Origin of the sequence: Bradyrhizobium sp. LA6.8 (genome assembly GCF_040547935.1) — a bacterium.
Lineage (GTDB): Bacteria > Pseudomonadota > Alphaproteobacteria > Rhizobiales > Xanthobacteraceae > Bradyrhizobium > Bradyrhizobium barranii.
In genome coordinates, this window is record NZ_JBEPQQ010000004.1 from 225,926 (window position 1) to 278,361 (window position 52,436).

Here is a 52,436-nt window from a genome sequence, read left to right on the forward strand (position 1 = left end):
CGAGGTCTTCGTCGGCTTCCGTCTCGCCGCCGGAGGCGCCCAGGAGTACTTTGGCGTCAAGGCCGACATGGTGACCTACGGCAAGAGCCTTGCCGGCGGCCTGCCGGTCGGCGTCGTCTGCGGCAAGAAGGAATTGATGCGCCGCTTCCGCGACGATCGTCCCGCCGACATCTGCTTTGCCCGCGGCACCTTCAACTCGCATCCCTACGTCATGACGGCGATGGACGAGTTCTTGAGCCGGCTTGCCAGCCCGAACTTCCGCGCCATCTACGACGGCCTGGACACGACCTGGAACGGCCGCGTCCAGAAGCTCAACCAGATGATGACGGACGCCAAGCTGCCGGTGCAGTTTGCGAACTTCTCGTCGATCTGGACGGTGAAATACACCACCCCGTCCCGCTACAACTGGATGCTGCAATATTACCTGCGCGCCGAAGGCCTGTCGCTGAGCTGGGTCGGCACCGGCCGACTGATCTTCAGCCTGAACTACACCGACGCCGATTTCACTGAGGTCGCCGAGCGCTTCGTTCGCGCCGCCGAGAAGATGAAAGCCGACGGCTTCTGGTGGCATGACGGCGTGCTCACCAACAAGAATATCAAGCGGCAGATTTTGAAAGAGATGCTGGCCAAGCGTTTTGGGCGCTGAGGCTTTCTCACTCTTAACCCTGATCACCGCCCGCCCTTCTCCCTCGCCCCGCCCTTGTCCGCCAAAGCCTTGGCGAAGGAGGATGCGGGGCCGCGACGAGCTACGCTCGCGCTGAGAGGGTCGGGGTGAGGGGGACTCTCCGCGCGCGCGGTGAGAATTAGCGAACGATCCGGAAGCAGCACCCCCGCGGAGAGCCCCCCTCACCCGGCTTTGCGCTACGCGCAAAGCCGACCTCTCCCCGCAAGCGGGGCGAGCTGAAGAGAGCGCTGGGCTCCGCTGAGTCACTTTAAAGGTATCCCCAAGACGTGGATGCCCGGCACGAGGCCGGGCATGACGTAACCATCAGACATCGGAGTGTTGTGTGAGAACAGCGCGCTCAGGCGTGCTGCTCTTCGAGCGTGGGCTCGGAGATGAGGCCCAGCGTGTGCTCGGGGTTGAGATGCAGGCCGGGATCCATCAGCTCGCCGCGCATCAGGGCGAGCGGCGCGCTACGATAGAGCATCAGGTCGTGGAAGGGATCGGTCAGGATCTTGGTCATCCAGACGAGGCCGGTCTCGACATCGCGGATGAAGAACAGGTGCACGGTGCGGAACAACAGACCGCCGCCGCCGATCACCAGCCAGATCTTGGCGACCTGCCGCATGAAATCGGTCGCGCTCGCCCAGGGCGTGAACAGGCCGAACAGCGTCGGATCGACAACCAGCACCAGCGGCGACAGCGCCCAGATCGCCATCAGCACCACTTTGCGCTGAAGGTTGTAGCCGACCTTGATGTCTTCCTTGTACTCGTGCGTCGCCTGGTTGATGTGGTCGTAATCGTGCGGCTCGAAGAAGAAGTGACCAGCCTGGCGCGAGGTCATCGAGACCAGCCAGCCGACCAGCGCCGAGATCATGGGATCGACGAACAGCCAGACATAGGCGAAGAGAAAGCTCAGCGCGCTGACGAAGTGCAGGCTCTGATTGATGCGGCTGTGGTGATAGTAGCGATGGTCGTCCCAGCGCTGGATCCGCAGCTGCTCGAGATAATTCTTGATCATGCTCTCCCCCAAAATGCTTTCGGGTTCAGGATTTACAGGGATTCGATGTAGGCCGTGTGACATCATCATTTTGTCATGTGACGATGTGCAGCGGCGCGATGACGCACGTGTTACTCTCTCCCCTCATCCTGAGGAGCGCGGAACGCGCGTCTCGAAGGATGAAGGCCGAGCTGCATCAGCACGGGCCTTCATGGTTCGAGACGGCGCTTACGCGCCTCCTCACCATGAGGAGTGACGGTCAGGCTGCCTTGGCGACGTCGACCTTGCGGAAGCGCACCAGCGAGAAATGGCCGAGCGGCGGAATCAGGCGGCGCTCGGCGAGCTCGATGCCCTTGGCACCGGAGAGCCACTTCGCATAACGCGACCAGGCGAACTCGGCGGTGCGGAAGCCGAGCGGACGCACCACCGGCTGGAGCTTCTGCTCGATGAAGCGGCGCATGCCGGTGTCGGCGCTGACGCGGGTGAGGATGATCAGCTCGCCGCCCGGGCGCAGCACGCGGGCGAATTCGTCGAGCGCCACTTCCGGGTTCGGCACGGCGGTGACGACATATTGCGCCATCACGACGTCGAAGGAATTGTCGGGGAATTCGAGCTTCTCGGCGTCCATCACCGCGAGGCCCTCGACATTCTTCAGATTGCCCTCGGTGACGCGCTGGCGCGCCTTGTCGAGCATCGCTTCCGAAATGTCGGTGCCGAAGATGCGCAGATGCGGCGCGTAGAGCGGCAGCGAGATGCCGGTGCCGACGCCGACCTCGAGCACACGGCCCCCGATCTTGTTGGTGGCCGCGATCGCGGCCTGCCGGCCCTTGGCGAACACGCCGCCGAACACGAGATCGTAGACGGGCGCCCAGCGGTCATAGGCCTGCTCAACCGTGCCACGGGTGAGGTCGAGCTGCTGGGTGCCGTCAAGGTTCATGATCTTAGCCATCGATGAGGTTCTCGCTGTGGGTCAAACGTTGCAGATCAGCCGCGCACCGGCCGCCGCGCCATGACCGGCGAGGCGCGCAGGATGCGGCTGGGCTGAAGTGAGGTGAGATTTCCGACGAACTGACGCGCGCTGTTTTCCCAGGAACGCTCCAGCGCGAAGTTGCGGCAGGTCTCGCGCGACATGGTGAGAGCGCGCAGGCACGCGGTACGCAGATCATGGTCGATCGCGCCGATCGGATGATCGGCGATGACGTCCTTGGGGCCCGTCACCGGAAACGCCGCCACCGGCGTGCCGCAGGCGAGCGCCTCGAGCTGCACCACGCCGAACGTGTCGGTCAGGCTCGGGAAGACGAAGACATCGGCGGCGGCGAGATGCGCGGTCAGATCCGCGCCCTTCTTCTCGCCGAGGAAGACGGCATCCGGATATTTCTTTTCGAGCGCCGCCTTCTGCGGGCCGTCGCCGACGACGACCTTGGTGCCAGGTAGGTCGAGCGAGAGGAACGCTTCGAGGTTCTTCTCCACGGCGACGCGGCCCATGGTCATGAAGATCGGGCCCGGCAAATCGAGCTTGGCCGGGCTGTCTGGATGAAACAGCTCGGTGTTGACGCCGCGCGTCCAGAAGCCGAGCCGCTTGAAGCCACGTTCGGAGAGCTCCTGCCGCAGCGAAGGCGTCGCCACCATGGTCATCGCGGCGGCGTCGTGGAAGTGGCGCAGCACGGCGTAGCCGACGGCATCAGGGATACCGGTCCGCACCGAGACGTATTCGGGAAAGCGCGTCGTGTAGGAGGTGGTGAAGGCAAGGCGGTTGCGGCGGCAATAGGCGCGCGCGGCCCAGCCGATCGGTCCCTCGGTCGCGATGTGCAGCGCTTCCGGCGCGGCCTTCTCGATCCGCCGCGCGATCTCCTTGCCGCTCGGCAGCGCGATGCGCAGGCCCGGATAGGTTGGCAGCGGCCAGGACCGAAAGCCGTCAGGGGTGAGGAAGTCGATCTCGACGTCGAGCGCCTTGGCCGCGTTCGCCAGCGAGGTCAGCGTCCGGACCACACCGTTAACCTGCGGATGCCAGGCGTCAGTCGCGATTAATACCCGCATGGGGAAATCCCGAGAGTTTGATGATTCTCGGCTTAGGACCATCAACCACGGATATTTCAGGCGTGTGACGTCACAGAAGTGTCGGCCCGCTGTTTTGTTGGTTAACGGGTCCGCGCCGCCACGAAACCGTCATGAAACAAATCCTTTCCACCATGAAACCGTTTTCGGTTTTCCGCGCAAAGCTCCCGAAACGTTTTGTCGTTAGTGATTTGGGCAACGGAGCACCGAAACGGTGCCGCGGTGGTCAAGAAACACCGATCAAACAGGGGCGATCAATGATCAATCTGGACACGTTCAAGACGTATTCGCGCGCCGTTGCGCTCAGCGCCGTCGCGATCTCCGCAATCGCATTTGCCGGTCCGGCCAAGGCTGCGCCCGTGCAGCTCTTCCCGTTCTTCCAGCCGCTGCCGCCGATGGTGGCGCCGCAGCCGTACCAGCCCTATCAGGCGACGCCTTACCAGGCCGCGCCGTCCGACGATCAGGATGCGGTCGAGATGCCGGCCCGCTTCCGCCGCCAGACGGTTTCCTACGCGACGCGCGAGGCGCCGGGCACCATCATCATCGATACGCCCAACACCTATCTCTATTACGTGCTCGGCAACGGCCAGGCCGTTCGCTACGGCATCGGCGTCGGCCGCGACGGCTTCACCTGGTCCGGTGTCCAGTCGGTGACCAAGAAGGCCGAATGGCCGGATTGGACCCCGCCGCCGGAAATGATCGCCCGCCAGCCCTATCTGCCGCGCCACATGGCCGGCGGCCCCGGCAATCCGCTCGGCGCCCGCGCCATGTATCTCGGCGGCACCATCTACCGCATCCACGGCACCAACGCCCCCGACACGATCGGCAAGCACGTCTCGTCCGGCTGCATCCGCCTGACCAACGACGACGTCACCGACCTCTACTCCCGCGTCAACGTCGGCACCAAGGTGATCGTGCTGCCGATGACGGAACGCCGCGCGGACCTTGGCGCCGCGACGCGCTAACGCGACAGGACATTGTGACGCAAACGGTCCCGGAACCCACCGGGGCCGTTTTCGTTTGCATCATGCTCTCCGGGCGGCTTCGCTGGAGAAGCACTGTTCGGAGGCGCGGATGCGATCACGCCTGCAAATGTCGCCAGGTCCATGGCTGCGCTCGATCGCTGGTGCCGGCGCATTGACGCTGCTCCTGTCTGCGCCCTCGTCGCTCGCCCAGCAGCCGGCGAACGACGAGGCGGCCCAGCAGGCTTTCAACAATTCCTGTCGCACCTGCCACTCGGTGAAGGATGGCGACAATCGCCTCGGCCCCAACCTCAACAAGATCGTGGGACGCAAGGCCGGCTCGCTGCCGAACTACAACTACTCCCCGTCGATGAAGGACGCCGGCTTCGTCTGGGACCAGGACAAGCTCACCCGCTTCCTGGTCAAGCCGGATGAGGTCGTGTCCGGCAACAAGATGCAGCCATATGGCGGCGTCTCGGCTGACGAAGCGGCCAAGGTGGTTGCTTATCTGCAGGCGACGTCGGGTTCACAGTAGCGGGCCACGGTGCACCGCTGCATTTTGGTTTGCGATGCGATTGTGGCGCATCCTTCGAGACGCCCGCCTCCGGCGGGCTCCTCAGGATGAGGGCGGAGTGCGTGGCCGCAAATCTGTCCACAGTGCTTGCACCACGTCACGGATGCCAGTTAGCCTCATCCTGAGGAGACCGCGAAGCGGTCGTCTCGAAGGATGGGGCGGGCACGATTACAGAAGGCGCGTACCTCTACATTCTCAGATGCGTCGACGGCAGCTATTACATCGGCACGACGCGCACCGAGCTTGAGGTCAGAATCGCGCAGCACAACGCTGGCACGTTCGGCGGCTATACGAAGTCACGCAGGCCCGTGACCCTGGTCTTCTCGCAATGGTTCGACCGGATTACCGACGCGATCGAATGCGAGCGCAAGCTCAAGAAATGGAGCCGCGCCAAGAAGGAAGCCTTCATGCGCGGAGATTTTGCCGAGCTGCATGAATTGGCGAAGCGCGGATCTCATCATCCTTCGAGACGCCCGCCTCCGGCGGGCTCCTCAGGATGAGGGCGGAGTGCGCAGCTCGAGGTTTTCGTCGAAGGACCCGCGCGAACCTACGAGTGCTGGTTAGCCTCATCCTGAGGAGCGCGCTCTTGCGCGCGTCTCGAAGGACGAGGCGTTCACACCGGCGGAAGCCGCTTACCGCGCCCTCCGCCGCTCCGAGATCAACCTCAGCCATGCCGCTGAATGAATCGCGCTCATCAGCAGATACATCGGCACCATCCCACTCAGCACGGAGCCGTACCCGGCGGCACACAGCATGTCCGCCGGGCCGCCGAGCACGGCCGTCAACACGGCCATGATCGCGAAGGTCGGCGTCGCCGCCAGAGCCAGCCATCTGGCGAGGTGGCGTGCGGCCACCACGCCGTCGCGGCTCGCGCCGGTGGCCACGTTGGCGGGACTAGTCACGGCCTTCCGCGGCCTCGTCGCGAAAGGCCTTCTCGCCGGCCGTCGAGATCTCGACCCACTTCTTGTCCGGCGCAGCGCCTTCCGCGTAGCTGTCGTGCCAGTTCCACCATTTGTAGGTCGGCGTCTGCGGATAGCCCTTTGGCGAGTCCTCCCAGACCTCCTGGCGGCCGAGCGGCGTGATGTCGAGATAGTTCCAGGTGCCGCCCATCTGCTCGTCGCCGCGGCTCTTGATGAAGTAGGTGCGGAAGATGCGGTCGCCGTCGCGGTAGAACACGTTGGTGCCGTGCCATTCGTCGACGCCGAAATCTGCATCGAAACTGTCGGTGACGGTGACCCAGGGCATGGTCCAGCCCATCCGCTGCTTCAGCCTGATGATGTCGGCCTGGGGCGCGCGCGAGGCGAACACGAGCGTGGTGTCGCGGGCGTTCAGATGCGAGACATGGGCGACCTGGTCGGCCACCATGGAGCAGCCCCGGCAGGCTTGATCGGGCCAGCCGAACACGCCCGGCTCGAAGAAGGCCCGGTAGACGATCAGTTGCCGCCGGCCCTGGAACAGATCCACCAGACTGATCTTGCCGCGGGGCCCCTCGAACGCATAGGTTTTGGTGACTTCCATCCACGGCATGCGCCGGCGCTCGGCGGCGAGGGCGTCGCGGGCACGGGTATGCGCCTTTTCCTTCACGAGCAGTTGCTGACGGGCGGCCTCCCAGTCCTGCGGCGACACCACCGGCGGTGTTTGCATGGCGGCCTGTCCGTTAGTCCCTGCGTTGTCTGCTGATGTCATCATGGCTCTCCATTCCTCTTGTCCGGGCGGTCATTCCGCGTCGCGCTATGACAGACGCGGAACCGCTCGCCCCTCGCCGCACATTGTCGGCCGTCAACGATTTCTGGCACCAAGCGGTTGCGCGGTGGGAGTAACAAGTGTGGCGGGATTTGAATGGAGTCGCTGATCACGGCCGCCGCGCGCGCGTTAGCGGCCGGCGATCCGCTCGGCGCGCTGAACCGCGTTGCGCTGCGCAACGATGCACCGTCGCTGGCGCTACGCGGCATCGCGATGGCGCAGCTCGGCGATCTCGCGAAAGCGAAGACGCTGCTGCGGAGCGCCGCGCGCGCGTTCGGTCCAAGAGAGGCGGTGGCGCGTGCGAGATGCGTGGTGGCCGAAGCCGAGATCGCGCTCGTCTCGCGCGACCTGAGCTGGCCGGTGAAGACGCTCGCCGCGGCCCGCGCGACGCTCGAACAGCACGGCGATCTCGCCAATGCAGCCCATGCGGGCCACATCGAGGCGCGCCGCCTTCTCCTCGTCGGGCAGCTCGACGAAGCCGAGCGCACGCTGGCCGAGCTCAGCCCCTCCCCGCTCCCGCCTGCATCGCAAGTCGTCCTCGAGCTCGTGGTCGCCGGCATCGCCATCAGACGATTGAGAGCGAAAGATGCGCGCGCAGCGCTCAACCGCGCCGCTCTCGCAGCGCGGCAGGCGAAGATCCCGGCGCTCGTGGCCGAGGTCGACAGCGCGAACCTCATCCTCGACACGCCGGCGGCGCGCCTGATCGCGCGCGGCAGCGAGCACCCGTTGCTGCTCGGGGAGGTCGAGAGACTGGCGACCTCGACGGCGCTCGTCGTGGACACCTTTCATCATGCCCTGCGCAGGCAAGGCCGCGTCGTATCGCTCGGCACACGGCCGGTGCTGTTCGCGCTCGCCCGCCTCCTGGCGCAGGCATGGCCCGCGGACGTCTCGCGAGAGGCGCTGATATCAGGCGCGTTCCGGGCGAAGCACGCCGACGAATCGCATCGCGCGCGGTTGCGCGTGGAGATCGGGCGGCTCCGCACCCAGCTCAAGCCGCTGGCCGACATCAGCGCGACGAAGCAGGGCTTTGTGCTGGCGCCGCGCAAGACGCGCGACGTCCTCGTGCTGGCACGTCCCGTCGAGGAGAAGCACGCCGCGGTGCTCGCCGTCCTCTCCGACGGCGAGCCCTGGTCGAGCTCGGCGCTCGCGCTGGCGCTGGGAACAAGCGCCCGCACGGTGCAGCGGGCCCTCGACGAGTTGGCGCGGTCGAACAAGGTGCAATCGTTCGGACACGGCCGGGCACGGCGCTGGATGACCCCGCCCGTCCCGGGTTTCCCGACAGGCTTGTTACTCCCCGGACCGCTCCTGAAGGCGTAAATTAGATCAATCACAGGGATCAAGCACATGAAGCGTTCAGCCGCCGAGATCGTCAGGGAGTACGGACCTTTTGCGGGTGTCGAGGCCGTGCATGGCGTCACCTATGACGGCACCCATGTCTGGTTCGCATCCGGCGACAAGCTGAATGCGGTCGATCCGGCCAACGGCAGGATCGCACGCTCCATCGATGTCGCCGCGCATGCGGGGACGGCGTTCGACGGCCGGCACCTGTTCCAGATCGCCGAGGATCGCATCCAGAAGATCGACGCCGCGACCGGCAAGGTGATCAGCACGATTCCGGCCCCGGGCGGCGGCGGCGATTCCGGATTGGCCTGGGCGGAGGGCTCGCTGTGGGTCGGTCAGTATCGCGAGCGCAAGATCCATCAGGTCGATCCGGAGACGGGAAAGATCCTCCGCACCATCGAAAGCAAGCGCTTTGTGACCGGCGTCACCTGGGTCGACGGCGAGCTCTGGCATGGCACCTGGGAGGGCGAGGAAAGCGATTTGCGGCGGATCGATCCCGAGACCGGCAAGGTGCTGGAGCAGCTCGACCTGCCCGCCGGGACGATGGTGTCAGGATTGGAGTCCGACGGCGGCGACCGCTTCTTCTGCGGCGGTGGCGATCGCGGCAATGTGAGGGCGGTTCGCCGCCCGAGGCGCAGCTAGGTGCGCGATGACGGATGCGCGGCACCGATGCTGCCGCAACCGTTAATCTGTTCGCCCCAATTCCACCCCACCGGTGCGCTCTAGCGCCCCTGTCGCCTGCCCTGTAGACTTCCGGCCCTGGGTGGCTTGGGGGATTGATGCGACTGACGCTGAACTTGAAGACTGTTCTGATCGCCGTGGCGGTGCTCGCGGCGTCGTTTTTCGTCAGCCTGAAGGCGATGGACTGGCTGTCGCCGCGCGCGGCGACGACTGCGCCGCCGGTCGCGCAATTGCCGCCGCTGCCGCCGGTAGCGAAGAGCTCGATCGTGGTGGCGCCGGTTGCGATCGCGATATCGGCGATCCGCGAACAGGCCGAGAAAGCCGCGCCGCGCAATTTCGCCGGCAAGGCCGATAATCCAATCTCGCAGATCCTGGAGAATGCCGACATCGGCTGGTCCGCGGTGCGCGGCCCGATGGCGGCTGCCGGCGACAAGGACGTGCTGACGATCTCGACGCCGCTCAACGGCAAGCTCAACGTGACGGGCTCGCTGTCGTCGAAAGCCACCGGCGCCCTCGGCGACGCGCTCGGCAGCGTGCTCGGCGGCGACGCAGCGAAACGGATCGGCGCGGTCAACATCAAGAATTTGAACGCCAGCGCCGAGATCAAGGGCAACGTGGTCGTCACCTCGCGCCCGAAGCTCGCGGCCAACTGGCATCTCGAGCCAAATCTCGGCGCCCAGGTCAATCTCGGCGACACCAACCTCAACGTCTCCGGCGCCAAGGTCAACGTGCCGGCGCAGGTGAAGCCGCTGATCGACAAGAATGTCGGCGACCAGATCAACATCGTCTCCGAGCGCATCCGCAACGATCCCTCGCTGCGCGACAATGCGAAGCTGCAATGGGCCAAGGCCTGCCGCTCGATCCCGCTGCAGGGCTCGGGCTCCTCGGCCGCGCTGCCGCCGCTCTGGCTCGAGATGAAACCGACCCGTGCCATCGCGGCGCAGCCGCGCGTCGACGCGCAGAACGTGACGCTGCTGCTCGGCCTCGAGCTCGAGACGCGCGTGACCTCGACGTCGACCAAGCCGGACTGTCCCTTCCCCGACAAGATCTCGATCGTGCCCCCGACCGGCACCGGCGTGAACATCGGCGTGCCGATCGACGTGCCCTTCACCGAGATCAACAAGCTGATCGCGGCGCAGATGGTCGGCCACACCTATCCCGAGGACGGCTCCGGTCCGGTCGACGTCACCGTGAAAGGCGTCAACGTGGTGCCGTCGGGCGATCGTCTCCTGATCTCGCTGCTGGTGCGCGCCAAGGAAAAGAAGAGCTGGCTCGGTCTCGGCGCCGAAGCGACCGTGCACATCTGGGGCCGGCCGATGCTCGACCAGGCGCAGCAGACGCTGCGGCTCGCCGACATCCAGCTCGCGGTGGAATCCGAGGCCGCCTTCGGCCTGCTCGGCGCGGCCGCACGCGCGGTGGTGCCGCAGATGCAGCAGGCGCTGGTGCAGAAGGCAACGCTCGACCTGAAGCCGATCGCCGCCAACGCACGCGAGAAGATCGCGGCCGCGATCGCCGACTACCAGAAGAGCGAGGATGGCCTCAAGGTCGACGCCAGGATCGACAGCCTGACCCTCGCCGACATCGCCTTCGATTCCAAGACGCTGCGCATCGTCGCGGAAGCCGGCGGCTCGCTGAACGTCTACGTGACGAAGCTGTCGGGGATGTAGCGCGTCTTCACTCGCCGGACCCGCGCGCGTCGCTTGCGCCGCTGGCATTCTCGTCGGAGGATGCTAAGCTGTTTCCCGCAACCTCGAACGAGGTGCTGACAGCACTGCAGGGGACAACGCGAGGACAACATGGAAGCCGGCATGGTCACGCCTGCGCCGGCGCTGGTGCGTTTTTCCGGCATTCAGAAGACCTACGATGGCGAGCACCTCGTGGTGAAGAACCTCGATCTCGAAATCAGGAAGGGCGAGTTCATCACCCTGCTCGGCCCGTCGGGCTCGGGCAAGACGACCACGCTGATGATGCTGGCCGGCTTCGAGGTTCCAACCCATGGCGAAATCTACCTCGCGGAACGGCCGATCAAGAACGTGCCGCCGCATAAGCGCGACATCGGCATGGTGTTCCAGAACTATGCCTTGTTCCCGCACCTGACGATCGCGGAGAACATCGCCTTCCCGCTATCCGTTCGCAACACGGCCAAGGCCGAGGCGCAGGAACGCGTCAACGCGGCGTTGCGCATGATCAAGATGGAAACCCTGGCGCACCGGCGGCCCGGGCAGCTGTCCGGCGGTCAACAGCAGCGCGTGGCGCTGGCCCGCGCACTGGTTTTCAATCCGCAGCTCGTGCTGATGGACGAGCCCCTGGGCGCCCTCGACAAGCGCCTGCGGGAGCAGATGCAAATGGAGATCAAGCAGCTGCACGAGACGATGGGCATCACCGTCGTCTACGTCACCCACGATCAGAGCGAAGCGCTCACCATGTCGGATCGCATCGCCGTGTTCAACGACGGCATCGTGCAGCAGATCGACCGGCCCGACGCGCTGTATGAGCATCCGGTGAACAGCTTCGTCGCTCACTTCATCGGTGAGAACAACGTGCTGTCCGGCACCGTCGAGACGGTCGAGAAGGACTATTGCCGCGTCACGCTGGCTGGTGGCGGCGCCGTGACCGCACGGGCGGTCAACGTATCGGGCGCGGGCGCATCGACCTCCCTGTCGGTGCGGCCGGAGCGGATCGTCATCATCCCGGACGGCACCTCCAGCGAGGGACCGAACCGACTGCCGGCCAAGGTGCAGAACACCATCTATCTCGGCGACCACGCACTGGCCGTGCTCGATGTCGCCGGCAATGGGGAGTTCATGGTCAAGCTTCAGCCGGGGGCGCATGACGGATTGAGACATGGCAATCTAAGATCTGGTGAAAGCGTATTCATCACCTTCCGTCCCGAGGACTGCCTGGCCCTCGATCCCGTCTGATCCGGACCGGCATCGATCAACCTCAACGCAACGCAGATGAAGAAGGAACAAGGACCATGCTGAAGCGCAAGACTGGCAAGATTGCCCTGGGGTTCGCCGTGGCGTTCAGCGCCAGCGCCGCGCTGGCCACGGTCGCGCAGGCGCGTGACCTCACCGTCGTGTCGTGGGGCGGCGCCTATCAGGACGCCCAGAAGAAGGTCTATTTCGAGCCGTTCAAGAAAGCAGCCGGCGTTGCGATGAACGACGAGTCCTGGGACGGCGGCGTCGGCGTGTTGCGCGCCAAGGTGCAGGGTGGTGCCGCCACCTGGGACCTCGTGCAGGTCGAGAGCGACGAACTCGCCGTCGGCTGCGAGGAAGGCCTGTTCGAGAAGATGGATTATTCCAAAATCGGCGGCGAGGCCGCCTATATCCCGCCGTCGGTCAATCCCTGCGGCGTCGGCGCCATCCTCTACGATTTCGTTCTCGGCTACGACAAGGACAAGCTGAAGCAGGCCCCCAACGGCTGGGCCGACTTCTTCGATACCAAGAAGATCCCGGGCAAGCGCGCCTTGCGTCAGGGCCCGAAGACCACGCTGGAGATCGCCCTCATGGCCGACGGCGTCGCACCGAAGGACGTCTACAAGGTGCTGGCGACCGACGAGGGCGTCGAGCGCGCGTTCAAGAAGCTGGACACCATCAAGGGCGACATCGTCTGGTGGAAGGCCGGCGCCCAGCCGCCGCAATTGCTCGCCTCCGGCGAGGTGGCGATGACCTCAGTCTACAATGGCCGCATCGACACCGCGAACAAGAACGACAAGAAGAATTTTGGCATCGTATGGGACGGAGCGCTCTTCACCCTCGACAGCTGGGTCATCCTGAAGGGCAGCCCGAACAAGGACGCGGCCTACAAGTTCCTGGACTTCGCGGGCAAGGCGGAGAACCAGTCAAAGCTGTCGCAGAACATCGCCTATGGCACCTCGAACAAGGACGCAGCCGCCCTCCTCGCGCCCGCCGTTCTCAAGGACCTGCCGACAGCGCCTGACAACATCAAGAACGCGGTCGAGATCAACGTTGGCTTCTGGCTCGAGAACATCGACCGCCTGACCGAGCGCTTCAACAAATGGGCCGCGAAATAGCGCGCCCCACCAGGCTCGACCAATGACGGCCTCGCTCCTGACCGGCGCCAATGCGTCGACCGAGGTGCCGCTCAAGCGCCGATTGCGGCGTGCGGAGCGGACACGTCAGGTCAAGGCATTGGCGCTGGTGCTGCCGCTTCTCGTCTTCCTGCTCTTCACCTTCGCAGGCCCGATCGCCGGCATGCTGTGGCGCGCGGTCGATGACCGCGAGGTGCGTCAGGTTCTGCCGCAAACCATCGCTGCTCTCGCCAGCTGGGACGGCAAGGACCTGCCGGATGAAAAGGCCTTTGCAGCGCTGGCAAGCGACATCCTGGCTGCGCGCGCTTCCGGCATCATCGCCATCGCGGCCAAGCGGCTCAATTACGCCCTGAACGGTTTTCGTACGATCCTGACCAGCACTTCACGTAATCTGAAGGCGCAGCCGGAGCCCGGCACCGCCAGGGAGACACTGGGCAAGATCAACCCGGCCTGGCGCGAACGGGCCACCTGGACGACGATCAAGGATGCCGGTGGCCCGGTGACCGGCTTCTATCTGCTGGCGGCGCTCGACCTGACGCGGAACGTCGATGGTGCGATCGTCGCGGCCGCATCAGACCAGGCGATCTACCGCAACGTCTTCGCCCGCACCTTCCTCATCAGCTTCAGCGTCACGGCACTCTGTCTGATCCTCGGCTTCCCGGTCGCTTACCTGCTGGCAACGCTGCCGCCGGGCCGGTCGAACCTGCTGATGATCTTTGTCCTGCTGCCGTTCTGGACGTCGCTTCTGGTCCGCACCTGCGCCTGGATCGTCTTGTTGCAGAGCAAGGGCGTCGTGAACGACAGCCTGCACTGGCTTGGCATCATCGACGAGCCGTTGCGGCTGATCTACAACCGCTTCGGTGTCTGCGTGGCCATGACCCACGTGCTCCTGCCGTTCATGATCCTGCCGCTGTACAGCAGCATGAAGGCGATCTCGCCTGCTTACATGCGTGCCGCCGCCTCGCTCGGCGCGCCACCGACCACTGCCTTCCTGCGGATCTACCTGCCTCAAACCCTGCCCGGCATCGGCGCGGGAAGCCTGCTCGTCTTCATCCTGGCGCTCGGCTACTACATCACGCCGGCCCTCGTCGGCGGCGCCGCCGATCAGATGATCAGCTACTTCATCGCGCTCTACACGACCGAGACGGCCAATTGGGGCCTTGCTTCGGCGTTGGGTGCGGTGCTGCTGCTGGCCACTCTTCTGCTCGCTTTCGTCTACGGCAAGCTGGTGCAGGGACAGCAGGTCACGGGAGGGATGAAGAATTGAGCGATCATTCTTCCCTCCGCACGCCCAGCCAGCGCATCGCGTGGACCGCGACCATCGTCATCTCCACGCTGGTGTTCATCTTCCTGATCGCGCCGATCCTTGCGATCATGCCGCTGTCCTTCAGCTCGGGCTCGTACCTCACCTATCCGCTGCCGGGCCTCTCCTTGCGCTGGTACGACGACTTCATCAATTCGCCGCGCTGGATGAATTCGCTGAAGAACAGCATGATCATCGGCGTCGCCTCAACCCTGCTGTCGATGGTGCTTGGCACGCTGGCCGCGCTGGGGCTGGCGCAGTGGAAGAGCCGGTTCAAACCGCTCGTGCTGGCTTTCGTGCTGTCGCCGGTCGTCGTGCCCGGCGTCATCACCGCGGTCGGCCTGTATTTCTTCTTCGCGCCGATCGGACTGACCGGCAGTTATCTCGGCCTGATCCTGGCCCACACCGCGCTGGCGACGCCCTTTGTGGTGATCACGGTCGGCGCGACGCTGCAAAGCTTCGACACCAATCTGGCACGCGCCGCCGCCTCGCTCGGCGCCTCGCCGCTTTATGCGTTCCGCCGCGTGATCCTGCCGCTGATCCTTCCCGGCCTTGCGTCGGGTGCGCTCTTCGCCTTCGCGACCAGCTTCGACGAGGTGGTGATCGTGCTGTTCATGGCAGGTCCGGAGCAGCGCACGCTGCCGCGCGAGATGTTCAGCGGCATCCGCGAGAACATCAGTCCAACCATCACGGCAGCGGCGGTGATTCTGACGACGGTATCGGTCATCCTCCTCGCTACCCTGGAGGGCCTACGCCGGCGCAACGAACGGCTCAAGGGCAGCGGGGGCTGAAACGCGTCTTTCTTCCTTCTCCCCTTGTGGGAGAAGGTGGCGCGAAGCGCCGGATGAGGGGTTACCTCCGCAAGTACGAATGCAAGATGGGTACCTGCGGAGAGAGACCCGTCTCGCCGCTACGCGGCGAGCCACCCTCCCCCACAAGGGGAGAGGGTAAGAACACCGCAGCCCCCTACTTATTCTCAACCCTCCTCGCGCATCTCGGGCTTTACCGCCGCGACCGATTGTCGCTAGAACAGTCCCCGCAACAAAACCCAAACAACAACACAGGGAGAAACATATGCAGAAACTCATCGCCGCCGTCGCGGCCGGTCTTGCTCTCGCCGCCACATCAGGCACGGCCCACGCGCAGATCTCCGACGATGTCGTCAAGATCGGCGTGCTCACGGACATGTCGAGCCTCTACGCGGACGCGACCGGCAAGGGCTCGCTCGCCGCCGTCGAGATGGCGGTTGCCGATTACGGCGCCAAGGTTGCCGGCAAGCCGGTACAGGTGGTCGCCGCCGATCACCAGAACAAGCCCGACGTCGGCGTCAACATCGCCCGCAATTGGTACGACAACGACAAGGTCGACGCGATCTTCGACGTGCCGACATCCTCGGTGGCACTGCCGATCTCGGCGCTGACGCGCGAGAAGAACAAGATCAACATCAACTCCGGCGGCGGGTCATCGGACATCACCGGCGTCGCCTGCTCGCCCAATACCGTGCACTGGACCTACGACACCTATGCGCTGTCGAACGTCGCCGGCAAGGCGATGGTGAAGCGCGGCGAGGACACCTGGTTCTTCGTCACCGCCGACTACGCTTTCGGCATGGCGCTGCAGCGCGACGCCGCCAACGTGGTCAAGGAGAGCGGCGGCAAGGTGCTCGGCGAGGTCCGCCATCCGCTCAACTCCTCGGACTTCTCGTCATTCCTGCTCCAGGCCCAGGCCTCCAAGGCCAAGGTGGTCGCGCTGGCGAATGCCGGCGGCGATACCACCAACGCGCTGAAGCAGGCGGCCGAGTTCGGACTCGTTCAGGGTGGCCAGAAGATGATCGCGCTGCTCCAGGAGATCACCGACACCCATTCGCTCGGCATCAAGGCGACGCAAGGCCTGATCGTCACCGACGCGTTCTACTGGGACATGAACGAGGAGACGCGCGCCTTCTCGAAGCGGTTCAACGAGAAGGTCGGTCACATGCCGACCATGATCCAGGCCGGTCTCTACTCGGCGACCATGCACTATCTGAAGGCGATCGAGGCCATCAAGACCGACGAGGCGCCGAAGGTGATGGAGCAGATGCGCAAAACGCCGGTCAACGACTTCTTCGCCAGGAACGGCAAGATCCGCATCGACGGCCGCATGGTGCACGACATGTATCTGTTCGAGGTGAAGAAGCCGGAGGAGTCCAAGGGCGAGTGGGACCTCTACAAGCTGATCGCCACCGTCCCCGGCGACGAAGCCTTCCGTCCGCTCGACAAGGGCGGCTGCCCGCTGGTGACGCACTGAGCGCTGCGCGCTTCTCGATGAAGTGACCAGGCCGTCGACCCTCATCCTGAGGAGCTTGCGAAGCAAGCGTCTCGAAGGATGAAGGCCCGGCTGGTGGCCTCGCCCTTCGAGACGCCGCAAGTGCGGCTCCTCAGGGTGAGGGACAATCACTGAGGGGCAATCACTCACGATGACGAAATAACGACACGACAGCGCGCCCGGTGAAAACCGGGCGCGCCTCGTTTCGGCCGTCACGTGAGCAGCATTACTCCGCGTACTTGAACTCGGGCATGTTCTTCAGCTCGTCCTTGCTGGCATTGAACACGGCGTGGTCCGGATACCATTTCGACGTGGACGAGGCGGTCGTAGCCGTCGTGGTCTTCTCGGTGCCGGTCGCAGCGCCAGTGGTCGTGGTCGTGGTCGCCACAGGCTTCGCGCCGGTGCCGGTATAGGCGACGGCCTCGTTGACGAACTTCAGCTTCTCGTAGGGGACGGCGACCAGATGCTCGCCCATGCCGAGGAAGCCGCCGACGCCGATCACGGCAATCTTGATGTTGCCGCTCTTATCCATCAGCAGGTCGTTGATCGAGCCAATGTTCTCGTTGGCGTCGTTGTAGATCTTCAAGCCCGACATCTTCGAGGCACGCCACTCGCCCGACGCGGTCGTCGTCGTGGTGGTGGTGGTGGCCGCGGGCGCTGCCTTGTCGGTGGTGGCAGTCGGGTTTTGCGCGAACGCAACGGTCGCAAGCAGTGCGGTGCCAGCAAGGCCGGCGGCGATCGATTTCATCAACATTGTTGTCCTCTCCTTCAGCAGAAAGCTTATGCGGAGAGAACAGCGGCGATCATCCGCAGTTCCTTTTCTGCGTCAATTTCGTCACGCGATGATGGCGCTACGCTGCGACGAAAGTTCCTGCGTCACTCAGGAACGTTCGATGAGGAACGTTCCTGATGCACAGTTCCCCGCCGACGATCATGCGCCCTGGGTGAAGCACGATCGCGGCGAGGAACGCGCCGACCTGCGTCGCTCAGGTCAGCTCTTGAAGTCGATCAGAAGTGCGGAGAAATCCGAACCGCCGAATGAGCTGCCGTTGGCGCCGTAGGACGCGCTCGACGATTGCGACTGCTGGAGCGCCTGGAGGAATTGCTGGAGAATGTCCGCCGTGGTCGTGTTGGTCGACGTGCTGCTGGTCGAGTCCGTCGAGGACGAATCCGACGAGCTGTCATCCGGCGGCGGACCGGGCGGCGGTCCGCCCGCACCACCGGGACCGCCCGCACCACCGGGACCGCCGGCGCCGCCGGGCCCCTTGGCGAAAGCGGACTGAAACACGTTCTTCAGTTCGTCCGCCTGGTCCGAGGTCAGCGTCCCGTTCGACACTTCGTTGGCGATGAGATCGTCGATCTTCGACTTCATCTCGTCCTTGGAGGGACGCGTGCCACTCGACTGATCGCTGGATCGGCTCGACTGCAAGGCGGTGTCGATGTCGGTCAGCGCGGTCGAGAGCGCCGACTGGTCCGACGACGAGATCGTGCCGTCGGAAACGTCCGATTGCAATTGCTGCTGAAGCCGCTGCAGGGGCGACTGGTAGTTACCGGCGGAGGCCGCCGAAATCGAGGTCATAATGGCTCCGTGGCTTTTGCGGGGTTTCGTAAGCGACACCGCCACGGTATGGTTAGCGGCCTTAATGAGACCTTGCCGCTTCCCTGCCCGGGTATTGCCTGCTGTTGCGCCCGGACAGACAGAAACAATCCGAAACAAAAATCTTCGCCATTTGGCCCGAATCTTGGACAAACAAAGCGCATGGCCAATCCCAACATCCTGGTCGTCGAGGACGACCGCGAAACCCGGACGTTGATTGCAAAGTACCTGCGCAACAACGCCTGCAACGTCACCACCGTGAGCGATGGCCGGGAGATGTCGCGTGCCTTGGCCGATCACAGGGTCGACCTCATCATCCTCGACGTCATGCTGCCCGGCGAGGACGGCCTGAGCCTGTGCCGCAAGGTACGCTCGGAGGCGCAGACGCCGATCATCATGCTGACCGCGCGCGGCGAGGACGTCGATCGCATCGTCGGCCTCGAGATGGGCGCGGACGACTATCTGCCAAAGCCGTTCAACCCGCGCGAGCTGCTCGCGCGCATCAACGCGGTGCTGCGCCGCCAGGCCGCAGCCCAGGCGGCAAGCTCGATCGAGGGCGCCTCCACGCTCGTCTTCGAGGGCTGGCGCATCGATCTGCGCCTGCGCGAATTGCGCAATCCGGAAGGCGCGCGCGTCGCGGTGACCAGCGCCGAGTTCGATCTGCTGCGGACGTTCTGCGAACGGCCCGGCCGCGTGCTGTCGCGCGACAGCCTGCTCGACCTCACGCAAGGGCGCAACACCGGCTCGTTCGAGCGCTCGATCGACGTGCTGGTCAGCCGCATCCGCCGCAAGATCGAACCCAATCCGGCCGATCCCACCATCATCAAGACGGTGCGCTCCGGCGGCTATCTGTTCACGCCCAGAACTGAAGCGGCCGGGACTGAAGCAGCTGGCAATGAAGCGGTCGCGGCGACCCTGAGCAGTTAGTGGAGCGGTCGTCATGACGCCGTTCCGCTTCTTCCACCTCAAAAGCATCGGTGGACAGATCGCCGCGCTGGTGGTGGCGTCGATCGTCGCGCTGCATCTGATCCTCACCGCCAGCTTCCTGGTCAGCCGGCCGGACCGGGCCGAGCCGCCGCCCGACGCCGCCCATCAGCTCGCGGACGCGGCGCTGCTGCTCAACGGCACGGATGCGAGCGAGCGGCCGCGCATCCTCGCCAATATCGTGCGTGCGTTTCCGAATGCCGGCATCGAGCTCCTCGCGCCGGGGACCTTCTCCGTCGCCGAAGACAGCGGTGGCCCGCATCTGCGCAACGTGCGCCGGCACCTCGGCCATCAGTACAAGGTGGTCGCGCTGGCCCCGAACTTCGGCGTGCACCGCGTCGCGGTCGAGCTTCCCGACGGCAGTGTGATCGCAGGCCGCGTCGAGCAGGGCCCGCATCCGCCGCGGTTCTGGGGCGGCCCCTGGATGATAACGCTGCTGTTCGCGCTGATCAGCGTCACGATGCTCGGCCTGTGGGCGGCCTACGCGCTGGCCGCGCCGCTGTCCTCGTTTGCCAGGGCCGCCGAGAATTTCAGCCTGGACGGGGCGGCCGATCCGCTGCCCGAGCGCGGCCCGGAGGAGATCCGCTCGGTCGCGCGCGCGCTCAACCGCATGCATGAGCGGATCGCGCGGCTGATGTCGGATCGCACCCGGATGCTGGCGGCGATCAGCCACGACCTGCGAACGCCGATCACCCGGCTGCGCCTGCGCGCCGAGTTCATCGAGGACGAGGGCAACCGCAGGCGCATGCTGATCGATCTCGACCAGATGCGCTCGATGCTGGAATCCGTGTTGTCGCTGCTGCGCAACGACCGCAAGATCGAGGCGGTGACGCTGGTCGACATCGCGAGCACGCTTCAGGTCATCGCCGACCAGTTCGGCGACATGGGTCATGTCGTGCACTATGACGGCCCCGCTTCGGCGACGGCCGCCGCGCGACCCGACGAACTGCATCGGGGCGTCACCAACCTCGTCGAGAACGCGGTGCGCTTCGGCGCCGAAGTGACGATCCGCCTCGACGTATCAGGCACCAGGCTCGTCATCGACGTCGAGGACGACGGCCCCGGCATCTCGGATGCGCGCAAGCAGGAGATGCTGGAGCCGTTCGCGCGCGGCGACGACGCGCGCACCATGGACGAGCACACCGGCTTCGGGCTCGGCCTGTCGATCGCGCGCGCGATCGCGATCGCTCATGGCGGCGAATTGTCGTTGCACGACCGCGCGCCGCACGGGCTGATCGTGCGGATGCAATTGCCGGTGTGGCAGCAGCCGCGGCGGGCGGCGTAGGGCACGCCTCAGGCGGCGAGCGGCGGATGCTCGATCGGGTGCTCATCGAAGATCGCCACCGCCTCGAAGCGGTAGCCGCAGGCGTGGCATTTCCAGAGATAGGAAACGCGGCCTTCGCCCGGCTCGATCCAGTCCGGAGACGGGATCGGTGCCCCACATTGCGCACAGGGGTTCTGCTTGGGGATGTCGCCGATGTCTGCTCGGGTCATGGACGTTCTCCCGAATTTTGAATAGCGATTTTTGGGCGAATGCACGAATAGACAGACCTGCTGTCGCGTAACGCACATCGCCAAGTGCAATCCTAACCTGGGTTTGAGTCGTAAAAACGACGGCCCCGCGAAAATCGCCGCTGGCGGCGTTTCGCCACATCATCGCCGTGTTCCCACGGCCTAACGCGCACGGGTGCAGGTTCGTTCTGCCGAGGAATAATTCAATGAAAATTTTGCGTATTGCCGCGCTCGTTGCGGCCGGGCTGATGTTGCCGCAGGCCGCATTCGCGGGCGAAGCCGAGTATGCCGAGATGGTCGCGGCCCATGCCCGCGCCAACGGCGTGCCGGAAGCGCTGGTGCATCGCGTCATCATGCGCGAGAGCCGCTATCAGGCCGGCCTTATCGGCCGCGGCGGCACCATCGGCCTGATGCAGATCAAGCTCGCGACCGCCCGCGGGGTCGGCTACACCGGCGACGCCGCCGGCCTGCGCGATCCCAACACCAACCTCACCTACGCCGTCAAATACCTCGCCGGCGCCTATCGCGCCGCCAATGGCGACCACGCCCGAGCCGTGCGTTATTTCGCGGGCGGCTATTACTACGTTGCAAAGCGGCAGCGTCAGGAGGCCGTGCAGGTCGCCAATATGGGCGACACCTGGCTTGAGCCGAACGGCAATCCGCAGCCGATGCTCGGGACCGCGCCGCATAAGAAGCTGGCCCAGCGCGTCAGCAATGCGCGGGCGCAGGTTCCCAACCACTAGCCACCGTCATTCCGGGGCGATGCGAAGCATCGAGCCCGGAATCTCGAGCTTCCCCGGTGCGCAATTGCGCACCCGGGGTTCGGTCCGGCGGACCGCGCCGGAATGTCAGCCCTGTGGCTAGCGCGTTGACCACCCCGCCCCGCTGGCATACATTAGAGCCGTTCCGAGGGGTGCTCCGAGGAGGAGCTGAGATACCGCTAAATGGGTCAGAAGGCCCAGGACCGCGGTGACCCTTTGAACCTGATCCGGGTCATGCCGGCGAAGGGACAGGGATGTTGCAGACCACCAAGCGACCGGATTCCCCGGTATCCATCATCGGCGCAGGCATTGCAGGTGCCTGGCAGGCGCTTTTGTTCGCGCAGGCCGGCCATGCCGTAACGCTACACGAGCGCGGTGACGCCGCGATGACCGATTCCACCAGCCATTGGGCCGGCGGGATGCTCGCGCCCTGGTGCGAGGCGGAGGTCGCCGAACCCATCATCTCCAGGCTCGGCCAGCGCTCCCTGGACATCTGGCGGCGCGAGCTGCCCGACACCCCCTTCAACGGCTCGCTCGTCGTCGCCCACCCGCGCGAGCGCAACGATTTCGAGCGGTTTGCGCGGATGACCGAAGGTCACCGCCGGCTCGATGCGACCGGCCTTGCCGAGCTCGAACCGTCGCTGGAGGGCCGCTTCCGCGATGCGCTGTTCTTCCCGACCGAGGGCCATGTCGAGCCGCGCCGCGTGCTGCCGAAGCTGCACGAGCGCATCCGCGCCGCCGGTGGCACCATCAAGTTTGATAGCGACGTCAGCGCCAAAGACCTCGACGGCATCGTGATCGACTGCCGCGGCCTTGGCGCGCGCGACGAACAGCCGGAGTTGCGCGGCGTCAAGGGCGAGATGATTTTGATCGAGACCGGCGAGGTGCAGCTTTTGCGCCCGGTGCGGCTGATCCATCCGCGCTGGCCGCTCTACGTGATCCCGCGCGAGGACAATCTGTTCATGCTGGGCGCGACCTCGATCGAGGCCGAGGACACCGGCGTCAGCGTGCGCTCGGCGCTGGAGCTGCTCGGCGCGGCCTATGCCGTGCATCCGGCCTTCGGCGAGGCGCGGATCGTCGAATTCGGCTCGGGCCTTCGGCCCGCTTTCCCCGACAATCTGCCGCGCATCGGCATTCGTGGCGAGAGGATCGCCGTCAACGGCCTCTACCGCCACGGCTTCCTGATCGCGCCGGCGCTCGCCGAGCTGACGCTGCAATACGTCCAGCGCGGCCAGATCGACAATGAGGTGATGCAATGCGCGTGATCGTCAACGGCGAGCAGCGCGAGGTGAATTCCGCAAGCGTCGACGCGCTGCTGGCCGAGCTCGACTACGAGGGCACCCATTTCGCGATCGCGCTCAATTACGACGTCGTGCCGAAAAGCCGCTGGGCCGAGACCCACCTCAAGGCCGGCGACGAGATCGAGATCATCACGCCGCGGCAGGGAGGGTGAGGTGATGGCTCTCCATTTATCGCCTCGGTGCGCGCCACACACTCCGCTGTCATCGCCCGGCTTGACCGGGCGATCCAGTACGCCGCGGCTTCTCGGCTTCAGCCGCGCCGCCGCGGCGTACTGGATCCCCGCTTTCGCGGGGATGACAGCGTCAACCATGGAGACACCTTGGACATGGTGACCTTCTACGGCAAAACCTTCCCCTCCCGCCTGCTGATCGGCAGCGCGCTGTATCCCTCGCCTGCGATCATGCAGGCGGCGATCCGTGCCTCCGGCTCGAACATTGTCACGGTGTCGCTGCGCCGCGAGGCCGCCGGCGGCAAGACCGGGGACGCGTTCTGGAATCTGATCCGTGAGCTCGACGTCAGCGTGCTGCCGAACACCGCCGGCTGCCGCAGCGTGCGCGAAGCCGTGACCACCGCAAAACTCGCGCGCGAGCTATTCGGCACGAGCTGGATCAAGCTTGAAGTGATCGCCGACAACGACACGCTGCAGCCCGACGTCGTCGGCCTGGTTGAGGCCGCCACCATCCTGATCAAGGACGGCTTTGAGGTGTTCCCCTATTGCACCGAGGATCTCTCGGTCGCCAACCGCCTGGTCGATGCCGGCTGCAAGGTCGTCATGCCCTGGGCCGCGCCGATCGGCTCGGCCCGCGGCATCACCAACCGCGACTCGCTGAAACTGCTGCGCGAGCGGCTGCCTGATATCACGCTGGTGGTCGATGCCGGCATCGGCGCGCCGTCGCATGCGGCCGAGGCGCTCGAGCTTGGCTACGACGCCGTGCTGCTCAACACCGCCATCGCAAAGGCCGCCGATCCCGTCGCCATGGCCAATGCCTTCCGTCTCGGCTGTGATGCCGGCCGCACCGCCTACGAAGCCGGGCTGATGAACGCCCGCGACTTCGCCTCCCCCTCCACCCCTGTCGTTGGGACACCATTCTGGCATGCCGTATCCTGATCGTTTCTATCCCGTCGTCGACAGCCTCAAGTGGGTCGAACGCCTGACCAAGCTCGGCGTCGGCACCATCCAGCTGCGCGCGAAAGACCTCAACGACGCCGACGCGCTCCAGGTCGTCACCGATGCGCTGGCGATCACGAAGGACACACAGGCCAAGCTGGTCGTGAACGACTATTGGCGCGCGGCCGTCGTCGCCGGCGCAAAATATCTGCATCTCGGCCAGGAAGACCTGGCGGAAGCGGACCTCAAGGCCATCCGCGAGGCCGGCCTGTCGCTTGGCGTCTCCACCCATGACGACGCGGAGCTTGAGACCGCGCTCGCCGCAGAGCCCGACTACGTCGCGCTCGGCCCGATCTTCTTCACCACGCTGAAGTCGATGCGCTTCGAACCGCAGGGCATTCCGAAGATCACGGAATGGAAGAAGCGGATCGGCAGCATCCCGCTGGTCGCGATCGGCGGCATCAAATTCGAGCACGCCGCGGAGATCTTTGCCGCCGGCGCCGATTCCATCGCCGTCGTCAGCGACGTCACCCAAAACGCCGACCCGGATGCGCGGGTGCGGCAGTGGCTCGGCCAATCGAAGGAGACTGCATGACGCACGCTCCGCTCTCACCCCACACTCCACTGTCATCGCCCGGCTTGACCGGGCGATCCAGTACGCCGCAGCCACTCGGCTCTAGCCGCACCGCCTCGGAGTACTGGATCCCCGCTCCCGTGCGCAATTGCGCACTAGGCGGGGATGACAGCGGTAACCGTCTCTCGCACAGCGACGCCAACGAACTGAATTAAGGAGGATCCCATGAACATCCGCTCCAACCCCGAAAAAACCGTCCCCGCTGTCACCACCGGCCCGCTGCCCTCGTCGCGAAAAATCTTCGCGTCTCCGGACGCTGCGCCCGACATGCGCGTGCCCTTGCGCGAGATCATCCTCTCCGAGGGCGCCGGCGAGCCGAACCTGCCGGTCTATGACACCTCGGGCCCCTACACCGATCCGTCCGTCACCATCGACGTCAACGCCGGTCTGTCGCGCAACCGTCTCGCCTGGGTCAAGGAGCGAGGCGGCGTCGAGGAGTATCAGGGCCGCGATATCAAGCCGGAGGACAATGGCAACGTCGGCGCCTCGCATGCCGCAAAGGCCTTCACCGCGCACCACAAGCCGCTACGCGGCCTCGACGGCCACAAGATCACCCAGCTCGAATTCGCCCGCGCCGGCATCATCACGAAGGAGATGATCTACGTCGCTGAGCGCGAAAATCTCGGCCGCAAAAAACAGCTCGAACGCGCGGAGGCAGCGCTAGCCGATGGCGAAAGCTTTGGTGCCGCGGTGCCCGCCTTCATCACGCCGGAGTTCGTCCGCAGCGAGATCGCGCGCGGCCGCGCCATCATCCCCTGCAACATCAACCACGCTGAGTTGGAGCCGATGATCATCGGCCGCAACTTCCTCACCAAGATCAACGCCAATATTGGCAACTCCGCCGTGACGTCGTCGGTGGAAGAGGAAGTCGACAAGATGGTGTGGGCGATCCGCTGGGGCGCCGACACCGTGATGGACCTCTCCACCGGCCGCAACATCCACACCACCCGGGAATGGATCCTGCGCAACGCGCCGATCCCGATCGGCACCGTGCCGATTTACCAGGCGCTGGAGAAGTGCGAAGGCGATCCCGTCAAACTGACCTGGGAGCTCTACAAGGACACGCTGATCGAGCAGTGCGAGCAGGGCGTCGACTACTTCACCATCCACGCCGGCGTGCGCCTGTCCTACATCCACCTCACGGCCAACCGCGTCACCGGCATCGTCAGCCGCGGCGGCTCGATCATGGCGAAGTGGTGCCTGGCGCATCACAAGGAGAGCTTCCTCTATACGCATTTCGACGAGATCTGCGACCTCATGCGCAAGTATGACGTCTCGTTCTCGCTCGGCGACGGCCTGCGTCCCGGCTCGATCGCGGACGCCAACGACCGCGCGCAGTTCGCCGAACTGGAGACGCTCGGCGAGCTCACCAAGATCGCGTGGGACAAGGGCTGCCAGGTCATGATCGAAGGCCCCGGCCACGTGCCGATGCACAAGATCAAGATCAACATGGACAAGCAGCTCAAGGAGTGCGGCGAAGCGCCGTTCTACACGCTCGGACCGCTGACCACCGACATCGCGCCGGGCTACGACCACATCACCTCGGGCATCGGTGCCGCCATGATCGGCTGGTTCGGCTGCGCCATGCTCTGCTACGTCACGCCGAAGGAGCATCTCGGCCTGCCTGACCGCAACGACGTCAAGGTCGGCGTCATCACCTACAAGATCGCCGCCCACGCCTCCGACCTCGCCAAGGGCCACCCGGCCGCCCAGCTCCGCGACGACGCGCTCTCCCGCGCCCGTTTCGACTTCCGCTGGAGCGACCAGTTCAACCTCGGCCTCGATCCGGATACCGCCAAGAACTTCCACGACGAGACCCTGCCGAAGGAAGCCCACAAGGTCGCGCATTTCTGCTCGATGTGCGGCCCGAAATTCTGCTCGATGAAGATCACGCAGGACGTGCGGGATTATGCGGCGACGCTGAATGATCCGAACTCGGTGGGCATGTCGCTGAGCGGGACGGCCGAGGACGGCATGGCGAAGATGAGCGCGAAGTTCAAGGAGATGGGCAGCAGCGTGTATCTCGATGCGGAGAAGGTGAAGGAGAGCAATCGGGTATTGTGAGGTCACTTAGACCGCGCATCTTTTGAGGCCGGGCGAAAGCCCGGCCTTTTTCTTGAAAGCCAGCCGGATCCCCAGCATTCAAAGCTAGAGGGGACTTGTCATTACTGTCGGCTACAATCTAAGATAGATACATTGCGTGAGTTTCCCGTCTCCACGCGCGAGGCCGTCCAGAACGGCATCGCACGCACAATGGAACGGATTCTACAATCTTTTCATATTGGAGCTGGGACAAGCGGGCAATTTTGCACCGCGAGAGTTCGGCAAGATTCGTCCGAAAATCACCTAGTGCACGGGAGCACATCCAATGGCTGGACAAAATCAAAGCACGCGCTCGAATAAGGTACTCATCGCGATAGCTATTGCCGTATTTCTAGCTGGCTGCGTACTCACATTTGCCACCGCCCAAGACCATCCCCAAGGTTGGACTACACTACAGATTACCGCACTTCATGTTTTTAAGGAAATCGGCTTCGCCCTCATAGTTGCTGCTGTTGTTTGGGTCGTATTTGAGCGGCTCGCGGCCGCGCATGAGCAGGCGATCTGGAGCGCTCGTATGGATTCAATCTCTGAAAACGTATTCTATGGTGTCTTGCGTCGCGAAATTCCGGTCGGAATGCTAAACGTGGCCAATCGACTAGCTTTGACTCAGAGCCTTTTGCGCAAAGATTTTTGCTACGACATCAACTTGCTTGACCCTGAGGAAGGTAGTGGCGCCGACTATGTCGAGCTCAGGGTGAAGGCACGCTACCATTTAAGTAATGTAAGCGAGATTGTCGCCAAACACAGCCTGAAGGGACATCTTCCCGAACCAACGAGTAAGGGTCCTCGTGAAAAAGTCAAATTTCATCACATTGAAGTTCAACTAAATGGGGCGCCTGTCGGAACACCTGCCAAGCTCGTGGAAAAAGCGAATGCGTCTCTAAATCGCGACGGAAATCGTATCGCATTTGACGTCGGTGAATTCGCAGTCAAACGAGGAGACAATCTCTCTTGCGAGCTCGAATATTCGCTAATCAAAGCCTCCGAAGACACTGACTTAATCCGAACACATCTCCCAGCCGAAGCGCTGACCGTTTCGGTAAAGGATGACACAAAAAGGCGTTTTCTAATTCAAGCCCTCTCAATACACGATAAGGACGCCATTTTAGCGCAGAACGACGTCGAGCAAGGCCCGGTTGAGTACCGAATAGATGACTACCTCTTACCTCACCAAGGGATGTTGCTATGGTGGAAACCACGAGATTAGGTCAAGCATGACCGCCGAGGTCCTCGCGTGACAAGTGCGATCCGGATGAGCAGCAACGTCCCGTGGGCGGCGATCCCTCCGATGCTTTTGCTTCTTGATGTCCAGTGATTTTACCGCACTATGAGCACCCGCCTCCCCGACCAACTCCGCCCCAACCTCCGCCTCGTCTTCGTCGGCACCGCCGCCAGCACGCGCTCAGCCAGCCTCGGGCACTACTACGCCCATCCCGGCAACCGCTTCTGGCGTGCGATACATGAGGCCGGCATCACGCCGCGGCGCTATCAGCCGAGCGAATTCGCGACGCTGATCGAACTCGGGATCGGCTTCACCGATCTCTCCAAGTCGGCCGCGGGGATGGATCACCAGATCGCGCCTGAAACGATCGACGTGCCCGGCTTCAGGGCCAAGATCGACAAGTATCGGCCGCGGACGATAGCGTTCACGAGCAAGAAGGCGGCGAGCTTGTTCTATGGCAGGCCATCGAGCCGGATTGCACTTGGGCGGCAGCAACGCGACGAGAAGCTTCCCGACGTGTTCGTGCTTCCCTCGCCGTCCGGCGCCGCGTCGGGGCATTGGACGCTGGAGCCGTGGCGAGAACTCGCGGCGTGGATCAGATCGTAGGGTGGATCAGCGCAGCGTAATCCACCGAGGTCTGTCCCCGCGGAGACAGGAGTGGTGGGTTACGCTGCGCTAACTCACCCTACGGCACGACGAGAGCATGCGCCCTAAAGATCGAAATTGGTCGGCAGCATGACCACGTCGCGGATTGTCATGCCGCGCGGCCGCGTCAGCATGAACATCACGACCTCAGCCACGTCACTGGCCTCCAGCAGGCTACCCGTTTCCCTGGCTTCCTGCAGCTTCTCGGGCGGCCAGTCCGCGAGCAGCGAGGTGACGACCGGGCCGGGCGAGATCGCGCCGATGCGAATGCCGTGCTTGAAGACCTGGCGCCGCACCGTCTGGACGAAGCAGTTGATCGCCCATTTGGACGACGCATAGACCGGCTCCCAGGGCGTCGGAAAATGCGCCGCCAGCGAACTCGTGACGATGATGTCGCCGCTCCGGCGCGCGATCATGTGCGGCAGCACGTCGTGCACGTTCTTCATCACCACGTTGACATTCAGGTTCAGCATCCGGTCGATGGCCATAGTGTCGGCATCGACCAGATCGCCACCGACATAGGTGCCCGCATTCGCATGCAGGATGTCGAGCTGGCCTGCCTTCTCCAGGGCGCGCGGCAGCAACGATGCGCAGTCCCTGGGATCCAGGAGGTCGACGACCAGCGGGATCGCGGCATCGCCATGCTTGTTTCTGAGCGCCTTCAGCGCGGCCTCGTCGCGGTCGACCATCACCACGCGCGCGCCCGCGGCCAGCATTGCTTCAGTGCTCGCCAACCCGATGCCCGACGCGGCCCCGGTCACGGCAGCAACCTTGCCTTCCAATTCGTTTCCCATGGGGTTACCATCCTGCTGATGGTCGGCAGTATAGCGATGCAGGGCGAATTGGCGATGCAGATCGCTGGCTTCGTAGGGTGGGCAAAGGCGCTCTTGCGCCGTGCGCGGCGCGCGAAGAGCGCGCCTTTGCCCACCCTACGGCACCGTCAGCCCCTCACCCCGCATACGCCCTGTCGAGATCTGCGATCACGATCTTCCGCATCTCCATCATCGCCTGCATGACGCGGTTCGCCTTCGTGCGGTCGGGATCGCCGAGGTAGCGGCCGAGCGCGGACGGGATCACCTGCCAGGACAGTCCAAATTTGTCCTTGAGCCAGCCGCAGCGGGATTCCTCGCCGCCGTCGGCGGTGAGGCGGCTCCAGAAGTAGTCGACCTCGGCTTGCGTCTCCACGCTGATGAAGAACGAGACCGCCTCGGTGAAGCGGTATTGCGGCCCGCCGTTGAGCGCGTGGAAGCGCTGGCCTTCGAGTTCGAACACCGCCATGGAATCGCTGACGGTCTCGACTTTTGCGTTGGGGAACACTGCTTTGTAGAAGGCGACGGCTTCCGGGACGTTGTTGGCGAACCAGAGGAACGGCGTGATTGACGTCATGAAATTGTATCCTTTCGTCCTGGACTGGACGCGCGACCATCGCTCCAAGGACGAGCGGCGGGACCGTGTTCCGACACGGGCGCTGGTCTTTTTGCAGCGCCCCTGTCGGAACCCGAGCCGGCCATTCGTCCTTTGAATGCAACGCCGATCACCCCGGAGCCGCCGGATGCCCACCATCACAGCCTTTGAAAACTCACCCGACCGCGGCAAGGGGCAGGCGCGCGACATGCGCGTCCGCTGGGCGCTCGAGGAAGTGGGCCTGCCCTACGACGTCCGCCTCGTGTCGTTCGCGGCGATGAAGGACCCCGCCCATCTTGCGCTGCATCCGTTCGGGCAGATTCCGACCTATGAGGACGGTGATCTCGTCCTGTTCGAGTCGGGCGCGATCGTGCTCCATATCGCCGAGCGCCACGTTGGATTGTTGCCAAAAGATGCGAATGCGAGGAGCCGCGCGATCGCATGGATGTTTGCCGCGCTCAACACGCTGGAACCGCCGATCGTCGAGTTCGGGATGACGATGCTGTTCGAGCGCGACAAGGGCTGGTACGAGGAGCGGCTGCCGGTCCTGAAGGATCGCGTCCGTGTCCGCCTGGGCGAATTGTCCCGTCGCCTCGGCGGGGCCGAGTGGCTCGACGGCGCGTTCAGCGCAGGCGATCTCATGATGGTGACGGTGCTGCGCCGGTTGAACGCATCTCGCCTGCTGGAGGAATATCCCGACCTCTCAGCCTACGTCGCCCGCGGCGAAGCGCGGCCTGCGTTCCGGCGGGCGTTCGATGCGCAGCTGGCGGTGTTCACCGCATCGATCGGCATATAGAGGCCGCGCCTCTCACCGAGAGCCGGTACATCTCCGATCCCATACGTCGAACGGGCGACGCCGGGCGTCCTCCGATCGAATGACGCTGCGCACAATGCGCAAGGACTGTTGCCAGCCCGTCGCTCCGGCGATACGACTTGAGATGGAAGAGCCTGATATCAACCGGCCCGCATCATCCCAGGAAGGCACCGCATGAGCAACGATCTCTCCGGCGTCTGGGATGGCAGCTACATTCAACCGGGCACCGGAATGGTCACCTTCACCGCAACTCTGGTCGAAACCGGCGGCGCGCTCAGCGGAAGCGTGACCGAGCCCTGCTCGAACCCGCGGTGCCCGCTGCGAACCCACAACGCCTCGATCGCGGGTCAGCGCTCCGGCAACGCGGTCTCGTTCGTCAAACACTACGAGCCGCCCGGCCACGGCTACGACACGGTCCATTACGAAGGCACGGTGAACGCCGAGGCGACTGAAATCGACGGGCGCTGGCGGCTGCCTGGCTCTTCCGGCGCGTTCCTGATGATCCGCGCCAGCAAGGCCGCGCAAGCGGCCACGACGGAGCAACACGCCAAGGTGCCATCGCGCTGAAGGGAGCAACCATGCTGACGCTCTATTCTTATCCGGAACTGTTCGGCGTCGCCGACAACAACGGCTACGGCCTCAAGGTCTACGCGTTCCTGAAGCTCGCAGGCGTGCCGTTCGTGCACGAGCACGTCTTCGATGCCTCTGCCGCGCCGCGCGGGCAGCTGCCTTACGTCGTCGACGACGGCGAGACCATCGGCGACAGCGAGACCATCATTGCGCATGCGATCACCAAATATCGCCTGAGCATCGATGCCGCGCTGTCGCAGGAGGCACGGCGGACCAATCATCTCGTCACCCGCATGCTGGACGATCTCTACTGGGTGATGTCGTATTCGCGCTGGAAGGACGATCGCTTCTATCCGGCGTTCCGCGACGCTTTCATCGCGCAGCATCCGCAGATCGACGCGGCCGGATTCGAGAAAGCCAAGGCCTACAACGCGCAGCGCTATTATTACCAGGGCATCGGCCGCTACACGCCCGAACAGGCTTACGCGCGGGGGCTTGCCGATCTGCAAGTGCTGGCCGAGATCGTGCCTACGGCAGGCTTCGTCCACGGCGCGGCGCCGACCAGCATCGACGCCGGCATCTACGGCTTCATCGCCAACATCTATTATTTTCCGATCCCGACGCCGCTGAAGGCCTTCGTCGATGCGCACGCCAATCTCGTCGCGCATTGCGAGCGGATTCATGCGGCGGTGAGTTCGTAGTTCGTAGGGTGGGCAGAGGCGCGCTCCTTGCGCGCCGTGCCCACCATGCATCCGCATTTGCGGTACGAATGGTGGGCATGCTTCGCTTTGCCCACCCTACGCCTACACACCGCGTCCTACCGCATCGTGATCGCGAGCCCGCTCAGATCCGCATTCGCCATCAGGCCGGTCTGGTAGCCCGACAGCTCAAGCACCGCACCCTTCTGGTTGGTCAGCACGATGGCGCGGGCGCCGCGGCCGACGGCAAGGCCGGCACCGGCCGCGCCATAGACGCCGGCGACGTCGGAAGGGCGGTTGATGTTGGAGACGCGGCCACGCAGCACGGTCTTGGAGCCGCCGAAAACGAGGCCGTAGTCGAGCCCGCCGGTCGAGAGCCCATACGAGCGGCCGCGGAAGTTCAGCACGCCCGAGCCGCCCGAACCGCCGATGATCCAGCCCGCCTTGTAGATCGTCAGCACCACGGTGCCGCCGTCGGCCAGCGCCGAGGTCGAAAGGCCGGCCAGAGCGGCAATGGCGACCAGCGCGGCGCGGAAGGTGGTAGCGAGCTTCATGGGGCGTCTCCGGGGGCTATTTTTCAAGGGAGGATCGAATCAGACGCAGCGAATGTATCCGATGGATCGCGGCGGCAACATGATGGAGCGTGAGGCCTGCGCGGTGCGCTCCCTCGCCCCGTTCTTACGGGGAGAGGGTTGGGGTGAGGGGCCGCTTCGGCATAAACGGTAGGAGTTGGACTCGCGTAGAGTCCCCCTCACCCGCCGCGCTCAGGCGCGCAAGTGCGCTGCCGAGCGCGTCGGCCTCTCCCCGCAAGCGGGGCGAGGCGAAGGAAGAGGCCGCGCAAACAAGCACCACCGCCATGATGCCATTCTGCCCCTGTTTTGCCCGACGGAGCAAGCGAATTGTTCGGCTATACCGAATTTGAAACACTCACGATTTCTACTGTGCATGGGGTTGTTTTCGCGTTTTTGTTTTGCCCGCCTTCCCCAATGCCGATTGCAACTCCCCCGCATGTCGCTACGCTCGTGCGGGCGACGCGACCGTTCCATCCGAGGTGATCCCATGTCGATCCAGCATTTCGCACCCCCGCCACACGTCAAGGCGCCGCCGCTGTCCTTTGCCACGCGTGTCGGCGATCTCCTGTTCGTCTCCGGCATTCCCGGCTTCGACGGCAATGGCGCGCTGCCGGACGGTTTCGAGGCGCAGTTCGCCAACGTCGCCGTCAACATCAAGCGCGTGCTGGACGAGGCCGGTGCGACGGTCCGCGATCTCGTCAAGGTCAACGTGCTGCTCACGCGCGCCTCGGACGTCGCCGCGATGAATGCACTCTATGCCGGCGCGTTCGGCCCGCCGCCCTACCCGGCGCGCACCACCTGCGTCGTGCAGGCCCTGCCCGACCCGAAAATGCTGATCGAGATCGAGGCGGTGGCATCACTGGCGAAGTGAGCCACGCTTAGCGTATGTGTCTTGGCGCATGTGTCTTGGCGTATGTGTCTTGGCGTATGTGTCTTGCCGGGCACTCGGCCGAACCAAGTGCACGGCTCCCTCTGACATATCCGTGAAACGGCGGCCCCTCGGCTTGCCAAGGACCTGCTTTTACCGCACGAATTTTCGGGTCCCACTTCCCCACAAGGAGATTTTTCATGCGTCGCGTTCTCGCCCTCTGTGCCGTTGCCGGCATCGCCTCTTCCGTGTTTGCCGTGCCGGCGTCGGCAGCAGCAGCCGGCTATTACGTGATCCGCTGGGACAACACCGGCATCTGCCAGGTCTGGAACGAGGACCTGAAGTACAAGCCGTTCCAGTGGGGCGCTTCGACCTACAAGGTCGTCAGCAAGCCGGTCCCGACCTTCACCGCGGCTTCGGATCTCCAGATCAAGCTGCGCTCGGAGCGCCGCTGCACGCTCTGAGCGTCACGCGACGAATTTGATCTTGAGGGCGGGCCGCGCGAGCGACCCGCCCTTTTCCTTTGCAGGCGCGCGCTGGTTTTTTTCCGGCTCAAATGGCGCATTTCATGCGCGCACGCTTTGAACCTGATCAGCCGGCGGAGCTACTCACAACTTGTCCGGGGCGCATCCCCAAACGCGCCCCACACCATGCCTCCCCGTCATTGTCGGGAGGTGCATCACATCTTTCATTTGAGGAGCTGATCATGCGTCGTATTTCCGTGCTGTGCGCTGCTGCGGGTCTTGCCGTCACTGCCTTCGTCGCCGCGAGCCCTGCCGAAGCCAGCTATCACCTGATCCGCTGGCAGGACACCGGCTTCTGCCAGATCTGGGACGAGAGCATCCCGACCGCGCCGTGGCCCTCCGACTACGCCCGCGTCAGCACGACCGTGCCGACCTTCGTCGACGCACTCGTGCTGAAGGATCACGCGTTGAAGAGCGGTCACTGCACCTGGTAAGATTTCGATCGGCGGATCGACGAGCGGGCAAGGGCGCGACGCGTTCTTGCCCGCTCTTTTTTGTCAGCACATGGCGGATCGGCGAGGCGCAGCGCCAGCGCGCGCTCACGCGTCCTTGTGCGCGCCGGGATGGATCAGGATGTCGCGCGCGGCGGCGAGGTCGATGAAGGCTTGCGCGCTTCCGCCCTGGTCGGGATGCTTGCCCTTGGCGGCGCGACGGTAGGCCTGGTTGATGTCGTCGCAGGTGAGCTGCACGGCGAGCGGCAGGCCGAGCATCCTGCGGGCACGATCTTCGCTCGAGAGCTGCTTCGGCATGGCGTTGCGGCGGCCGAAGCGCGGCGCGGTGAGATCATGGACGACCTCGAGGATCACGCCGACGCGGCGCTGGGCCGCCAGCGTGACGCTGTGATCGTCATTGTCCGCGGCCTGGCGCAGCACGGGAAGCGCCTGCTCAGCCGCCTGGCGCAGCGTGGCATCCGTGCTCATGCGCACGATCTCGGCGACGAGCCGGCCCGCCTCGGCCCAGTCGGCCGGCTGCGCCGACCGCAGGCGTTCGAGAGCGAGTTTCCAGGATTCAAGCCGTCCCATCATGCGCGCAACGTTTAGCAATGAAGATCAGTATGCCAAGGCGGCCGTTTCCGACCCCTTAATTTCGAGTTAGCCTTTCATGAAACTTCGAAACGAATCCGGGAGGAAATTGTCATGGCATTGCTCGCAAACCACATCGCCGTCGTCACGGGCGCCGGATCCGGCATCGGCCGGGCGATCGCGGCCGGCTACGCCCGCGAGGGCGCGCGAGTGGTGCTGCTCGACGTCAACGCCGACACGGTCGCGGAGGCCGCGCAGGAGATCCGCAAGGCCGGCGGCAAGGCCGAGAGCTTTGCGCTCGATGTCACCAAGCGTGACGAATGCTTTGCGCTCGCCAGGCAGGTCGCCGACAAGGTCGGGCAGGTCTCGATCCTCGTCAACAATGCCGGCATCACCCGCCGCAACGCCTTCACCGCGGACACGGAGACGGTGGCGAAGGACTGGAACGACATCATCTCGCTCAACCTCAACGGCGTCTTCAACGTGACGCAGGCGTTCCTCGCGCCGCTGCGGACCGCCAAGGGCCGCATCGTCAATATCGGCTCGATCCAGTCCTTCGTGCATCTGCGCACGCCGAGCTCGGCGGCGTATACGACCTCGAAGCACGGCGTGCTCGGCTTCACCAAGGCGCTCGCCGTCGAGCTCGGCAAGGAAGGCGTGCGCGTCAACGCAATCGGGCCGGGCTTCATCGAGACCAACATCAACGCCAACGTGCGCGCGACCAATCCGGCGCTGGTGCGGGCCTTCGTCGATCACACCCCGCTGGCGCGCACCGGCAAGCCCGAGGACATCGTGGGCCCCGCGATCTTCCTGGCGTCGGATCTGTCGGCCTATGTCACGGGGACGATCGTGATGGTGGACGGCGGGTACCGGACGGTGTGAGCGGGCGCGCAAAATCGGTCCGCATCGCTATGCATCCCGTGCCAATCGCGGCACCTTCGCGGCAATCCCAAGGTCAATTGGTGCGATCGTCCGCGATTAACCACTCGTTAACCAAACCCGCCCACCGTAGATCTACGGCTAGGGGGCCGTTGGTTCTCGATCGCTTCCAAAGATGGAAGCGGGCGTTGATCGGGAGGTGTGTTGATGACCACTGTTCATGTCGCTGCGTCCGATCCGGGCGCGCAATTTCTTGCCCCTAACCAAATCGTTCCGCTGTTGATCGGCGCGACCGTCGACGAGGTCGAGCGCGAGCTCGTGCTCCAGACGCTCGCACGCTGCGACGGCAACCGCACGCGCGCATCGCGCGTGCTCGGCCTGTCGGTGCGCACGCTGCGCAACAAGATCAGGATCTATGCGGCGTCCGGCATCGACGTGCCCGCGTATCACGACTAGCACGCGACGTGGGCACGATTGGTGTTGATCAAGCCCGGCGCAAGGCGCCGGCGGAATTGCTGCTGTCGTCAAACGCCGCTAAGTAGCTTGCTTCCGGTCAAGGGAGCAGCGGCGTGGCAGACGAACAGAAACGGCAGGGACCCCAAGGTCCGCGCGGACGGCAGGGCGAACCGGGACGGCCAGGGCCGCAAGGGCATCCCGGCCGGCGCGGGCCGGATGGCCAGCGTGGCAAGCCGGGACCGCAAGGCAAGCCCGGGGCGGCCGGAAAGGCCGGAGCGCAGGGCAAGGCCGGCCTGCCGGGCAAGCCCGGCGAAGCCGGTGCTCGGGGCGCGGCCGGGCCGGCGGGGCCGCAAGGCCCACGCGGCGAGCCCGGACCGCCCGGCCAGCTGCCGTCGATCGAACAGGTGCTGCCGTGGCTCGATCAACTCTTCGACGCCTGGGACGAGCGCCGCCGCCAGCGCGAGCGTGAAGCCGCCGAGCGCGAGGCGCTGGAAGCCGCCGTGCATGAGGTTGAAGAGGCGATCGTCGATGACGAGGCCGACGACGGCGAAGGCGAAGGCGAAGGCGATGATCACCGGAAGAAGAAGAAAAAGAAGAAGCACGGCCACAAGGACTAGCCGGGCGGAAGTTGCTTCGACGCCCCGGAGGACTCATCCTTGCGCGGCAGCATGCCCATGCGCTCGAACTGCCAGCGCATGGCGCGGTACCAGAGATAGCCGACCAGCGTGCCGAGCAGCGTCAGGATGACGAGGTTGACGCTGCTGTAGGAGCCGCTCCACCACATCATCCATGCGGTCCACAGCACGGTGAAGGTGACGGCACCTGCTCTGAGAGGAATAAGGGGGCGGCTCATGGTCGTGCTCCGGGCTGTCAAAACCCCGGCAGACATCATCGCAAGTTGAGGCCGCTCTCACCGTGAGCCAGATCACGGAATGGACGCAGGACCGCCTAACCGAACCGCAGCCGCGAACGTTCCTTGGCCTTCTCCGCCTCGATCTCACGGTCCCGCGCCGGCGCATGGGTGTGCAGCGAAGTCAGGAGCTTTCGCGCAGCCTCCGACACTTCCGCGACCGCAAGCTCGAAGGCCTCTTCATTGGCCTGCGACGGCTTGTTGAAACCGGAAAGCTTGCGCACGAACTGGAGCGCGCTGGCGTGGATCTCGTCCTCCGTCGCGGGCGGCTCGAAGTTGAACAGCGTCTTGATGTTGCGGCACATGCAGGCTCTCCCGTAGCGGTGTTCCCCTGAGGACGATCGGCGAGGCCGAAATCCTACATCCCGGGCGCAGCCGTGTCATAGGCAGGACCAGCCATATCTGATCCGCAATTATTCCCCTTGCGCGCCGCACCATCGGGGAATGTTTTTCGGGGGGCGATGATGGGTCCGGTCTCGATCCTCCGTGACCAGCTGATAAGATCGCGTCCAACGCGGCCGACCATGAGCCGCATGGGGAGAGAAACATGAAAACGTCTTGCGCGGCGCTAGCGGCCATCCTGCTGTCCATCGCAACGCCGGTTATGGCCGCCGATTATCCAGCGCCGAAGCAAGGCGACTGGATCGCCAAAGACTTCAAGTTGCACACTGGCGAGACCATGCCGGAATTGAAGCTGCACTACACCACTGTCGGCGAGCCCTCTGGCCAGCCCGTGCTGGTGCTGCACGGCACCGGCGGCTCGGGCGCGAGCATGCTGTCGCCCGCCTTCGCCGGCGAGTTGTTCGGCGCGGGACAGCCGCTCGACGCGTCCAAATATTACATCATCATTCCCGACGCGATCGGCCACGGCAAATCGTCAAAACCGTCCGACGGCATGAAGACGAGCTTCCCGAAATACAATTACGACGACATGGTCGAGGCGCAGCATCGCCTCGTGAAGGAAGGCCTCGGCGTCAAGCATCTGCGGCTCGTGATCGGCAATTCGATGGGCGGCATGCAAACCTGGCTGTGGGGCGAGAAATATCCGCAGGAGATGGACGCGCTGGTGCCGATGGCCTCGCAGCCGACCGAGATGGCCTCGCGCAACTGGATGATGCGGCGGATCATGCTCGACACCATCCGCAACGATCCCGACTACAATGGCGGCAACTACACCAGCCAGCCGCGCTTGATGAAATACGCCATCACCGCCTACGGCATCGCCAGCATCGGCGGCACGCTCGCCTATCAGCAGCAGGCGCCGACCGCGGCCAAGGCCGACAAGATCGTCGACGAGCGGCTGGCGACACCGATCACGGCGGATGCCAACGACTTCCTCTACCAGTGGGGCTCCTCGCAAGACTACAATGCCGGCGACAAGCTCGAGCAGATCGAGGCGACGCTGCTGCTGATCAACTCCGCCGACGACGAGCGCAACCCGCCGGAGACCGGCATCACGGACGCCGCGATGAAGCGGGTCAAGAACGGCAAGCTGTATCTGATCCCCGCGAGCACCGAGACGCGCGGCCACGGCACCACCGGCAACGCGAAATTCTACGTCGAGCAGGTCAGGCAATTGCTGCAAACCGCGCCGCAGCGGACGATGTGAGCCAAGCAGCAAGACCGCATGTCGAACGCTCGCTTTCGCAAGGCTGCGCTCGCGCTTCCCGGCGTCATCGAGGGCGCACATCACGGCCATGCCGACTTTCGCGTCGGCAAGCGCTTGTTCGCGACGCTGGGCTATCCCGATGAAAAATGGGGCATGGTGAAGCTCACTCCCGACCAGCAGGCCGTGCTCATCGACGCGGAACCGGGGATGTTTCGTCCGGTCCCCGGCGCCTGGGGCGGGAGCGGCAGCACGAATGTGAAGCTGGCGAAGATCGATCAGGTCACGTTGCGGAGCGCACTCGAGATGGCATGGCGCAATGTCGCGCCTAAGTCGCTGCTTGCATCGCTCGAGACGCGATAGGAAGGATCGTACGCGCAGGTTCGCACTGTGCGTTTGGCTGGCCGCTCATACCGCAACGCATCATATGCGGCATCTCTCGCGCCGCATATTATTTGAGCATGCATTGCGCTGACAGCTCGGGCTTAATCGCATCAACGATACGAATCGAACGCGACGCGATCGCGCGCAGTCGGCGCGCGACGCAGGGAGGAGTTCGCATGCACAGGCTCGCGCTGTGCGTTTGGCTGGCCGCGACGATGGCGCAGACGAGCGCCGCGTTCGCGTTCGACAACGGCCAATACGACCACGTGCCGCCCGACATCCGCGCCTGGTTCAAGAGCGTGATCGCGCCGAACGGCGTGCCCTGCTGCGACATCTCCGACGGCCATCGCACCGACTACGATGTGCGAGGCGGCACCTATTGGGTACCGATCGAGGGACAGTGGATGGAGGTGCCCGAGCGCGCCATCATCCGCGATCGCGGCAATCCGGTCGGCCAGGCCGTTGTGTGGTACGTCCACCATCGCGGCGCGATCATCATCAGTTGCTTCGTGCCGGCCGATGCGGTGTAGGCCGCTCAGGCCTTGAGGTCTCGCCTGGGCGAGGCCTCGACATATTCGATGTCATCGCCGAAATCGTCGAGCGCGGCACGAACGGATTTGGCGTCGGCCTCGGCGACGGTGAAGATCGCGGCCAGGTTTTGCCGCTTCTGTCCCGGAAACAGGCTCTCGGCGGCGTAGCCGGCATCGCCGAGCGTCTTGATGATCTTGCGCCGCCGGCGCTGATCGACATGGTCGTGGAATTTGAATTGCACGGACATGATGCAAAGCTAGCCGCTCGCGGCACCCGATCAAGGTCGCAGAATCTATTTTCGTCCCTTTCTCGCCGGCTTCGCCTTTGTAGTTTTCTTGGCAGTTTTCTTGGCAGCCTTCCTGCCCGATTTCCTTGCCGCTTTCGCGCGGCCGAGCGCAGCGGCAACATCCAGCAGGCCGGCGCCGTATTCCGGCGTAAAATCCTTGCCTCGCATCGCCGGCAATTTGGTCGCAGTCGCGATCAGGCGCCTGGCGACCGCAAACCCGGACGCCCTGGATTTCGTCTTGTTGATGTAGACGAGTGCAGCGGCGCCCGTCACATGCGGTGTTGCCATCGACGTCCCGGGCCAGGAATCGTAGCTGGTATTGTCGGCGAAGCTTGCCTTCATCCGGGGCACCGTCGACAGGATGTTGACACCCGGCGCGACCAGCTTGATGTGCTTCCCCGTATTGGAGAACGAGGCGCGCCGATGGGACTCGTCGACGGCGCCGACTCCGATCGTGTCCGCGTAGCCCGCCGGATATTCCTTCGGATTGCCGTCCTCGAACTCGTTCCCCATCGCGGTGGAGATGACGACGCCGGCATCGATCAGTTCGGCGAAGGCCGTCGCTTCCGTCTTTGAATGGTCCTCGCCGCCAATGCTGAGGTTGATGACCTTGATGTTGGAATCGAGCGCGGCCGCAAGCGCCTTGCTGTAGAAATCGAAGTTGAAATTCTCGTCGTCGCCTGCGCGCTTGGGATCGTCGAACACCTTCCAGCAGTGCAACCGGCAATTGGCCAGGCCTGCGATACCGGCCGAATTATTGACCACGGCCGCGATCGTGCCGCTGACATGGGTGCCATGACCGAGAAAATCACGCGCTCCGTTGCCGTCGTGCCTGTAGTCCTCGATCGCGTCTACGAGATCGGGATGTCCGGCGTCGACACCGCTATCGAGCACAGCGACATGAACCCGCCCCGCACCTGGCCGCGGTCGATCGAACCATCTGATGGCGCGAAGGCCCCACTGCCGGATCTTCATGGGGTCGGCGGCGGCACTGAGCCACCGGTTGGGAACGGGCTCGACCAGATCCACCGCCCTGGAAGCACGCAGGCGCTTCAGGATGCCTGCATCGACCTTCCCGTCCTTCAACTGCACGATCTGAAATCCGGCCAGCGCCTCCCGCGGCGGCGCCGTTGCGGAGCGTGCTATCGAGCGATGAACCGCAGCCAAAGCCATCGCCTGGGGCTGCGCCGGTGCCTCATCGTCGCCGACCACGAACAGCGGCTTCATCGACTGAAGCCCGAAATTGTCGCGCAGGAAATCGATCGGACCTCTGACGTCGTCGGGCATCGCAGCCATCAGCGCGCGTGACGTTGTCGCCTGAAGCGAGGCTGCCGCGATCTGCCGGGCAGCGGCCGGCTTCAACCGAACGATCAATTGTCCCGGGACATGCTTGCGACGGCGTGGCCGATCGCCCGCGACCCGCATTGCCTGCGTTGGGGCCATGACGAATTCCTCGCTTGAAAAGCAACAAAGTACGACACCCGTTATAAGCGAAATTTCTGGTCTACGCCACCTGCGTCATGCCGTGGCTACACCGGGCCGCACCTGCTATTTCGGGGATAGCGGTCGAGCCGGAGAATGCTATCCTGTGCCCCTCAATCAGGGAGACCTTCGTGACCGATCTTTGCGCCGAAGACCTCGCCACCATCTATGCCAAGCCGAGCCCACGCGTGATCGCAAAGGCGCGTCCCGCGATCGATGCGCATGCGAAGAAATTCATCGAGATGTCGCCGTTCTGCGTGCTCGCTACGTCAGGCGTCGACGGCAGCGTCGATGCATCGCCGCGCGGCGGAGGGGTTGGCTTCGTCCATGTCGCCGGCCCCAACCAGGTGCTGATGCCCGACCGTGCCGGCAACAACCGGATCGACAGTTTTCGCAACGTCGTCGAGGGCTCGGGCTTCGTGCATCTGCTGTTCTTCGTCCCCGGCATCGACGAGACGCTGCGCGTCGGCGGACGCGGCACGCTCTCGGCCGATCCGGACCTGCTCGCATCGATGGTGGAATTCGGCAAGCCGCCGCGCGCGGTCCTGAACGTCGCGGTCAGCGAAGTCTATTTCCACTGCGGCAAGGCGCTGATGCGCTCGAAGCTGTGGTCACCGGAGAAGGTGCAGCGCTCGGTGATGCCCAGCATCGGCCAGGTCATTCACGACCAGACTGGCCTGGGGGAGCCGGAGAGCCAGGAGATCGTGGAAGAGCGCTACAAGACGCAGTTGTAGGTGAGAGCGTTCGCCGCTCGAAAGAACCGTCATGCCCGGGCTAGACCCGCCTGCGCGGCCGAAGCCGCTTCGGCGAGGCGAAGGCCCGGGCATCCACGTCTTCGTCGCGCGGCCAAACGTGGATGGCCGGGACAAGCCCGGCCATGACGAAGGAGAGAGCCGGTGCCGGAGCTTAGTGCCCCTCGCCCTCGAGCCCGCCGACGTGCTTCTGCGTGTACAGTTCGAGGCCGATGCGGCCGATCAGGTCGAGCTGGGTTTCGAGGAAATCGATATGGTGTTCCTCGTCGCTCATCAGCTTCTCGAACAGGTCGCGCGTGACGTAGTCCTTGGCGCCGTTGCAATAGCCGGCGGCCTCCTGGTAGAGCGCCCGCGCGCTCATCTCGGCGGCGAGATCGCACTCGATGATCTCCTTGACGTTCTGGCCGATGCGCAAGGGGTCGAGCACCTGCATGTTCGGGAAGCCGTCGAAGAACAGGATCCGCTCGGTGAGCTTGTCGGCGTGCTCCATCTCCTCGATGGACTCCTTGCGCCAGACCTTGGCCATGTCCCGCAGGCCCCAATTGTCGAGGAAGCGGTAGTGCAGCCAGTACTGGTTGATTGCAGTCAGCTCGTGGCGCAGCGCCTTGTTGAGATAGTCGATGACTTTTGCGTCGCCCTGCATGATGCACTCCAAATCTTGCGTCCAAATCGGCCCTAACCGACTTTAGAACGCTTCTAAATCAGTTTAAGGACGAGAGCAACCGGCCACGGGGACGCAGCCGGGGAAAAGCTCAGCCGAAATTGCGGAAGTTTTCAGCAGGCCGCGAGGGCGAACCGGGGGAGTTCCGCCGTCTCGTCATTGGCGGCCACGGTGTGGCTGTGCGGGCAGCCCGAGCAGCAGGACTTGGCGCAGGGGCCAAGCGTTTCGTCGATGATGGTCTTGATGGTACGGGCGCAGCGGCCGCATTCGGCGCTACAGCCGAGGCATCCATAGACCTGCTTGGCATGACGTACGGCGTCGTCGGACTCGGCGACCGCGGCTCGGATGTCGTCATCGCTCAGCACGTTACAGGAACAAACGATCATGGAAGCGGCAGGCCCTTCGGTGATGCGTCATCATCGATATTTAAGGGGCCGTCCGGATGCAAAGGGAAAAACCGGTATTTGAAGCTATTCCAAACTAGCCCGGAAACAGCCTAGAACGGCTCTAAAATAGGGTGTTGTGCTGGATCAAGATCTTGGCGGACCTAGTCACCGCCACCGCCTCCACCACCATCGCCGCCACCTCCGCAATCCCCGCCACTGCTACCGCTATCGCTGCTGGAACAGCTGTCGCTCGAGCTCCCCGAGCTGTCGCTGGAAAACCAACTCCCCAGCGAGAAGCCGTCGCTGGCCGCTGAATAGCCGTCGCCGCTACTCCCTCCGTCACTGCCGGCACCCGCGCGCGAGCGCCGGCCGCGGTTCTGGAGATGCGCGAACCAGCCATAGCCAATCGCGAAAATGACCCCGGCAGCGATCAAAGTATTCATCATCGCGTTGCCCATCGTCGTCTCCCTCGCGGACCTGCGATCCATTAATTGGTCGCCCTCGGCGAAGGTGCCGTTCATTGATCATTCAAACGAAGTATGGAACTTTACCCCCCAAAGAGTTCCCACCTGTTCGTGCGAAAGGTCACGCCAATGAAGAAGTTCTTACTGACGGTCGCTGCCGTCGCCACCCTGGCCCTCACGGCCGGGACACCGGCCCACGCTCAACGTGGTGTCGCCGCCGGCGTGGCCGCCGGGATCATCGGTGGCGCCATTGTCGGCGGCGCGCTGGCTTCTCCGTATTATTACGGACCCGGTCCGGGCTACTCCTATGGCCCCGGTTATTACCCGCCCCGCTACTACGCGCCGGGTCCCGGCTATGTCGCCGACGACTATTACGGTGACGGCTGCGTCTGGCAGAGGCAGCGCTTCTGGGATGGCTACGCCTGGCGCACCCGCCGCGTCAGAGTCTGTGGCTGAGGCGCGCTGAACCGGTTCATTACGGACGCGCCGTTCATCTCCGGGCCTGAAAAAGACCGCTTTTTCTCGTCACAGCTCCGTGCGCGTTTACCGTGGATTGACCAATTGCGCGCTTCCTAGCTGCACGGTCGATTTCATCAGAGTGTGCGTGAACCTTTGAAACCCGGACGCTCCTAACAAGGGACGTCCATCTCCCAGGAGAGCCAAGAGCATGAAGAAGACTTTTGTTGCCGCCCTCACGGTTGCGACGATCGCCGGTTCGCTGGTGACCGCCACTCCGTCCGCGAAGGCCCATGACGGCGTCGGCGCCGGCATCGCCGCCGGCCTGATCGGTGGCGCCATCGTCGGCGGCGCCATCGCGTCGAGCCGTCCCGCCTATGGCGGACCGGTCTACGTGGCCGAGCCCCCGCCGCCCGCGCCCTGCTACTGGCAGCGCCAGCGCTATTGGGACGGTTACGGCTGGGTCGTCCGCCCGGTTCGCGTTTGCTACTGATCCGATCGCATGGCGCATCCGCGCCGCGATCGAAGCCCGGCCGAGCACCTCGGCCGGGCTTTTTTCTTTGGTGAAGAGTTGAGCCCGTTACCGCGCCGCCTGGATCGAGCGCAGCACCTCTTCGCTCGGCCAGCAATCGACCTTGATGCCTGCCGACTTCTGGTAGGCGCCGAGCGCCGCGCGCGTCTGCATCCCGGCCTTGCCGTCGATCTTGTCCTTGTAGAGCCCGACGCGCGTGAGCCCGCGCTGCATGGTCTCGACGTCCTTGGTGCGCAACTGCTTGGAGGCCGCCCATTGTGTCGCGAACGGCAGCGGGCGCGTCATGCGGTCGCCGAGATGGCCGACGAACAGCACGTAGAGGTCGGAGAAATTGTACTCCTTGATGACGAAGTAGTTCTTCGTCGTCAGGAACGACGGGCCGTAAATGCCTTCCGGCTGCAGCAGTGAGGCCGGCTGCGCCTGCTCGGCAGCGCTCAGCTTCTCGCCACGCACCGGCACAAAACCTTCGCGCAACCACTGGCCGATCGGTTTCGTCACCTCGGGCACGCCGCTGGTGCAATCGACCTTGGCCGGCGCCTGCACCTCGTAAGCCCAGCGCACGCCGCTCTGCCAGCCCTTGTTGACGAGCTGTTGCGCGGCCGAGGCCAGTGCATCCGGCACCGAATGCCAGATGTCGATGCGGCCGTCGCCTTCGAAGTCGACACCGTGCTTGTAATATTCGGACGGCAGGAATTGCGTGAGCCCGGTGGCTCCTGCCCAGGACGAGCGCATGTCCTTGCGCGTCACCACGCCCTCGCCGAGGATCTTCAGCGACAGGATGAACTCGTTGCGATAGGTGTCCTTGCGACGCCCGACATAGGCCTGCGTCGCCAGCACGCGCACGAGATCGTAAGGCAGCGTGTAGCGGCCGTAATCGGTCTCGCGGCCCCAGATCGCGAGCATGATGGTGGCCGGCACGCCGGATTTCTTCTCGATCTCGGTCAGCGCCGGACGATATTTTTGCAGCAGCCGCTGCCCCTCGCCCGCAAGCCGCGCGATCGAGGCTTCCTTGACGTAGTCGGCAGGCACCTGCACGAACTCGGCCTGCGACGGCGCACCGGTGGCCGGCCGCCCGGGCAAGATGAGATCGGGGAGCTTGTAATCAGGCTCGAGCCCGCGCGTCTGCTCATCGAATGTCGCGCGCGACACGCCGGCGGCCTGCGCCTCCGGCCAGAGCGAGGCGATGAACTGCGTGAAGGCAGCGTCGGCAGCGCGGGCGGGCGACAGGCCGCAGATGATCGTGATCACCGCAGCTATGAGCGCCCGCCGCATCATGCCCTCATCACCGCGTCAGCTTCTTGTACTTCACGCGGTGCGGAATGATGCTGTCCTGGCCGAGCCGGCGCATCTTGTCCTTCTCGTAGTCCTGGAAGTTGCCTTCGAACCATTCGACGTGGCTCTCGCCTTCGAAGGCCAGGATGTGGGTCGCGATGCGGTCGAGGAACCAGCGGTCATGGCTGATGATGACGGCGCAGCCGGCAAAATCTTCCAGCGCCTCTTCGAGCGCGCGCAACGTGTCGACGTCGAGATCGTTGGTCGGTTCGTCGAGCAGCAGCACGTTGGCGCCGGACTTCAGCATCTTGGCGAGATGCACGCGGTTGCGCTCACCGCCGGAGAGCGCACCGACCTTCTTCTGCTGGTCGGCGCCCTTGAAGTTGAACGACGAGCAATAGCCGCGCGAGTTCACTTCCTTCTTGCCGAGCAGGATCAGCTCGTTGCCGCCGGAAATCTCCTCCCACACGTTCTTGTTGCCGTCGAGCGCGTCGCGCGACTGGTCGACATAGCCGAGATGCACGGTCTCGCCGACCGTGATGGTGCCCTTGTCCGGCGTTTCCTGCTTGGTGATCATCTTGAACAGCGTGGTCTTGCCGGCGCCGTTGGCGCCGATCACGCCGACGATCCCGCCTGGCGGCAGCTTGAAGGTAAGATCGTCGATCAGCAGGCGATCGCCATAGCCTTTGCTGAGCGTTTCGAAATCGACCACGTTGGCGCCGAGCCGCTCGGCGACGGGGATGATGATCTGCGCGGTCTGGGTCTGCTTCTCGCTCGCCTGCTTGAGCAGATCCTCGTAGCGCTGGTAGCGCGCCTTGGATTTGGCCTGGCGCGCCTTCGGCGAGGACGCGACCCATTCCTGCTCGCGCGCGATCGTCTTCTGATGCGCAGCGTCTTCGCGGCCTTCCTGCTCGAGCCGCTTCTGCTTCTGCACCAGCCAGGACGAGTAGTTGCCCTCGTAGGGAATGCCCTTGCCGCGGTCGAGCTCGAGAATCCAGCTCGTGACGTTGTCGAGGAAGTAGCGGTCGTGGGTGACGATCAGGATCGCGCCGGGATAGTTGCGCAGATGACCTTCCAGCCACGACACCGACTCGGCGTCGAGGTGGTTGGTCGGTTCGTCGAGCAGCAACAATTCCGGCTGGTCGAGCAGCAGTTTGCACAACGCGACGCGGCGACGCTCACCGCCCGAGAGTTTTGTCACATCGGCATCGTCGGGCGGACAGCGCAGTGCGTCCATCGCCTGGTCGACCTTGCTGTCGAGATCCCAGAGGCCCTGGGCCTCGATCTCGTCCTGCAGCTTGGTCATCTCGTCGGCGGTTTCTTCCGAATAGTTCATCGCCAGCTCGTTGTAGCGATCGAGGATGGCCTTCTGCTTGGCGACACCCAGCATGACGTTCTCGCGCGCGGAGAGCGCCGGATCGAGATGCGGTTCCTGCTCGAGATAGCCGACGCGGGCGCCCTGGGCGACCCAGGCCTCGCCGTTATACTCCTTGTCGAGGCCGGCCATGATCTTGAGCAGCGTCGACTTGCCCGAGCCGTTGACGCCGAGCACGCCGATCTTGGCGTCCGGGTAGAACGACAGATGAATGTTATCGAGCACCTTCCGGGTCGGGTAGCTCTTGGTCAGGCCCTGCATGAAATAGATGAACTGGCGCGCCATCGGTCCCGTGAAACCTTCGATTTGAGGAAATTTGCTTGCCGCCGATGTAACGATCCCGCCCCCAAAGGGCAATGTTTTCCCTCCGTTCACTACGGATCAATATGGAATGGACACCATCCGGCCGCCGATCCGGACAATTGAAACCATTTTTTAATAAAGTGGGCCAAAGCTCGTCATGGCGCCGAAAAAGACGCCACCCGCGGCAGAAGCGACGGGGAGAACAGCGAGGCCACATCATGGCTCTGATCGAGACCAATTCCATAGCCGTTCCGGCACGAGCCGGTAGCGCTTCCGGACTCGTCACGGAGATCAAGGGCTTCTGGAAGCGTTTCTTCGCCACGGCTTTCAACCCTTACCGCCCCGAGCTGCACTACATGCGTGGTCCCGGTCCCGCCTGGCGCGCCAAGCACGGCATGGATACGCCGTTCCGCCTCAAGCCCCGCGACCTCTGAGCCCTTCTCTCCTATCGGATTTTTGAACACGTCAGCTGCTTGCGCGCAGGCGTGATTGCGCGCAACCATGGCCAGGTTCCGACGATGGCGCTCCCCGCCTGGCGCCATCACCTCTCGCCATGGATGAAAGCTGATGACGCGGCTGCGCTGTGCAATTCTCGACGACTATTTCAACCTCGCCCTCGACGTCGCCGACTGGCAAAAAATGTCCGACCGCGTCGACGTCACCGTGTTCAGCCATCCCTTTGCCTCGGAGCAGGCCGCGGCGAGCGCGCTGGCCGATTTCGAGATCATCTGCGCGATGCGCGAGCGCACGGCGTTCCCCAAGAGCCTGTTCGCGTCGCTGCCGAAGCTGAAGCTGCTTTTGACCTCCGGCATGCGCAACGCCTCGATCGACATGGAGGCTGCGAAGGCGCAAGGCGTTGCCATCGGCGGCACGCAATACTCCCGCGATCCGACCGCGCCGCTGACCATGGGCCTGATCCTCGAACTGACCCGCGGCATCGGCCGCGAGAACGCGCGCATGCATGCCGGCGAGCCCTGGCAGAGCTTTGCCGGTGTCGAGATCGAGGGACTGACGCTCGGCGTCGTCGGGCTCGGCAAGCTCGGCAGCAAGATGGCGGGCATCGCGAAAGCATTCGGCATGAACGTGATCGCCTGGAGCCCGAACCTCACGCCGGAGAAATGCGCGGCGGCCGGCGTCGGCTACGCCACCAAGGAGGAGCTGTTCGCCAAGGCCGATATCGTCACCATCCACGTGGTGCTGAGCGATCGTTCGCGCGGACTGGTCGGAGCTGCCGATCTCGCGCGGATGAAGCCGACGGCCTTCCTCGTCAACACCGCGCGCGGTCCGATCGTGGACGAGCAGGCGCTGCTGGAAGCCTTGCAGCAGCGGAAGATCGCGGGCGCCGGCATCGACGTGTTCTCGGTCGAGCCGCTGCCGGTCGACCATCCCTTCCGCAAGCTCGACAATCTCGTGCTGACGCCGCATCTCGGCTACGCCACCGAGGACGGCTTGCGCATCCATTACGGGCAGATGGTCGAGGCGATCGACGCCTTCACCGGGGGTCGCGAGCTGCCGCGCAAGCTGGCCTGAAACGAAAAGGGCGTGCCGACGGCACGCCCTTCGCGATTTGAGCTGTTTCGAAGCGCTTAGCGCACGGTGACCGGCGCGGGCAGCGGCGGCACCACCGTCGGCTGGGTGCCCGGGACGGGGCCAGCCTGGGCAGCCATCGGAGCCGGACCGGCAGCGCCCGACGTCGGCGCAGCGGAGGCGGTCGCCGTTCCCGGCGGCGGGCCACCCGGCATCACCACCACGCGGGTGCCGACCTTGACGCGGTCGAACAGGTCGGAGACGTCCTCGTTCAGCATGCCGATGCAGCCCGACGACACGAACTTGCCGATGGTCGAAGGCTGGTTGGTGCCGTGGATGCGGTAGACGGTCGAGCCGAGATACATCGCGCGTGCGCCGAGCGGATTGCCGGGGCCGCCGGCCATGAAGCGCGGCAGATAGGGCTGACGCTCGATCATCTCGGTCGGCGGATGCCAATCCGGCCACTCGGCCTTGCGGGTGATCTTCTGCACGCCGGTCCAGGTGAAGCCATCGCGGCCGACGCGGACGCCGTAGCGGATCGCACGGCCGCCTCCGAGCACGTAGTAGAGGTAGGTGTTCGGGGTATCGACAATGAGCGTTCCAGCCGGCTCCTTGGTCGCCAGCGAGACTTCCTGGCGGCGCAGGTTCGGCGACAACTGCGCGGGAGCAGCGTCGGGCTGCTCCTCGGGCGGCAGCGAAGCGATCGCCATCGGCCGGCCATCGTTGCCCACGGGCGGCTGGCCGGACTGAACCGTTCCGGTCGCGGCGGGACCACCGACGGCCTCCGGCGGACGCAGGCCGTCCCTGCCGGGTGCCTGACCCGGGCGATCGGCATAGATCACCGCGGGCGGGCCGGCGGGGCGGCCGTAGCGGGGATCGTCGGGCGACATCACGGGACCCTGCGGCGGCGCCGCCGAATAGACCGGCGGAGCGCCAGCCGGACGGCCATAGCGCGGATCATCGGGCGACATCACCGGCCCCTGCGGCGGGGCGGCGGAATAGACCGGCGGAGGGCCAGCCGGGCGGCCGTAACGCGGATCGTCGGCCGGACCGGGCGGCGGCAGCGACGCCTGCGGCATCGCGTCGTCTTCGTCGTCCAGCGAGTCGAAATTCGGCGTGCGGTCGCCGGGGCGATATTCGGCCGGAGCGCCATAGCTCGGCGCCTGCTGGACCGGATAGCTCTGAGCCTGTGCGAGCGAGGTTCCCGCCGCAGCGACTGTTGCGGCAGCGCATATCGTCAGAAAATGTTTGATCATCATCGCTCTTGTATAGTCCCCGAGCCCATCCGGACCGTTAACGGCCAGATGACCGAAGATAGCGGCACATTCAAGACATTACAGGCTGATTTGTGCCTGAGTTAGCGATTTGTGATGCAGGCACACACAGTTGCCCCGTTGCATCACGGGGCGGAAATCGCATCGAGCTGTAGATTGCCGGAGTCTCTGGCCCCGAATTTAAGGGAACGGCGCGGAGGCGTTGCGATATGTTCGAATCAGCCTGATTCGCCTCCGCTTTGAGCTTCCGTCCCGGCGTGGCGAACGGCAATCAGTACCGTCACCGCGTTCAGATGGCTCTTGGGTCCCGGCCGCCACCCGCCGGGGCGGAAATTCGTAACCCGTCCGATGCTTCCCGGCTTTCGCTTCCTGTTTGCCGCGATCCTGCTGTCAACCTCCATCCTGGTGTTCGGCCTAGGTGCCGCCGCGCTGCTGCGGGCCACCCACGAGCAGTATGTCAGCAACCCCTCCTGGCGGAACGGCCCGCAGGAGAAGGTGTTTGCGCGGGCTTCCGAGCCGGCCCAGCCGGTGCTCGCGGCGCTCCGCGCCGAGCCCGAAGCGGCCGCCGAGCCCACGCCATCGCTGCGCGACCGGGTGCCGACCATCGGCTTGCCGGCGAACGAGCCCGAACAGGTGGCCGCCCTGACGACCGAGGCCGACGTGCCGCCGCAGGTCCCTGAGGCCGCGCCTCCGGCCGCCGAACCGGTGCAGGCCGAGGCCACGACGGAAGCCATCACGCCGGCTCCTGCCGACACACTCACCCCGGCCGACACAACGGCATCGATCCCCGAGCCCACGCCTGCCGTGACCGCCAGCGAACCGGCGCCGGCCGATCCCGGTGCCGCCCTCGCCTCCCCGGCGCCCGACATTGCCCCAGCCAAGGTGGCCGCGCTGAACGATCCGGCGGCGCCGGCCTTGAAGGATGCGCCCGCGAAGGCCAAGGGAGACGCGAAGGCGGACAGCAGCGCCCCGGATAGCAAGGCGACCAAGCGCCAGGCGAAGGCGAAGAAGCGGCACCGCATGGTGCAGCGTCCTCCGCCTCAGCAGTTGCGGCAGAGCTATGATCCGTTCGGCCAGCAGCAGATGCTGGCGACAACGGCCACGCGCACGCGCCAGTAAGGCTACGCCGGCCCGGTCGCGACCGGCGGGCCGCCGGCCTGGCCCCATTCCGACCACGAGCCGTCATAGAGCGCGGTGTCGGTGATGCCGAGGCGATAGAGTGCGAGCGTCAACACGCCGGCGGACACGCCCGAACCGCAGCTCGTCACGATCGGCGCATCGAGCCTGACGCCGGCGTTCGCGAAGGCGGCGCGGAGATCGTCGAGCGGCTTCATGGTGCCGGTCGCGGCATCGAACAGCTGATTGTAGGGCACGTTGCGGGCGCCCGGGATGTGGCCCGAGCGGATGCCCGCGCGCGGCTCGGGCGCGCGGCCCTCGAAGCGGTCGGCGGCGCGTGCGTCGATCACCTGCTCCTTGCTGCTTTCGACGTTGGCGATCAGCTGCTGCATGCTGCGCACGCGTTTTGAATCGTAGCTCGCCCTAAACGTCGCGGGCTTCGGCTTCACCTCGCCGCTCTCGACCGGACGCCCCTCGGCGCGCCACTTCTTCAGCCCGCCATTGAGGATGCGCACATTGCTGTGGCCAAAGGCCAGGAACATCCACCAGGCGCGGGGAGCAGCGACCCAGCCGCCGGCATCGTAGAGGACGACGGTGTCGGCATTGGAGATGCCGAGTTGGCCTGCATCGCGGCCGAACTGCTCGGCGCTCGGATACATGTGCGGCAGCGGGTTGGAATGATCCGACACCGCGTCGACGTCGAAGAACACGGCGCCCGGCAGATGCGCGGCGAGATAGTCGTCCTTCGGCAGCGGCAGCACGCCCG

Annotated in this window: 63 protein-coding genes and 1 riboswitch (2 of these 64 running past the window's edge); of the genes, 40 read left to right on the forward strand and 23 right to left on the reverse strand. The window is 64.7% G+C overall.

What is annotated here, in order from left to right; genetic code table 11:
- Window positions 1–646, forward strand: the 3' portion of a protein-coding gene (locus ABIA90_RS21225) for an aminotransferase class III-fold pyridoxal phosphate-dependent enzyme (RefSeq protein ID WP_354119498.1). It extends 1,019 nt beyond the left edge of the window; the window shows 646 of its 1,665 coding nt (coding positions 1,020–1,665); the start codon falls outside the window, past its left edge; its stop codon occupies window positions 644–646.
- Window positions 647–1,022: 376 nt separating this feature from the next.
- Here ABIA90_RS21225 and ABIA90_RS21230 read toward each other — a convergent pair whose 3' ends face one another.
- The 3 genes from ABIA90_RS21230 to ABIA90_RS21240 form a co-directional block, all read right to left on the reverse strand.
- Window positions 1,023–1,682: a hypothetical protein gene (locus tag ABIA90_RS21230; RefSeq protein ID WP_014492925.1), complete on the reverse strand. Its 660-nt coding sequence runs from the start codon at window positions 1,680–1,682 to the stop codon at window positions 1,023–1,025.
- A 238-nt stretch (window positions 1,683–1,920) separates the two neighbouring features.
- Entirely contained in the window at window positions 1,921–2,610 is a 690-nt protein-coding gene (locus tag ABIA90_RS21235) for a class I SAM-dependent methyltransferase (RefSeq protein ID WP_063981512.1), read from the reverse strand.
- A 35-nt stretch (window positions 2,611–2,645) separates the two neighbouring features.
- On the reverse strand, window positions 2,646–3,698 hold the full coding sequence (locus ABIA90_RS21240) for a glycosyltransferase family 4 protein (RefSeq protein WP_085405124.1): 1,053 nt from the start codon (window positions 3,696–3,698) through the stop codon (window positions 2,646–2,648).
- Between the two features lie 275 nt (window positions 3,699–3,973).
- Here ABIA90_RS21240 and ABIA90_RS21245 point away from each other — a divergent pair, with 275 nt between their 5' ends.
- From ABIA90_RS21245 to ABIA90_RS21255, 3 genes are all read left to right on the forward strand, one after another.
- Window positions 3,974–4,681, forward strand: coding sequence for a L,D-transpeptidase (locus ABIA90_RS21245; RefSeq protein WP_231143182.1), 708 nt, complete (start codon window positions 3,974–3,976; stop codon window positions 4,679–4,681).
- Between the two features lie 109 nt (window positions 4,682–4,790).
- Entirely contained in the window at window positions 4,791–5,213 is a 423-nt protein-coding gene (locus ABIA90_RS21250; protein WP_354119497.1) for a c-type cytochrome, read from the forward strand.
- Between the two features lie 260 nt (window positions 5,214–5,473).
- Complete coding sequence (locus ABIA90_RS21255) at window positions 5,474–5,752, forward strand: GIY-YIG nuclease family protein (RefSeq protein ID WP_502916704.1); 279 nt, start codon at window positions 5,474–5,476, stop codon at window positions 5,750–5,752.
- A 132-nt stretch (window positions 5,753–5,884) separates the two neighbouring features.
- Here ABIA90_RS21255 and ABIA90_RS21260 read toward each other — a convergent pair whose 3' ends face one another.
- Complete coding sequence (locus tag ABIA90_RS21260; protein ID WP_354119496.1) at window positions 5,885–6,154, reverse strand: hypothetical protein; 270 nt, start codon at window positions 6,152–6,154, stop codon at window positions 5,885–5,887.
- A complete protein-coding gene (locus ABIA90_RS21265) occupies window positions 6,147–6,941 on the reverse strand; it encodes a DUF899 domain-containing protein (protein ID WP_354119495.1) in 795 nt (264 codons plus the stop codon). Before ABIA90_RS21265 ends, ABIA90_RS21260 begins: the two co-directional genes overlap by 8 nt.
- A gap of 150 nt (window positions 6,942–7,091) precedes the next feature.
- On the opposite strand from ABIA90_RS21265, the gene ABIA90_RS21270 reads away from it, so the two are divergent.
- The 8 genes from ABIA90_RS21270 (at window position 7,092) to ABIA90_RS21305 (ending at window position 16,660) form a co-directional block, all read left to right on the forward strand.
- Window positions 7,092–8,312: a winged helix-turn-helix domain-containing protein gene (locus tag ABIA90_RS21270; RefSeq protein WP_354119494.1), complete on the forward strand. Its 1,221-nt coding sequence runs from the start codon at window positions 7,092–7,094 to the stop codon at window positions 8,310–8,312.
- 27 nt (window positions 8,313–8,339) lie between these two features.
- Window positions 8,340–8,978, forward strand: a complete 639-nt coding sequence (locus ABIA90_RS21275; protein WP_085405315.1) for a Vgb family protein — start codon at window positions 8,340–8,342, stop codon at window positions 8,976–8,978.
- A gap of 137 nt (window positions 8,979–9,115) precedes the next feature.
- Window positions 9,116–10,684: a DUF4403 family protein gene (locus ABIA90_RS21280; RefSeq protein WP_354119493.1), complete on the forward strand. Its 1,569-nt coding sequence runs from the start codon at window positions 9,116–9,118 to the stop codon at window positions 10,682–10,684.
- Window positions 10,685–10,813: 129 nt separating this feature from the next.
- Window positions 10,814–11,938, forward strand: coding sequence for an ABC transporter ATP-binding protein (locus ABIA90_RS21285; RefSeq protein ID WP_354119492.1), 1,125 nt, complete (start codon window positions 10,814–10,816; stop codon window positions 11,936–11,938).
- Window positions 11,939–11,994: 56 nt separating this feature from the next.
- Window positions 11,995–13,053, forward strand: a complete 1,059-nt coding sequence (locus ABIA90_RS21290) for an ABC transporter substrate-binding protein (protein ID WP_354119491.1) — start codon at window positions 11,995–11,997, stop codon at window positions 13,051–13,053.
- A 22-nt stretch (window positions 13,054–13,075) separates the two neighbouring features.
- Window positions 13,076–14,338, forward strand: coding sequence for an ABC transporter permease (locus ABIA90_RS21295; RefSeq protein ID WP_354119490.1), 1,263 nt, complete (start codon window positions 13,076–13,078; stop codon window positions 14,336–14,338).
- Window positions 14,335–15,165, forward strand: coding sequence for an ABC transporter permease (locus ABIA90_RS21300; RefSeq protein ID WP_166343800.1), 831 nt, complete (start codon window positions 14,335–14,337; stop codon window positions 15,163–15,165). Before ABIA90_RS21295 ends, ABIA90_RS21300 begins: the two co-directional genes overlap by 4 nt.
- Window positions 15,166–15,448: 283 nt before the next feature.
- Window positions 15,449–16,660, forward strand: a complete 1,212-nt coding sequence (locus tag ABIA90_RS21305; RefSeq protein ID WP_028156330.1) for an ABC transporter substrate-binding protein — start codon at window positions 15,449–15,451, stop codon at window positions 16,658–16,660.
- A gap of 244 nt (window positions 16,661–16,904) precedes the next feature.
- On the opposite strand, the gene ABIA90_RS21310 is transcribed toward ABIA90_RS21305, so the two are convergent.
- Both ABIA90_RS21310 and ABIA90_RS21315 read right to left on the reverse strand, forming a co-directional pair.
- Window positions 16,905–17,432 (reverse strand): PRC-barrel domain-containing protein, encoded by a 528-nt coding sequence (locus tag ABIA90_RS21310; RefSeq protein ID WP_354119489.1) that lies wholly within the window; start codon window positions 17,430–17,432, stop codon window positions 16,905–16,907.
- Between the two features lie 237 nt (window positions 17,433–17,669).
- Window positions 17,670–18,257 (reverse strand): hypothetical protein, encoded by a 588-nt coding sequence (locus tag ABIA90_RS21315; RefSeq protein WP_354119488.1) that lies wholly within the window; start codon window positions 18,255–18,257, stop codon window positions 17,670–17,672.
- Window positions 18,258–18,437: 180 nt separating this feature from the next.
- On the opposite strand from ABIA90_RS21315, the gene ABIA90_RS21320 reads away from it, so the two are divergent.
- Complete coding sequence (locus tag ABIA90_RS21320; protein ID WP_039153088.1) at window positions 18,438–19,202, forward strand: response regulator; 765 nt, start codon at window positions 18,438–18,440, stop codon at window positions 19,200–19,202.
- A 13-nt stretch (window positions 19,203–19,215) separates the two neighbouring features.
- Window positions 19,216–20,544, forward strand: a complete 1,329-nt coding sequence (locus ABIA90_RS21325; protein WP_354119487.1) for an ATP-binding protein — start codon at window positions 19,216–19,218, stop codon at window positions 20,542–20,544.
- Window positions 20,545–20,552: 8 nt separating this feature from the next.
- Here ABIA90_RS21325 and ABIA90_RS21330 read toward each other — a convergent pair whose 3' ends face one another.
- On the reverse strand, window positions 20,553–20,753 hold the full coding sequence (locus tag ABIA90_RS21330) for a hypothetical protein (protein ID WP_028153771.1): 201 nt from the start codon (window positions 20,751–20,753) through the stop codon (window positions 20,553–20,555).
- Between the two features lie 224 nt (window positions 20,754–20,977).
- On the opposite strand from ABIA90_RS21330, the gene ABIA90_RS21335 reads away from it, so the two are divergent.
- The 8 genes from ABIA90_RS21335 (at window position 20,978) to ABIA90_RS21370 (ending at window position 28,507) form a co-directional block, all read left to right on the forward strand.
- Complete coding sequence (locus ABIA90_RS21335; protein WP_354119486.1) at window positions 20,978–21,514, forward strand: transglycosylase SLT domain-containing protein; 537 nt, start codon at window positions 20,978–20,980, stop codon at window positions 21,512–21,514.
- Window positions 21,515–21,670: 156 nt separating this feature from the next.
- Window positions 21,671–21,799: riboswitch (TPP riboswitch) on the forward strand.
- Window positions 21,787–22,797: an FAD-dependent oxidoreductase gene (locus ABIA90_RS21340; RefSeq protein WP_354119485.1), complete on the forward strand. Its 1,011-nt coding sequence runs from the start codon at window positions 21,787–21,789 to the stop codon at window positions 22,795–22,797. (Overlaps the previous riboswitch by 13 nt.)
- Window positions 22,788–22,985, forward strand: a complete 198-nt coding sequence (gene thiS, locus ABIA90_RS21345) for a sulfur carrier protein ThiS (RefSeq protein ID WP_028153774.1) — start codon at window positions 22,788–22,790, stop codon at window positions 22,983–22,985. The genes ABIA90_RS21340 and thiS overlap by 10 nt, the downstream gene beginning before the upstream one ends.
- A 174-nt stretch (window positions 22,986–23,159) precedes the next feature.
- Window positions 23,160–23,942: a thiazole synthase gene (locus ABIA90_RS21350; protein WP_354119559.1), complete on the forward strand. Its 783-nt coding sequence runs from the start codon at window positions 23,160–23,162 to the stop codon at window positions 23,940–23,942.
- Window positions 23,929–24,537 carry a thiamine phosphate synthase gene (locus ABIA90_RS21355; RefSeq protein WP_354119484.1) on the forward strand — a complete coding sequence of 203 codons (609 nt, stop codon included), beginning with the start codon at window positions 23,929–23,931 and terminating at the stop codon, window positions 24,535–24,537. Before ABIA90_RS21350 ends, ABIA90_RS21355 begins: the two co-directional genes overlap by 14 nt.
- 204 nt (window positions 24,538–24,741) lie before the next feature.
- Window positions 24,742–26,640, forward strand: a complete 1,899-nt coding sequence (thiC, locus tag ABIA90_RS21360) for a phosphomethylpyrimidine synthase ThiC (RefSeq protein WP_354119483.1) — start codon at window positions 24,742–24,744, stop codon at window positions 26,638–26,640.
- A gap of 304 nt (window positions 26,641–26,944) precedes the next feature.
- A complete protein-coding gene (locus ABIA90_RS21365; RefSeq protein ID WP_354119482.1) occupies window positions 26,945–27,886 on the forward strand; it encodes a hypothetical protein in 942 nt (313 codons plus the stop codon).
- Window positions 27,887–28,006: 120 nt separating this feature from the next.
- Window positions 28,007–28,507, forward strand: coding sequence for a mismatch-specific DNA-glycosylase (locus ABIA90_RS21370; protein WP_354119481.1), 501 nt, complete (start codon window positions 28,007–28,009; stop codon window positions 28,505–28,507).
- Window positions 28,508–28,611: 104 nt separating this feature from the next.
- Here ABIA90_RS21370 and ABIA90_RS21375 read toward each other — a convergent pair whose 3' ends face one another.
- Entirely contained in the window at window positions 28,612–29,340 is a 729-nt protein-coding gene (locus tag ABIA90_RS21375) for an SDR family oxidoreductase (protein WP_354119480.1), read from the reverse strand.
- Window positions 29,341–29,494: 154 nt separating this feature from the next.
- Window positions 29,495–29,932: a VOC family protein gene (locus ABIA90_RS21380; RefSeq protein ID WP_354119479.1), complete on the reverse strand. Its 438-nt coding sequence runs from the start codon at window positions 29,930–29,932 to the stop codon at window positions 29,495–29,497.
- A gap of 166 nt (window positions 29,933–30,098) precedes the next feature.
- Between ABIA90_RS21380 and ABIA90_RS21385 the strand changes: the two genes are divergently transcribed.
- The 3 genes from ABIA90_RS21385 (at window position 30,099) to ABIA90_RS21395 (ending at window position 32,035) form a co-directional block, all read left to right on the forward strand.
- Window positions 30,099–30,746, forward strand: coding sequence for a glutathione S-transferase family protein (locus ABIA90_RS21385; RefSeq protein ID WP_354119478.1), 648 nt, complete (start codon window positions 30,099–30,101; stop codon window positions 30,744–30,746).
- A gap of 192 nt (window positions 30,747–30,938) precedes the next feature.
- Window positions 30,939–31,331 carry a hypothetical protein gene (locus ABIA90_RS21390; RefSeq protein WP_166102139.1) on the forward strand — a complete coding sequence of 131 codons (393 nt, stop codon included), beginning with the start codon at window positions 30,939–30,941 and terminating at the stop codon, window positions 31,329–31,331.
- A gap of 11 nt (window positions 31,332–31,342) precedes the next feature.
- On the forward strand, window positions 31,343–32,035 hold the full coding sequence (locus ABIA90_RS21395; RefSeq protein WP_354119477.1) for a glutathione S-transferase family protein: 693 nt from the start codon (window positions 31,343–31,345) through the stop codon (window positions 32,033–32,035).
- A gap of 116 nt (window positions 32,036–32,151) precedes the next feature.
- Here ABIA90_RS21395 and ABIA90_RS21400 read toward each other — a convergent pair whose 3' ends face one another.
- Entirely contained in the window at window positions 32,152–32,586 is a 435-nt protein-coding gene (locus tag ABIA90_RS21400; protein ID WP_085405152.1) for a hypothetical protein, read from the reverse strand.
- Between the two features lie 505 nt (window positions 32,587–33,091).
- Here ABIA90_RS21400 and ABIA90_RS21405 point away from each other — a divergent pair.
- From ABIA90_RS21405 to ABIA90_RS21415, 3 genes are all read left to right on the forward strand, one after another.
- On the forward strand, window positions 33,092–33,475 hold the full coding sequence (locus tag ABIA90_RS21405) for a RidA family protein (RefSeq protein ID WP_038941868.1): 384 nt from the start codon (window positions 33,092–33,094) through the stop codon (window positions 33,473–33,475).
- A gap of 197 nt (window positions 33,476–33,672) precedes the next feature.
- Complete coding sequence (locus tag ABIA90_RS21410) at window positions 33,673–33,936, forward strand: hypothetical protein (RefSeq protein ID WP_063981484.1); 264 nt, start codon at window positions 33,673–33,675, stop codon at window positions 33,934–33,936.
- Window positions 33,937–34,178: 242 nt separating this feature from the next.
- The gene (locus ABIA90_RS21415) at window positions 34,179–34,430 is read left to right on the forward strand and encodes a hypothetical protein (RefSeq protein ID WP_085405155.1); all 252 of its coding nucleotides are present in this window, start codon (window positions 34,179–34,181) and stop codon (window positions 34,428–34,430) included.
- A 105-nt stretch (window positions 34,431–34,535) separates the two neighbouring features.
- On the opposite strand, the gene ABIA90_RS21420 is transcribed toward ABIA90_RS21415, so the two are convergent.
- Window positions 34,536–35,021 (reverse strand): molecular chaperone DnaJ, encoded by a 486-nt coding sequence (locus ABIA90_RS21420; RefSeq protein ID WP_028156308.1) that lies wholly within the window; start codon window positions 35,019–35,021, stop codon window positions 34,536–34,538.
- A gap of 111 nt (window positions 35,022–35,132) precedes the next feature.
- Between ABIA90_RS21420 and ABIA90_RS21425 the strand changes: the two genes are divergently transcribed.
- The 3 genes from ABIA90_RS21425 (at window position 35,133) to ABIA90_RS21435 (ending at window position 36,970) form a co-directional block, all read left to right on the forward strand.
- Window positions 35,133–35,900 (forward strand): SDR family NAD(P)-dependent oxidoreductase, encoded by a 768-nt coding sequence (locus tag ABIA90_RS21425; protein WP_354119476.1) that lies wholly within the window; start codon window positions 35,133–35,135, stop codon window positions 35,898–35,900.
- A gap of 204 nt (window positions 35,901–36,104) precedes the next feature.
- The gene (locus ABIA90_RS21430) at window positions 36,105–36,353 is read left to right on the forward strand and encodes a helix-turn-helix domain-containing protein (RefSeq protein ID WP_071910270.1); all 249 of its coding nucleotides are present in this window, start codon (window positions 36,105–36,107) and stop codon (window positions 36,351–36,353) included.
- Between the two features lie 113 nt (window positions 36,354–36,466).
- Window positions 36,467–36,970, forward strand: coding sequence for a collagen-like triple helix repeat-containing protein (locus tag ABIA90_RS21435; RefSeq protein WP_354119475.1), 504 nt, complete (start codon window positions 36,467–36,469; stop codon window positions 36,968–36,970).
- On the opposite strand, the gene ABIA90_RS21440 is transcribed toward ABIA90_RS21435, so the two are convergent.
- A complete protein-coding gene (locus ABIA90_RS21440; RefSeq protein WP_028152311.1) occupies window positions 36,967–37,206 on the reverse strand; it encodes a hypothetical protein in 240 nt (79 codons plus the stop codon). The genes ABIA90_RS21435 and ABIA90_RS21440 overlap by 4 nt on opposite strands.
- Window positions 37,207–37,301: 95 nt before the next feature.
- Complete coding sequence (locus ABIA90_RS21445) at window positions 37,302–37,568, reverse strand: DUF2277 domain-containing protein (RefSeq protein ID WP_063981478.1); 267 nt, start codon at window positions 37,566–37,568, stop codon at window positions 37,302–37,304.
- Window positions 37,569–37,810: 242 nt separating this feature from the next.
- On the opposite strand from ABIA90_RS21445, the gene ABIA90_RS21450 reads away from it, so the two are divergent.
- The 3 genes from ABIA90_RS21450 to ABIA90_RS21460 all read left to right on the forward strand — a co-directional run bounded on the left by ABIA90_RS21450 (window position 37,811) and on the right by ABIA90_RS21460 (window position 39,783).
- Window positions 37,811–38,872 (forward strand): alpha/beta fold hydrolase, encoded by a 1,062-nt coding sequence (locus ABIA90_RS21450; protein WP_354119474.1) that lies wholly within the window; start codon window positions 37,811–37,813, stop codon window positions 38,870–38,872.
- A gap of 18 nt (window positions 38,873–38,890) precedes the next feature.
- Complete coding sequence (locus ABIA90_RS21455) at window positions 38,891–39,232, forward strand: MmcQ/YjbR family DNA-binding protein (RefSeq protein ID WP_354119473.1); 342 nt, start codon at window positions 38,891–38,893, stop codon at window positions 39,230–39,232.
- Window positions 39,233–39,429: 197 nt separating this feature from the next.
- On the forward strand, window positions 39,430–39,783 hold the full coding sequence (locus ABIA90_RS21460) for a hypothetical protein (RefSeq protein ID WP_028152315.1): 354 nt from the start codon (window positions 39,430–39,432) through the stop codon (window positions 39,781–39,783).
- 5 nt (window positions 39,784–39,788) lie between these two features.
- Here the strand turns inward: ABIA90_RS21460 and ABIA90_RS21465 are convergent, their stop codons facing one another.
- Window positions 39,789–40,031: a hypothetical protein gene (locus ABIA90_RS21465; protein ID WP_085405162.1), complete on the reverse strand. Its 243-nt coding sequence runs from the start codon at window positions 40,029–40,031 to the stop codon at window positions 39,789–39,791.
- A gap of 45 nt (window positions 40,032–40,076) precedes the next feature.
- Window positions 40,077–41,513: a S8 family peptidase gene (locus ABIA90_RS21470; protein WP_354119472.1), complete on the reverse strand. Its 1,437-nt coding sequence runs from the start codon at window positions 41,511–41,513 to the stop codon at window positions 40,077–40,079.
- Between the two features lie 170 nt (window positions 41,514–41,683).
- On the opposite strand from ABIA90_RS21470, the gene ABIA90_RS21475 reads away from it, so the two are divergent.
- On the forward strand, window positions 41,684–42,286 hold the full coding sequence (locus ABIA90_RS21475; RefSeq protein ID WP_028156299.1) for a pyridoxamine 5'-phosphate oxidase family protein: 603 nt from the start codon (window positions 41,684–41,686) through the stop codon (window positions 42,284–42,286).
- Window positions 42,287–42,458: 172 nt separating this feature from the next.
- Here ABIA90_RS21475 and bfr read toward each other — a convergent pair whose 3' ends face one another.
- The 3 genes from bfr to ABIA90_RS21490 all read right to left on the reverse strand — a co-directional run bounded on the left by bfr (window position 42,459) and on the right by ABIA90_RS21490 (window position 43,809).
- Window positions 42,459–42,947, reverse strand: coding sequence for a bacterioferritin (gene bfr / locus ABIA90_RS21480; protein ID WP_014492874.1), 489 nt, complete (start codon window positions 42,945–42,947; stop codon window positions 42,459–42,461).
- A 131-nt stretch (window positions 42,948–43,078) separates the two neighbouring features.
- A complete protein-coding gene (locus tag ABIA90_RS21485; protein ID WP_063981474.1) occupies window positions 43,079–43,351 on the reverse strand; it encodes a (2Fe-2S)-binding protein in 273 nt (90 codons plus the stop codon).
- A gap of 161 nt (window positions 43,352–43,512) precedes the next feature.
- A complete protein-coding gene (locus tag ABIA90_RS21490) occupies window positions 43,513–43,809 on the reverse strand; it encodes a hypothetical protein (protein ID WP_085405318.1) in 297 nt (98 codons plus the stop codon).
- Window positions 43,810–43,944: 135 nt separating this feature from the next.
- Here ABIA90_RS21490 and ABIA90_RS21495 point away from each other — a divergent pair, with 135 nt between their 5' ends.
- The gene (locus ABIA90_RS21495; RefSeq protein ID WP_063981473.1) at window positions 43,945–44,271 is read left to right on the forward strand and encodes a hypothetical protein; all 327 of its coding nucleotides are present in this window, start codon (window positions 43,945–43,947) and stop codon (window positions 44,269–44,271) included.
- 211 nt (window positions 44,272–44,482) lie between these two features.
- Window positions 44,483–44,764 (forward strand): hypothetical protein, encoded by a 282-nt coding sequence (locus ABIA90_RS21500; protein WP_014492871.1) that lies wholly within the window; start codon window positions 44,483–44,485, stop codon window positions 44,762–44,764.
- 87 nt (window positions 44,765–44,851) lie between these two features.
- Here the strand turns inward: ABIA90_RS21500 and ABIA90_RS21505 are convergent, their stop codons facing one another.
- A complete protein-coding gene (locus tag ABIA90_RS21505; protein WP_354119471.1) occupies window positions 44,852–46,078 on the reverse strand; it encodes a lytic murein transglycosylase in 1,227 nt (408 codons plus the stop codon).
- A 7-nt stretch (window positions 46,079–46,085) separates the two neighbouring features.
- Complete coding sequence (gene ettA, locus ABIA90_RS21510) at window positions 46,086–47,735, reverse strand: energy-dependent translational throttle protein EttA (protein WP_166102215.1); 1,650 nt, start codon at window positions 47,733–47,735, stop codon at window positions 46,086–46,088.
- Between the two features lie 236 nt (window positions 47,736–47,971).
- Here ettA and ABIA90_RS21515 point away from each other — a divergent pair, with 236 nt between their 5' ends.
- Together ABIA90_RS21515 and ABIA90_RS21520 are read left to right on the forward strand one after the other, a co-directional pair.
- The gene (locus tag ABIA90_RS21515) at window positions 47,972–48,187 is read left to right on the forward strand and encodes a hypothetical protein (RefSeq protein ID WP_028152324.1); all 216 of its coding nucleotides are present in this window, start codon (window positions 47,972–47,974) and stop codon (window positions 48,185–48,187) included.
- A 133-nt stretch (window positions 48,188–48,320) separates the two neighbouring features.
- A complete protein-coding gene (locus ABIA90_RS21520; protein WP_354119470.1) occupies window positions 48,321–49,283 on the forward strand; it encodes a D-2-hydroxyacid dehydrogenase family protein in 963 nt (320 codons plus the stop codon).
- Between the two features lie 56 nt (window positions 49,284–49,339).
- Here ABIA90_RS21520 and ABIA90_RS21525 read toward each other — a convergent pair whose 3' ends face one another.
- Window positions 49,340–50,536: a L,D-transpeptidase family protein gene (locus ABIA90_RS21525; protein WP_071917197.1), complete on the reverse strand. Its 1,197-nt coding sequence runs from the start codon at window positions 50,534–50,536 to the stop codon at window positions 49,340–49,342.
- Window positions 50,537–50,902: 366 nt separating this feature from the next.
- Between ABIA90_RS21525 and ABIA90_RS21530 the strand changes: the two genes are divergently transcribed.
- Window positions 50,903–51,673, forward strand: a complete 771-nt coding sequence (locus ABIA90_RS21530) for a hypothetical protein (RefSeq protein ID WP_354119469.1) — start codon at window positions 50,903–50,905, stop codon at window positions 51,671–51,673.
- A 2-nt stretch (window positions 51,674–51,675) separates the two neighbouring features.
- Here the strand turns inward: ABIA90_RS21530 and sseA are convergent, their stop codons facing one another.
- A protein-coding gene (gene sseA / locus ABIA90_RS21535) for a 3-mercaptopyruvate sulfurtransferase (protein WP_354119468.1) crosses the window boundary here: on the reverse strand, window positions 51,676–52,436 show its 3' portion. 91 nt of this gene lie beyond the right edge of the window; 761 of the gene's 852 nt are visible here — the last part of the coding sequence; the start codon falls outside the window, past its right edge — the gene reads right to left on this strand; its stop codon occupies window positions 51,676–51,678.

What these genes read in the sequence shown, in the direction of transcription:
- ABIA90_RS21230 (WP_014492925.1), bottom strand. Translation starts at nt 1,682, where the DNA reads ATGATCAAGAATTATCTCGAGCAGCTGCGGATCCAGCGCTGGGACGAC.
- ABIA90_RS21235 (WP_063981512.1), bottom strand. Translation starts at nt 2,610, where the DNA reads ATGGCTAAGATCATGAACCTTGACGGCACCCAGCAGCTCGACCTCACC.
- ABIA90_RS21240 (WP_085405124.1), bottom strand. Translation starts at nt 3,698, where the DNA reads ATGCGGGTATTAATCGCGACTGACGCCTGGCATCCGCAGGTTAACGGT.
- ABIA90_RS21245 (WP_231143182.1), top strand. Translation starts at nt 3,974, where the DNA reads ATGATCAATCTGGACACGTTCAAGACGTATTCGCGCGCCGTTGCGCTC.
- ABIA90_RS21250 (WP_354119497.1), top strand. Translation starts at nt 4,791, where the DNA reads ATGCGATCACGCCTGCAAATGTCGCCAGGTCCATGGCTGCGCTCGATC.
- ABIA90_RS21265 (WP_354119495.1), bottom strand. Translation starts at nt 6,941, where the DNA reads ATGATGACATCAGCAGACAACGCAGGGACTAACGGACAGGCCGCCATG.
- ABIA90_RS21270 (WP_354119494.1), top strand. Translation starts at nt 7,092, where the DNA reads ATGGAGTCGCTGATCACGGCCGCCGCGCGCGCGTTAGCGGCCGGCGAT.
- ABIA90_RS21275 (WP_085405315.1), top strand. Translation starts at nt 8,340, where the DNA reads ATGAAGCGTTCAGCCGCCGAGATCGTCAGGGAGTACGGACCTTTTGCG.
- ABIA90_RS21280 (WP_354119493.1), top strand. Translation starts at nt 9,116, where the DNA reads ATGCGACTGACGCTGAACTTGAAGACTGTTCTGATCGCCGTGGCGGTG.
- ABIA90_RS21285 (WP_354119492.1), top strand. Translation starts at nt 10,814, where the DNA reads ATGGAAGCCGGCATGGTCACGCCTGCGCCGGCGCTGGTGCGTTTTTCC.
- ABIA90_RS21290 (WP_354119491.1), top strand. Translation starts at nt 11,995, where the DNA reads ATGCTGAAGCGCAAGACTGGCAAGATTGCCCTGGGGTTCGCCGTGGCG.
- ABIA90_RS21295 (WP_354119490.1), top strand. Translation starts at nt 13,076, where the DNA reads ATGACGGCCTCGCTCCTGACCGGCGCCAATGCGTCGACCGAGGTGCCG.
- ABIA90_RS21305 (WP_028156330.1), top strand. Translation starts at nt 15,449, where the DNA reads ATGCAGAAACTCATCGCCGCCGTCGCGGCCGGTCTTGCTCTCGCCGCC.
- ABIA90_RS21310 (WP_354119489.1), bottom strand. Translation starts at nt 17,432, where the DNA reads ATGTTGATGAAATCGATCGCCGCCGGCCTTGCTGGCACCGCACTGCTT.
- ABIA90_RS21315 (WP_354119488.1), bottom strand. Translation starts at nt 18,257, where the DNA reads ATGACCTCGATTTCGGCGGCCTCCGCCGGTAACTACCAGTCGCCCCTG.
- ABIA90_RS21320 (WP_039153088.1), top strand. Translation starts at nt 18,438, where the DNA reads ATGGCCAATCCCAACATCCTGGTCGTCGAGGACGACCGCGAAACCCGG.
- ABIA90_RS21325 (WP_354119487.1), top strand. Translation starts at nt 19,216, where the DNA reads ATGACGCCGTTCCGCTTCTTCCACCTCAAAAGCATCGGTGGACAGATC.
- ABIA90_RS21330 (WP_028153771.1), bottom strand. Translation starts at nt 20,753, where the DNA reads ATGACCCGAGCAGACATCGGCGACATCCCCAAGCAGAACCCCTGTGCG.
- ABIA90_RS21335 (WP_354119486.1), top strand. Translation starts at nt 20,978, where the DNA reads ATGAAAATTTTGCGTATTGCCGCGCTCGTTGCGGCCGGGCTGATGTTG.
- ABIA90_RS21340 (WP_354119485.1), top strand. Translation starts at nt 21,787, where the DNA reads ATGTTGCAGACCACCAAGCGACCGGATTCCCCGGTATCCATCATCGGC.
- thiS (WP_028153774.1), top strand. Translation starts at nt 22,788, where the DNA reads ATGCGCGTGATCGTCAACGGCGAGCAGCGCGAGGTGAATTCCGCAAGC.
- ABIA90_RS21350 (WP_354119559.1), top strand. Translation starts at nt 23,160, where the DNA reads ATGGTGACCTTCTACGGCAAAACCTTCCCCTCCCGCCTGCTGATCGGC.
- ABIA90_RS21355 (WP_354119484.1), top strand. Translation starts at nt 23,929, where the DNA reads ATGCCGTATCCTGATCGTTTCTATCCCGTCGTCGACAGCCTCAAGTGG.
- thiC (WP_354119483.1), top strand. Translation starts at nt 24,742, where the DNA reads ATGAACATCCGCTCCAACCCCGAAAAAACCGTCCCCGCTGTCACCACC.
- ABIA90_RS21365 (WP_354119482.1), top strand. Translation starts at nt 26,945, where the DNA reads ATGGCTGGACAAAATCAAAGCACGCGCTCGAATAAGGTACTCATCGCG.
- ABIA90_RS21370 (WP_354119481.1), top strand. Translation starts at nt 28,007, where the DNA reads ATGAGCACCCGCCTCCCCGACCAACTCCGCCCCAACCTCCGCCTCGTC.
- ABIA90_RS21375 (WP_354119480.1), bottom strand. Translation starts at nt 29,340, where the DNA reads ATGGGAAACGAATTGGAAGGCAAGGTTGCTGCCGTGACCGGGGCCGCG.
- ABIA90_RS21380 (WP_354119479.1), bottom strand. Translation starts at nt 29,932, where the DNA reads ATGACGTCAATCACGCCGTTCCTCTGGTTCGCCAACAACGTCCCGGAA.
- ABIA90_RS21385 (WP_354119478.1), top strand. Translation starts at nt 30,099, where the DNA reads ATGCCCACCATCACAGCCTTTGAAAACTCACCCGACCGCGGCAAGGGG.
- ABIA90_RS21390 (WP_166102139.1), top strand. Translation starts at nt 30,939, where the DNA reads ATGAGCAACGATCTCTCCGGCGTCTGGGATGGCAGCTACATTCAACCG.
- ABIA90_RS21395 (WP_354119477.1), top strand. Translation starts at nt 31,343, where the DNA reads ATGCTGACGCTCTATTCTTATCCGGAACTGTTCGGCGTCGCCGACAAC.
- ABIA90_RS21400 (WP_085405152.1), bottom strand. Translation starts at nt 32,586, where the DNA reads ATGAAGCTCGCTACCACCTTCCGCGCCGCGCTGGTCGCCATTGCCGCT.
- ABIA90_RS21405 (WP_038941868.1), top strand. Translation starts at nt 33,092, where the DNA reads ATGTCGATCCAGCATTTCGCACCCCCGCCACACGTCAAGGCGCCGCCG.
- ABIA90_RS21410 (WP_063981484.1), top strand. Translation starts at nt 33,673, where the DNA reads ATGCGTCGCGTTCTCGCCCTCTGTGCCGTTGCCGGCATCGCCTCTTCC.
- ABIA90_RS21415 (WP_085405155.1), top strand. Translation starts at nt 34,179, where the DNA reads ATGCGTCGTATTTCCGTGCTGTGCGCTGCTGCGGGTCTTGCCGTCACT.
- ABIA90_RS21420 (WP_028156308.1), bottom strand. Translation starts at nt 35,021, where the DNA reads ATGATGGGACGGCTTGAATCCTGGAAACTCGCTCTCGAACGCCTGCGG.
- ABIA90_RS21425 (WP_354119476.1), top strand. Translation starts at nt 35,133, where the DNA reads ATGGCATTGCTCGCAAACCACATCGCCGTCGTCACGGGCGCCGGATCC.
- ABIA90_RS21430 (WP_071910270.1), top strand. Translation starts at nt 36,105, where the DNA reads ATGACCACTGTTCATGTCGCTGCGTCCGATCCGGGCGCGCAATTTCTT.
- ABIA90_RS21440 (WP_028152311.1), bottom strand. Translation starts at nt 37,206, where the DNA reads ATGAGCCGCCCCCTTATTCCTCTCAGAGCAGGTGCCGTCACCTTCACC.
- ABIA90_RS21445 (WP_063981478.1), bottom strand. Translation starts at nt 37,568, where the DNA reads ATGTGCCGCAACATCAAGACGCTGTTCAACTTCGAGCCGCCCGCGACG.
- ABIA90_RS21450 (WP_354119474.1), top strand. Translation starts at nt 37,811, where the DNA reads ATGAAAACGTCTTGCGCGGCGCTAGCGGCCATCCTGCTGTCCATCGCA.
- ABIA90_RS21455 (WP_354119473.1), top strand. Translation starts at nt 38,891, where the DNA reads ATGTCGAACGCTCGCTTTCGCAAGGCTGCGCTCGCGCTTCCCGGCGTC.
- ABIA90_RS21460 (WP_028152315.1), top strand. Translation starts at nt 39,430, where the DNA reads ATGCACAGGCTCGCGCTGTGCGTTTGGCTGGCCGCGACGATGGCGCAG.
- ABIA90_RS21465 (WP_085405162.1), bottom strand. Translation starts at nt 40,031, where the DNA reads ATGTCCGTGCAATTCAAATTCCACGACCATGTCGATCAGCGCCGGCGG.
- ABIA90_RS21470 (WP_354119472.1), bottom strand. Translation starts at nt 41,513, where the DNA reads ATGGCCCCAACGCAGGCAATGCGGGTCGCGGGCGATCGGCCACGCCGT.
- bfr (WP_014492874.1), bottom strand. Translation starts at nt 42,947, where the DNA reads ATGCAGGGCGACGCAAAAGTCATCGACTATCTCAACAAGGCGCTGCGC.
- ABIA90_RS21485 (WP_063981474.1), bottom strand. Translation starts at nt 43,351, where the DNA reads ATGATCGTTTGTTCCTGTAACGTGCTGAGCGATGACGACATCCGAGCC.
- ABIA90_RS21490 (WP_085405318.1), bottom strand. Translation starts at nt 43,809, where the DNA reads ATGGGCAACGCGATGATGAATACTTTGATCGCTGCCGGGGTCATTTTC.
- ABIA90_RS21495 (WP_063981473.1), top strand. Translation starts at nt 43,945, where the DNA reads ATGAAGAAGTTCTTACTGACGGTCGCTGCCGTCGCCACCCTGGCCCTC.
- ABIA90_RS21500 (WP_014492871.1), top strand. Translation starts at nt 44,483, where the DNA reads ATGAAGAAGACTTTTGTTGCCGCCCTCACGGTTGCGACGATCGCCGGT.
- ABIA90_RS21505 (WP_354119471.1), bottom strand. Translation starts at nt 46,078, where the DNA reads ATGATGCGGCGGGCGCTCATAGCTGCGGTGATCACGATCATCTGCGGC.
- ettA (WP_166102215.1), bottom strand. Translation starts at nt 47,735, where the DNA reads ATGGCGCGCCAGTTCATCTATTTCATGCAGGGCCTGACCAAGAGCTAC.
- ABIA90_RS21515 (WP_028152324.1), top strand. Translation starts at nt 47,972, where the DNA reads ATGGCTCTGATCGAGACCAATTCCATAGCCGTTCCGGCACGAGCCGGT.
- ABIA90_RS21520 (WP_354119470.1), top strand. Translation starts at nt 48,321, where the DNA reads ATGACGCGGCTGCGCTGTGCAATTCTCGACGACTATTTCAACCTCGCC.
- ABIA90_RS21525 (WP_071917197.1), bottom strand. Translation starts at nt 50,536, where the DNA reads ATGATCAAACATTTTCTGACGATATGCGCTGCCGCAACAGTCGCTGCG.
- ABIA90_RS21530 (WP_354119469.1), top strand. Translation starts at nt 50,903, where the DNA reads ATGCTTCCCGGCTTTCGCTTCCTGTTTGCCGCGATCCTGCTGTCAACC.